General features: G+C 48.6%; 53 protein-coding genes, 1 tRNA gene and 1 other annotated feature (1 of these 55 running past the window's edge). Of the genes, 47 read left to right on the top strand and 7 right to left on the bottom strand.

Features of this window, described 5'->3' with window-relative positions; genetic code table 11:
- Positions 1 to 210 precede the first annotated feature (210 nt).
- Positions 211 to 1,206 (top strand): adenosine deaminase, encoded by a 996-nt coding sequence (gene add / locus ACI4WN_RS00215; protein WP_439776464.1) that lies wholly within the window; start codon positions 211 to 213, stop codon positions 1,204 to 1,206.
- 73 nt (positions 1,207 to 1,279) lie between these two features.
- Here the strand turns inward: add and cysK are convergent, their stop codons facing one another.
- From cysK to ACI4WN_RS00240, 5 genes are all read right to left on the bottom strand, one after another.
- Positions 1,280 to 2,203: a cysteine synthase A gene (gene cysK / locus ACI4WN_RS00220; protein ID WP_439776465.1), complete on the bottom strand. Its 924-nt coding sequence runs from the start codon at positions 2,201 to 2,203 to the stop codon at positions 1,280 to 1,282.
- Positions 2,193 to 2,999, bottom strand: coding sequence for a homoserine O-acetyltransferase/O-succinyltransferase family protein (locus tag ACI4WN_RS00225; protein WP_439776466.1), 807 nt, complete (start codon positions 2,997 to 2,999; stop codon positions 2,193 to 2,195). Before ACI4WN_RS00225 ends, cysK begins: the two co-directional genes overlap by 11 nt.
- A 351-nt stretch (positions 3,000 to 3,350) precedes the next feature.
- Positions 3,351 to 4,754, bottom strand: coding sequence for an MFS transporter (locus tag ACI4WN_RS00230; protein WP_439776467.1), 1,404 nt, complete (start codon positions 4,752 to 4,754; stop codon positions 3,351 to 3,353).
- Between the two features lie 172 nt (positions 4,755 to 4,926).
- Positions 4,927 to 5,694, bottom strand: coding sequence for an alpha/beta hydrolase (locus ACI4WN_RS00235; RefSeq protein WP_439776468.1), 768 nt, complete (start codon positions 5,692 to 5,694; stop codon positions 4,927 to 4,929).
- 47 nt (positions 5,695 to 5,741) lie between these two features.
- Positions 5,742 to 8,117: a Xaa-Pro dipeptidyl-peptidase gene (locus ACI4WN_RS00240; RefSeq protein ID WP_439776469.1), complete on the bottom strand. Its 2,376-nt coding sequence runs from the start codon at positions 8,115 to 8,117 to the stop codon at positions 5,742 to 5,744.
- 191 nt (positions 8,118 to 8,308) lie between these two features.
- Here ACI4WN_RS00240 and ACI4WN_RS00245 point away from each other — a divergent pair.
- The 23 genes from ACI4WN_RS00245 (at position 8,309) to ACI4WN_RS00355 (ending at position 35,117) form a co-directional block, all read left to right on the top strand.
- Positions 8,309 to 8,382, top strand: a tRNA-Arg gene (locus ACI4WN_RS00245).
- 212 nt (positions 8,383 to 8,594) lie between these two features.
- Positions 8,595 to 10,727, top strand: coding sequence for a DNA topoisomerase III (gene topB, locus ACI4WN_RS00250; protein WP_439776470.1), 2,133 nt, complete (start codon positions 8,595 to 8,597; stop codon positions 10,725 to 10,727).
- A 166-nt stretch (positions 10,728 to 10,893) separates the two neighbouring features.
- On the top strand, positions 10,894 to 12,735 hold the full coding sequence (locus tag ACI4WN_RS00255) for a hypothetical protein (protein ID WP_439776471.1): 1,842 nt from the start codon (positions 10,894 to 10,896) through the stop codon (positions 12,733 to 12,735).
- A gap of 54 nt (positions 12,736 to 12,789) precedes the next feature.
- Entirely contained in the window at positions 12,790 to 14,406 is a 1,617-nt protein-coding gene (locus tag ACI4WN_RS00260) for a hypothetical protein (protein ID WP_439776472.1), read from the top strand.
- 182 nt (positions 14,407 to 14,588) lie between these two features.
- Complete coding sequence (gene purE, locus ACI4WN_RS00265) at positions 14,589 to 15,056, top strand: 5-(carboxyamino)imidazole ribonucleotide mutase (RefSeq protein WP_054667897.1); 468 nt, start codon at positions 14,589 to 14,591, stop codon at positions 15,054 to 15,056.
- Positions 15,046 to 16,170: a 5-(carboxyamino)imidazole ribonucleotide synthase gene (purK, locus tag ACI4WN_RS00270; protein ID WP_439776473.1), complete on the top strand. Its 1,125-nt coding sequence runs from the start codon at positions 15,046 to 15,048 to the stop codon at positions 16,168 to 16,170. Before purE ends, purK begins: the two co-directional genes overlap by 11 nt.
- A 57-nt stretch (positions 16,171 to 16,227) precedes the next feature.
- A complete protein-coding gene (purB, locus tag ACI4WN_RS00275; RefSeq protein WP_439776474.1) occupies positions 16,228 to 17,523 on the top strand; it encodes an adenylosuccinate lyase in 1,296 nt (431 codons plus the stop codon).
- Positions 17,524 to 17,804: 281 nt separating this feature from the next.
- Positions 17,805 to 18,527 (top strand): phosphoribosylaminoimidazolesuccinocarboxamide synthase, encoded by a 723-nt coding sequence (gene purC / locus ACI4WN_RS00280; RefSeq protein WP_009558236.1) that lies wholly within the window; start codon positions 17,805 to 17,807, stop codon positions 18,525 to 18,527.
- 3 nt (positions 18,528 to 18,530) lie between these two features.
- The gene (gene purS / locus ACI4WN_RS00285) at positions 18,531 to 18,779 is read left to right on the top strand and encodes a phosphoribosylformylglycinamidine synthase subunit PurS (RefSeq protein WP_439776475.1); all 249 of its coding nucleotides are present in this window, start codon (positions 18,531 to 18,533) and stop codon (positions 18,777 to 18,779) included.
- Positions 18,779 to 19,453, top strand: a complete 675-nt coding sequence (gene purQ, locus ACI4WN_RS00290; protein WP_439776476.1) for a phosphoribosylformylglycinamidine synthase subunit PurQ — start codon at positions 18,779 to 18,781, stop codon at positions 19,451 to 19,453. Before purS ends, purQ begins: the two co-directional genes overlap by 1 nt.
- Positions 19,453 to 21,675: a phosphoribosylformylglycinamidine synthase subunit PurL gene (gene purL, locus ACI4WN_RS00295; protein WP_439776477.1), complete on the top strand. Its 2,223-nt coding sequence runs from the start codon at positions 19,453 to 19,455 to the stop codon at positions 21,673 to 21,675. The genes purQ and purL overlap by 1 nt, the downstream gene beginning before the upstream one ends.
- Positions 21,651 to 23,129 (top strand): amidophosphoribosyltransferase, encoded by a 1,479-nt coding sequence (gene purF / locus ACI4WN_RS00300; protein ID WP_439776478.1) that lies wholly within the window; start codon positions 21,651 to 21,653, stop codon positions 23,127 to 23,129. Before purL ends, purF begins: the two co-directional genes overlap by 25 nt.
- 2 nt (positions 23,130 to 23,131) lie before the next feature.
- Positions 23,132 to 24,169, top strand: a complete 1,038-nt coding sequence (gene purM / locus ACI4WN_RS00305; RefSeq protein WP_439776479.1) for a phosphoribosylformylglycinamidine cyclo-ligase — start codon at positions 23,132 to 23,134, stop codon at positions 24,167 to 24,169.
- 8 nt (positions 24,170 to 24,177) lie between these two features.
- On the top strand, positions 24,178 to 24,762 hold the full coding sequence (gene purN, locus ACI4WN_RS00310) for a phosphoribosylglycinamide formyltransferase (protein ID WP_439776480.1): 585 nt from the start codon (positions 24,178 to 24,180) through the stop codon (positions 24,760 to 24,762).
- On the top strand, positions 24,762 to 26,303 hold the full coding sequence (purH, locus tag ACI4WN_RS00315; protein ID WP_439776481.1) for a bifunctional phosphoribosylaminoimidazolecarboxamide formyltransferase/IMP cyclohydrolase: 1,542 nt from the start codon (positions 24,762 to 24,764) through the stop codon (positions 26,301 to 26,303). Before purN ends, purH begins: the two co-directional genes overlap by 1 nt.
- Before the next feature lie 17 nt (positions 26,304 to 26,320).
- A complete protein-coding gene (gene purD / locus ACI4WN_RS00320; RefSeq protein WP_439776482.1) occupies positions 26,321 to 27,592 on the top strand; it encodes a phosphoribosylamine--glycine ligase in 1,272 nt (423 codons plus the stop codon).
- 436 nt (positions 27,593 to 28,028) lie between these two features.
- Positions 28,029 to 29,222, top strand: a complete 1,194-nt coding sequence (locus ACI4WN_RS00325) for an ABC transporter substrate-binding protein (RefSeq protein ID WP_439776483.1) — start codon at positions 28,029 to 28,031, stop codon at positions 29,220 to 29,222.
- A gap of 36 nt (positions 29,223 to 29,258) precedes the next feature.
- Positions 29,259 to 30,137: a branched-chain amino acid ABC transporter permease gene (locus tag ACI4WN_RS00330; protein WP_439776484.1), complete on the top strand. Its 879-nt coding sequence runs from the start codon at positions 29,259 to 29,261 to the stop codon at positions 30,135 to 30,137.
- 15 nt (positions 30,138 to 30,152) lie between these two features.
- Entirely contained in the window at positions 30,153 to 31,130 is a 978-nt protein-coding gene (locus ACI4WN_RS00335) for a branched-chain amino acid ABC transporter permease (protein WP_008459706.1), read from the top strand.
- A gap of 15 nt (positions 31,131 to 31,145) precedes the next feature.
- Positions 31,146 to 31,922: an ABC transporter ATP-binding protein gene (locus ACI4WN_RS00340; RefSeq protein WP_439776485.1), complete on the top strand. Its 777-nt coding sequence runs from the start codon at positions 31,146 to 31,148 to the stop codon at positions 31,920 to 31,922.
- A gap of 4 nt (positions 31,923 to 31,926) precedes the next feature.
- The gene (locus ACI4WN_RS00345; protein ID WP_439776509.1) at positions 31,927 to 32,631 is read left to right on the top strand and encodes an ABC transporter ATP-binding protein; all 705 of its coding nucleotides are present in this window, start codon (positions 31,927 to 31,929) and stop codon (positions 32,629 to 32,631) included.
- 125 nt (positions 32,632 to 32,756) lie between these two features.
- Entirely contained in the window at positions 32,757 to 33,908 is a 1,152-nt protein-coding gene (locus ACI4WN_RS00350; protein WP_439776486.1) for a trans-sulfuration enzyme family protein, read from the top strand.
- Between the two features lie 60 nt (positions 33,909 to 33,968).
- Entirely contained in the window at positions 33,969 to 35,117 is a 1,149-nt protein-coding gene (locus tag ACI4WN_RS00355) for a trans-sulfuration enzyme family protein (RefSeq protein WP_439776487.1), read from the top strand.
- On the opposite strand, the gene ACI4WN_RS00360 is transcribed toward ACI4WN_RS00355, so the two are convergent.
- Complete coding sequence (locus ACI4WN_RS00360) at positions 35,114 to 35,470, bottom strand: arsenate reductase family protein (protein ID WP_439776488.1); 357 nt, start codon at positions 35,468 to 35,470, stop codon at positions 35,114 to 35,116. The genes ACI4WN_RS00355 and ACI4WN_RS00360 overlap by 4 nt on opposite strands.
- A gap of 120 nt (positions 35,471 to 35,590) precedes the next feature.
- On the opposite strand from ACI4WN_RS00360, the gene ACI4WN_RS00365 reads away from it, so the two are divergent.
- The 14 genes from ACI4WN_RS00365 (at position 35,591) to ACI4WN_RS00430 (ending at position 47,388) form a co-directional block, all read left to right on the top strand.
- Positions 35,591 to 36,097, top strand: a complete 507-nt coding sequence (locus ACI4WN_RS00365) for a hypothetical protein (protein ID WP_439776489.1) — start codon at positions 35,591 to 35,593, stop codon at positions 36,095 to 36,097.
- Between the two features lie 97 nt (positions 36,098 to 36,194).
- Positions 36,195 to 36,270, top strand: a sequence feature (ribosomal protein L21 leader region).
- A 15-nt stretch (positions 36,271 to 36,285) separates the two neighbouring features.
- Positions 36,286 to 36,597: a 50S ribosomal protein L21 gene (rplU, locus tag ACI4WN_RS00370; protein WP_008459696.1), complete on the top strand. Its 312-nt coding sequence runs from the start codon at positions 36,286 to 36,288 to the stop codon at positions 36,595 to 36,597.
- A gap of 15 nt (positions 36,598 to 36,612) precedes the next feature.
- Positions 36,613 to 36,912: a 50S ribosomal protein L27 gene (gene rpmA / locus ACI4WN_RS00375; RefSeq protein ID WP_195837493.1), complete on the top strand. Its 300-nt coding sequence runs from the start codon at positions 36,613 to 36,615 to the stop codon at positions 36,910 to 36,912.
- 161 nt (positions 36,913 to 37,073) lie between these two features.
- Positions 37,074 to 38,180 (top strand): M24 family metallopeptidase, encoded by a 1,107-nt coding sequence (locus ACI4WN_RS00380; protein ID WP_439776490.1) that lies wholly within the window; start codon positions 37,074 to 37,076, stop codon positions 38,178 to 38,180.
- A gap of 69 nt (positions 38,181 to 38,249) precedes the next feature.
- Positions 38,250 to 38,816, top strand: a complete 567-nt coding sequence (gene efp, locus ACI4WN_RS00385) for an elongation factor P (RefSeq protein WP_008459690.1) — start codon at positions 38,250 to 38,252, stop codon at positions 38,814 to 38,816.
- Between the two features lie 19 nt (positions 38,817 to 38,835).
- Positions 38,836 to 39,270, top strand: a complete 435-nt coding sequence (locus ACI4WN_RS00390) for an Asp23/Gls24 family envelope stress response protein (RefSeq protein WP_439776491.1) — start codon at positions 38,836 to 38,838, stop codon at positions 39,268 to 39,270.
- A complete protein-coding gene (gene nusB / locus ACI4WN_RS00395) occupies positions 39,270 to 39,668 on the top strand; it encodes a transcription antitermination factor NusB (RefSeq protein ID WP_439776492.1) in 399 nt (132 codons plus the stop codon). The genes ACI4WN_RS00390 and nusB overlap by 1 nt, the downstream gene beginning before the upstream one ends.
- A 46-nt stretch (positions 39,669 to 39,714) precedes the next feature.
- Positions 39,715 to 40,566, top strand: a complete 852-nt coding sequence (locus ACI4WN_RS00400; protein ID WP_439776493.1) for a bifunctional methylenetetrahydrofolate dehydrogenase/methenyltetrahydrofolate cyclohydrolase — start codon at positions 39,715 to 39,717, stop codon at positions 40,564 to 40,566.
- Entirely contained in the window at positions 40,553 to 41,935 is a 1,383-nt protein-coding gene (gene xseA, locus ACI4WN_RS00405; RefSeq protein ID WP_439776494.1) for an exodeoxyribonuclease VII large subunit, read from the top strand. Before ACI4WN_RS00400 ends, xseA begins: the two co-directional genes overlap by 14 nt.
- Positions 41,919 to 42,158: an exodeoxyribonuclease VII small subunit gene (locus tag ACI4WN_RS00410; RefSeq protein ID WP_439776495.1), complete on the top strand. Its 240-nt coding sequence runs from the start codon at positions 41,919 to 41,921 to the stop codon at positions 42,156 to 42,158. The genes xseA and ACI4WN_RS00410 overlap by 17 nt, the downstream gene beginning before the upstream one ends.
- 3 nt (positions 42,159 to 42,161) lie before the next feature.
- Positions 42,162 to 43,025 (top strand): polyprenyl synthetase family protein, encoded by an 864-nt coding sequence (locus tag ACI4WN_RS00415; RefSeq protein ID WP_439776496.1) that lies wholly within the window; start codon positions 42,162 to 42,164, stop codon positions 43,023 to 43,025.
- A complete protein-coding gene (locus ACI4WN_RS00420) occupies positions 43,025 to 43,840 on the top strand; it encodes a TlyA family RNA methyltransferase (protein WP_412131715.1) in 816 nt (271 codons plus the stop codon). The genes ACI4WN_RS00415 and ACI4WN_RS00420 overlap by 1 nt, the downstream gene beginning before the upstream one ends.
- A 21-nt stretch (positions 43,841 to 43,861) precedes the next feature.
- Entirely contained in the window at positions 43,862 to 45,547 is a 1,686-nt protein-coding gene (gene recN / locus ACI4WN_RS00425; RefSeq protein WP_439776497.1) for a DNA repair protein RecN, read from the top strand.
- Positions 45,548 to 45,777: 230 nt separating this feature from the next.
- On the top strand, positions 45,778 to 47,388 hold the full coding sequence (locus ACI4WN_RS00430; protein WP_439776498.1) for a peptide ABC transporter substrate-binding protein: 1,611 nt from the start codon (positions 45,778 to 45,780) through the stop codon (positions 47,386 to 47,388).
- A 75-nt stretch (positions 47,389 to 47,463) separates the two neighbouring features.
- On the opposite strand, the gene ACI4WN_RS00435 is transcribed toward ACI4WN_RS00430, so the two are convergent.
- Positions 47,464 to 47,769: a hypothetical protein gene (locus ACI4WN_RS00435; RefSeq protein ID WP_439776499.1), complete on the bottom strand. Its 306-nt coding sequence runs from the start codon at positions 47,767 to 47,769 to the stop codon at positions 47,464 to 47,466.
- A gap of 186 nt (positions 47,770 to 47,955) precedes the next feature.
- On the opposite strand from ACI4WN_RS00435, the gene gmk reads away from it, so the two are divergent.
- The 9 genes from gmk to ACI4WN_RS00480 all read left to right on the top strand — a co-directional run.
- Positions 47,956 to 48,570 (top strand): guanylate kinase, encoded by a 615-nt coding sequence (gene gmk, locus ACI4WN_RS00440; RefSeq protein WP_439776500.1) that lies wholly within the window; start codon positions 47,956 to 47,958, stop codon positions 48,568 to 48,570.
- A gap of 2 nt (positions 48,571 to 48,572) precedes the next feature.
- Positions 48,573 to 48,803, top strand: coding sequence for a DNA-directed RNA polymerase subunit omega (gene rpoZ / locus ACI4WN_RS00445; RefSeq protein ID WP_009558218.1), 231 nt, complete (start codon positions 48,573 to 48,575; stop codon positions 48,801 to 48,803).
- A gap of 70 nt (positions 48,804 to 48,873) precedes the next feature.
- Complete coding sequence (gene priA, locus ACI4WN_RS00450) at positions 48,874 to 51,258, top strand: primosomal protein N' (protein ID WP_439776501.1); 2,385 nt, start codon at positions 48,874 to 48,876, stop codon at positions 51,256 to 51,258.
- A 23-nt stretch (positions 51,259 to 51,281) separates the two neighbouring features.
- A complete protein-coding gene (gene fmt / locus ACI4WN_RS00455) occupies positions 51,282 to 52,229 on the top strand; it encodes a methionyl-tRNA formyltransferase (RefSeq protein ID WP_439776502.1) in 948 nt (315 codons plus the stop codon).
- Positions 52,219 to 53,535 carry a 16S rRNA (cytosine(967)-C(5))-methyltransferase RsmB gene (gene rsmB, locus ACI4WN_RS00460; protein WP_439776510.1) on the top strand — a complete coding sequence of 439 codons (1,317 nt, stop codon included), beginning with the start codon at positions 52,219 to 52,221 and terminating at the stop codon, positions 53,533 to 53,535. Before fmt ends, rsmB begins: the two co-directional genes overlap by 11 nt.
- A 5-nt stretch (positions 53,536 to 53,540) precedes the next feature.
- A complete protein-coding gene (locus tag ACI4WN_RS00465; protein WP_439776503.1) occupies positions 53,541 to 54,296 on the top strand; it encodes a Stp1/IreP family PP2C-type Ser/Thr phosphatase in 756 nt (251 codons plus the stop codon).
- Positions 54,286 to 56,322, top strand: a complete 2,037-nt coding sequence (pknB, locus tag ACI4WN_RS00470; RefSeq protein WP_439776504.1) for a Stk1 family PASTA domain-containing Ser/Thr kinase — start codon at positions 54,286 to 54,288, stop codon at positions 56,320 to 56,322. The genes ACI4WN_RS00465 and pknB overlap by 11 nt, the downstream gene beginning before the upstream one ends.
- Positions 56,323 to 57,216, top strand: a complete 894-nt coding sequence (gene rsgA / locus ACI4WN_RS00475) for a ribosome small subunit-dependent GTPase A (protein ID WP_439776505.1) — start codon at positions 56,323 to 56,325, stop codon at positions 57,214 to 57,216. It abuts the gene before it with no gap.
- A gap of 28 nt (positions 57,217 to 57,244) precedes the next feature.
- A protein-coding gene (locus ACI4WN_RS00480) for a thiamine diphosphokinase (protein WP_439776506.1) crosses the window boundary here: on the top strand, positions 57,245 to 57,671 show its 5' portion. The gene runs 263 nt beyond the window's last position; the window shows 427 of its 690 coding nt (coding positions 1-427); the start codon lies at positions 57,245 to 57,247; the stop codon falls past the right edge of the window.

The raw sequence follows: 57,671 nt of genomic DNA on the forward strand, positions 1-57,671 counted from the left end.
AACAAAATGTTGTTCTTAACAGGACTTTTTCTTTTTATCCAAATCCGAATAATGGGAAAAGACGAACAATTCTGAAAAACACCTTTAATTAGGCAATTATTGAATAATTTTTGCTGAGAAAAAGCTCTTTAAATCTCATTTGAAAGTGATAGAATAGAAACAATTTACAACTATTTTTTCATTGTTTCAGCGATTATTGAGGACTTAAAGATGCAGAATTTGATTGACCTCCACTTACATTTAGACGGCTCCTTGCCAGTTTCATCCGTAAAAAAGATCCTTGCCAAAGAGGGCAAGACCATGCCTGATCAAGAATTGAAGGAACGTTTGTCAGTGGGAGAGGACTGTCAAAATTTAGCTGAATATCTGAATAAGTTTAATTTCCCGCTAGAATTGATGCAGACTGCTGAAAACTTGCGCCTGTTAACTTGCGACCTCTTAAAGGATTTAAGAAGCCAGGGTCTGGTTTACGCCGAAATCCGCTTTGCGCCGCAGCAGCACACCAAGACCTTGACTCAGGCTGAAGCCGTTCAAGCTGTGATCACTGGTCTAGAAGACTTTTATGCTTGGCAAAAAGAGCAGGCAGATGATCGACCAGACCTCCATGCCCAAATCCTGCTTTGCTTAATGCGGCTAAAAGGGGTTAGCGACAAAAACTGGGAAACGGTTAAGGTAGCTAAAGAATTTTTAGGCCAAGGCGTTGCCGGGATTGACCTGGCGGGGCCGGAAAATGAAGAAGTAGCTAACCGCAAGTTTGCGCCATTTTTTGCTAAGGCAGAGGAGCTCGGCATCCCTTACACCATCCATGCCGGAGAAGCTATGGGTCCTGAATCGGTCAAAGAAGCCCTGGCCATGGGGGCCAAGCGGATCGGCCACGGCATTCGGTCTGTGGAAGACCCTGACTTGATGAGTAAATTGGCCGAAGAGCAAATTACCTTGGAATGCTGCGCCAGCTCCAACTTGAACACCAAGATTTTTGATGACCTATCTCAATACCCCTTGAGAAAGCTGCTGGCTAAAAAAGTTCATGCCACGGTCAACACCGACAACATGACGGTATCTCAGACTAATTTGCCAAGAGAATACAAACTATTAGAATCTATTGGCTTAACAGCAGCTGAAGAAAAGCAAGTTTACCTGAACGCGGTTAACGCTGCTTTTTGTGACCAGGCGGAAAAAGAACGGCTGTTAGACCTGGTTAAGTAAGAAATAAAACATTACAAAAAAGGACACCCACTTGGATGTCCTTTTTAGATAGTATCGATGTTTATATTCACTCTTACTTGTACAAAGCCGTTGACAAGTAGCGTTCGCCGTTGTCTGGGGCGACGGTGATAACCTTCTTGCCCTTGCCCAGCTTCTTAGCTAATTCAATGGCGCCGTGGATGTTGGCCCCAGCTGAGATCCCTGGCAAAAAGCCTTCAAGGCGCGCCACTTCTCTAGCCGTTTCAAAAGCATCGTTGCTTGACACTTCCACGATCCCGTCGTAGATTTCTTGGTCCAGGGTTTTTGGAATAAAGCCGGCAGAGATCCCTTGAATCTTGTGTGGGCCTTTCTTGCCTTCCTTTAAGAGTGGCGATTCAGCTGGTTCCAAGGCGTAAACCTTGACGTTGCCGGCCTTCTTCAGGGCCCGGCCAATCCCAGTCAAGGTGCCGCCAGTCCCCACGCCGGCAACAAAGGCATCTGGCAAGTCGCCTTCAAAGGCTTCAACGATTTCCTTACCAGTCGTCAATTCGTGGATTTCTGGGTTGGCTGGGTTTTCAAACTGCATTGGCATGAAGTAGCCTTCGTTTTCAACTAATTCCTTAGCCTTGGCAATAGAAGCCGCCATGCCCCCCTTGCCGTCAGTCAAGATCAGTTCAGCGCCGTAAGCCCGAATAATCTTCTTTCTTTCATCGCTCATGGTTTCAGGCATGATGATGGTGATGTGGTAACCCTTAGCAGCAGCCACAGCCGCCAGGCCAATCCCGGTGTTGCCGGAAGTGGGTTCAACGATCTTGCTGCCAGGCTTCAGCTTGCCTTCTTTTTCAGCCTTCTCAATCATGGCCAGGGCAATCCGGTCCTTGATGGAGCCGCCAGGGTTGAAGAATTCCAGCTTAACATAAACGTCAGCGGCGTCTTCTGGGACGACCCGGTTGAGCTTTACGATTGGGGTGTTGCCGATAGTTTCCAAAATGTTGTTGTAGATCCGATTAGTAGACATAATTTTGTTCTCCTTTTGCATTTTTTACAGTAGTCATCCAGTTGTTAAAAAAGTGTTTCTGCGTGCTCCGCCAAGTAAAGAGGGGCAGGGCCATCGCGTCTTCATCTGCAAAGTAATTTTCAGGCTTAGCCAGGCCTAGGTCATCACCTCCTCTAGCGGTTAGCTCTCTTTGGTATTCCTTTTGAAAGGCACTAGGGCCGTATTCTAGGTGGGTAAAGAGGAAGCTTTGCTCGCCCTTGCTAGCCAAGGTTAGATGGCCGCTTTCCGTGACCGCGTTGACCGTTAAGGGACTAGCCAAGACTTCATCGATATTCATCTCAGCATAGCGGGCGTGCGGGGCCTTGAAGCCTTCAGCCAAGCCTTTTAAGAGCGGCGTTTTGTTAACGATCTCTTGGGGGTAAATCCCAAAAAGCTTTTCCGGCAATGCATGCTTGCCGATCCCGTAGAAGTAGTGCATGGCCGCCATGGCGCCCCAGCAGACGTAAAGCTGGGGGATGCGCATTTCTTTTAGCAGATCAAACAGCTGGGTTAATTCTTGCCAGTAGTCAACGGCTTCAAAAGGAATGCGCTCAATTGGGGCCCCGGTAATGATGAAGCCATCGAGTTTTTCAACCGCGGCTAGGTCAAGTGGGGCAGCCTGCCAGCCAGCTGGTATCGGCTGCTTCATGTGGTGGCTTTTGGGGTAGAAGTAGCGAATTTCCACCTCAGAATTGGCTCTTTTTAAGACATGGCTAAATCTTTTTTGCGTATCAACCTTGTCATGCATAATGTTGAGAACGCCGATCTTGAGCTTCATTGGTCACATTTTCCTTTCAGTAAAATCAGGTCAGTTACAACTGACAAATAGTAAGTAGATTAGACAAAGAAAAAGACACGCATCTTTGCTAGATACGTGTCTTCAACAATTTGTGCTATTTATTCTGGCTAGTTTGCTAGTTACTCAGCCAACGCCAAATAGTGGATTGTTCAAGACACAATCCACAACAACAAGTTTCTTGATTAGCGTTGAAAAATAACTTGCTGCTCATTTGGCGAACCTCCTAAAGAATTTATACTGAAAGTATACAGCCATTTCTTAAAAATGACAAGTGTAGACACAAACTTTTTTGTTGAAAAAACGTAAAAAGCTGATTCTAATAATAAGTTACTATTTGTTAGCAGCCTTTTCCTGCAAGCGGAAGTTGCGCCAGATCAGGCAAACCGTCACTAGGCCCAGGATAGCAAACAAGATAAAGTCCATCTGTCCGCCGCGATAGCTGCGGATTGCCAGGCTGCCCTGGCCGTGCTTTTGGCTGAGGGAAATCAGAGCCGTGGCGATGCTGACGCCTAGAGAACCGGCAAACTGCTGGATCATGTTGAAGGCTGAGTTGACGTCAGAGACATTTTTCTTATCCACTAAGGTTGAGGCGTTGGAGATGGAGTTGGCAAAAGAGAGGTTAAAGCCAGCACGAAAGACAATATGGCAAAGAACGATCAAGGCTGGGGTCAAAACCGGCTGCAGGAGGGCAAAGCCGAGGTTGCCCAGGAAAAAGAGGATGCCGCCGATCGTGATTGGTCGCTTAAAGCCATATTTGTCAGCCAATTTGCCGGCATAAGGAGAAATTAAGGCACCCACAAAAGATCCTGGCAATAGGCAGAGCCCAGCAACCAGGCTGGAAGCAGACAGGACGTATTCAGCGTAAGTTGGAATGGTGACCGACAGGCCAATATTGGCAAATTGCAGGATGAAGTAGGTCAAGGCTGACAAAACAATGGTAGACTGCTTAAAAATGGCCAGGTTGAGGAGCTGGCTTTGACCATGATTGTTGACGTAAATAAAGATGGCAAAGAAGACCAGTCCGATCAAGAGCTTGATTAAAAAAGAAGCAGAAATTCCCTGGCTGCCGATGATGGACATGGCGTAAACGACGAAGAAGAGGGAGAGCCCGAGCAGGACCAAGGCTCCGTAACTAAATGACGTCTTGTTGCCCATTGGCTGATTTCTGACGTAGACTTGGCCGCCCAAGATGCTGATTAGGGCCAAAGGCAAGAGCAGCCAGAAGATCATCCGCCAGTTGGCAAAGGACAAGACGATCCCGCCGTAAGTTGGCCCAAGCGCCGGGGCAAAGGAGATGATCATCCCGGCAACGCCAGTCATCAGCCCCAGCTTTTCCTTCGGAACCTGGGTAAAGATCAATTGGAACATGATGGGCGTCGAAAAGCCAGTAGCGATCCCTTGGATGATCCGGCCGAGTAAAAGCAGGGCAAAATTATTGGTCAAAGCCGCCAGGCAGCTGCCCAGGATAAAGGCGACTCCGGCTCCTAAATGAAGCCATCTGGCTGGAATTTGCCGCAGGAGATAGGCGGTCGTCCCCATGACGATGGTAACGGTGAGCAGGTAGCCGGTCGTGATCCACTGGATGGTGGACAGGGGCTGACCAAACTGCTTGACCAGGATGGGATAGGTGACGTTCATCGAGGTTTCATGCAAGATCCCGATGAAGGTTAAGAGCCCGACGCTGAGGATGGCCAGCGTGGTGTTTTTACTATCTGTTTGTTCTCTTTGTTTCATAAAAGGTGAAAATTCCTCCTAAAAAGACAAAAAGACTGTTAGCGGAACTCCGCCACAGTCTTTTGTGCAGTTATGATATTAATACTTTGTAAATTTATTTTAGCACTGCTTTTTTTAGAAAAGCAAGCTGGAAAAGGATGCAAATTCAGCATCCGCAATTTCCAGAATGGAATTAAGCAACTTTGTTCAGCCACTTAATTAAGGTCTGGGCAATAATTTGCTGTTGCTTTTTAACAGAAATAGCTGCTTTCTTATCGCCCCTTTGCGCGCCATAATCGCCAAAACCGGCATGGTTGCCGCCCTTGATGGTCACAAAACTAGTATTTTTTGGCAAATATTGCTGGTTTGCCCGGTACTTGTTCCAGTTTAAGACGCCATCGTTGCTTCCTGTAATGGAGAGAGCTGGGAAGGACTTATCGTCAAGCCGTCCCTTTTGATCGGCATATGCTGCTAGGAAAAAGATTCCTTTGAGATTTTTCTTCTTGCTTTGGCTGGCATAGCGGGCAGCCATGGCCCCGCCAAGAGAGTGCCCCCCGATGACAAATTTTTCCTTTTGACTGGTTAAGGAATCAGCGGCTTTTGGCTTTGTGATAGCCAAATTTAGCGGAAAATGGGCGATTTTGACGGTATAGCCTACTTGGGCCAGGTCCTTTGCCCAGAGGCTGTAGGCATCTGGAGCAACCATAGCTCCAGGGTAAAAGACAACCGTCAGCTTGCTTTTGCCGCGGCTTTTAAAGGTGGTTGCCTGGCTAGAAACTTGGGCGACTTTTGCGGCTTCTTTAGCAGCTGGAGCGGCCTGGTATTGCCGGCTTTGCCAGTAGCCGCCGGCGGCAAGCAGGACTAACAGGATGGCAATTAGCGTAATTACTAATCTTTTTTTGCCTTTTCTAGTCTTATTTTTGGCATCCTTTTGATCTGTTTCTTGATGGAGATTCTTCACTTTCTTCCTCATTTGTTACATTATTTAAAGCATTATCTTTTATATTCCTATTTCCGGTAGAGCAGCAGCGCCGTCTTTTCCAGATCAATCGTGTAGTCTTCGCTAGACAGTGGTCGCTTGGTCATGCCTTGGTCGGTTGAGTAGATAATCAGGCCTAATTTGCTGCCAGCAGGCAGGGTGTAGTAGGTTGGCTGGAGTTCGAATTCCAGATCCACGAACTGTCCTGCTTCCAGCTTGCTTGGCTTTTTCATGTCTTCGTAGTTTTGCAGGTTCATGTGGGCCTTGGTGATCAGCTTGGCATCCGTTTCCTTGTCTGGCACGAATTCTTGCAGAGAATCTGCCCCAAAGCGGAATCCAAATGGCTGGTTGCCCCGGGCCAAGATCTTTGGCGTTGCCGTCAGCCGCTTGCGCTTGCCCAGTTCAACCAAGGCAACTGACAATTGGCCAACATTTTTGCTTGCGGCAACCCGCACGTGGACCTTTGGCCGGCCAACCAAGGTTACCGGGTGGATAAAGTCTTCCGTTTCAAAGCGGAGGCTGGCCTTGGCCCACTTTTCCTTGCCGGAGATAAATTGGTATTCCCAAGCTGTTTCGCTGATGCCGCTGTCCTTAAATTCTGTGCCGCCTTCGTCAGTAAAGGTTAATTGACCATGACCAAGTTGACTGGTTGACAAGTCGCCATTTTCTGTTGGCTGGTAGACCGCAGCTTGGCCTAGGTCATTGGACCAGTCGTCTTCACTATGCCACTTGTCGGCTTCTAAGTTGTCTTGGATCATGACCTCTGGCCATTGTTCATATGCACCATTTTCTACGCCTAAGAGCTCATGAACAAACCAAAGGTTCATCAGGTCAGTGAAGTCGATGGAAACCAGGTTGTTCATGTTGTAGTGCGGTCCTTGGTGGAGGAAGAGGTGAGATTCAACTGGCAAGTTTTTGACCTTTTGCCAGATCTTATAAACGTTCTTTGGCTTAACGTTCCAGTCGTTTAAGCCGTGAACGGAGATCCATGAGCACTTGATGCCGTCGGCGTGGTGGCGGTAGTTTCTGGCTTCCCAGAAGTCAGAATATTGGCCAGTTGCTCGATCTTGCTTGTCTTCCAGCTCTTTTTGCTCAGCTTCATAAGCCTTTTTGGCCGTAAAATTGCCCCCGTCCCAGAGGTTGGACTGGCAGACTTCAGCCAGCTTGTCCAGGTCTTCGCCTTGGCACTCACCTGGAGCAATTACTAGCCCGTGCTCGCGGTAGTAGTCATACCAGGAAGAAATGGCGGCTTCAGAAACCACGGTTTTTAAGCCCTTGACGCCGGTCGTAGCGATGGCAATTTGCAGGGTGCCCAGGTATGACCGACCGGTCATGCCAATGTTGCCGGTGCACCAGGATGCCTTAGTTTCAAAACGGCGGGTGCGGTCGGTATAAGCCACCCGGTCGCCGGTCAGCCATTCGATGACTTCCTTTTGAGAGATGGTTTCTTCCGGTGCCCCGGTGATCCGGATGCCGTCGCCGTGCCGGTTGCCGATCGCGCCAGAGAAGACAGAGGCAAAGCCGCGGGCCAAGAGGTATTCGTTTAAGCCGTAGGAGGACTTGCCAGTTGCCAGTTCAGTTGGCGGCACGTCTTCGCTGCTTGGCTTTGGCGCAGAAACTAATGGCTTAGCCACGTACTTGGGGTTGGTCCAGGTAGTGGCGTCAGTCAGGTCTTCGTCAACATTGTGGTTGGTCTTAACGTTGTCGATGATGCCGCCAAAGTACGGGGATGCAGTGTAAAGGGCTGGCACTTGGATTTCTTGGCTTTCAAAAGGCCGAAAGACGGTAACGGGAAGCAGGTCGCCTTGGCCATCGCCGTCGGTGTCGAGATCACTTTGCACGTAAACGACTTCCCGGATCACCTTGCTGGTATCAAAAACAGGCAGGGACTTGCCGTTAAAGAAGAGGAATTTGTTTTCGCCCCAGAACTGGGTAAAGTAGCCCTTGCCCGCCATGACGTCTAGGAGGATCTGCCCATTTTTAGACCGGGTGTTCAGCAAGCGGTAGAAGGCAAAGATCAGGTCATCCTTGCTGTCCAAGCTGCGGGCAGCTGGCAGGGCATGCTTTTTGATGCAGGTGAAAGGGTCAGCCAATTGGTAGTCATAATTTGGGTGGTAACCAAGAAGCTGCAAGGCCACGTTAGCAAATTCGCTGGCGGTCATGGCCTGGGGGCTGGCTAGCAAAAAGCTCTTCAGGTCCTCATTTTCGCTGACCGCAAATTCGCAAAGGCGGGCGTCCTTTGCCTGGCGCGTAGTGGCTTCAGCAAGCACGTTGCCAGTTAAGACGGCGAAAAGTTCGCTAAAAGAGAGGTTTTGGTAATTTTCCGGTAAAAAGTTGATCTCAAGCAGTTCTTTCTTGGCTTGCTCAGGACTGGTTTCAACATATGCATATTGGTTGTATTTCATAATCTACCTCATTAATAAAAAGTTCTGTCTTTTCTATTTATTGATGATTTGCCTACTGCTAATTTTAGCTTAATCGGGGCTTGGCGGGTAGGGGGAGAGGCTTGATAACAAAAAAGTAAATTTTTTTGCAAAATTGAATTGACAATAAGGGCCTGGTTTAATATACTTAATATGTTGCGTCAGGGCATAACGGTTCGGTAGCTCAGCTGGATAGAGCAACGGTCTTCTAAACCGTGGGTCGTGAGTTCGAATCTCACCCGAATCATGATTGCAACCGGAAAATCACTAAGGTTTATCCTTAGTGATTTTTTTGTTGGATAATTTTTGTTTGTTCGATTGAAATTATGCTATGATTCAGCTATACTTAAGGCAACAATAAGAGAACAAGTAGACGGTATAAGGCGCAAGCCTGACCGTCTTTCTTTTTGAGATCGTTTTTTTACAAATTCCCTGATTTGTTTACTTGCGAGGAGAAAAATGAGTACTGTAATCCTAGCGGAAAAGCCCAGTCAAGCCCGTTCCTACGCCGCCGCCTTTGCCAAAAGCCAAAAGGTCGATGGCTTTATTGCGGTCAGCGACCCCCTATTACCCGCTGACACCGTCATCACCTATGGCTTTGGTCACCTAGTTGAAATGGCCCTGCCTGACCAATATGATGCTAGTTTGAAGCGCTGGTCTTTGAAAAAGCTGCCGATTTTTCCTGACCAATATAAATATGTCGTTCCCCGCGACAAGAAAAAGCAGTTTGGTATCGTGACCCGCCTATTAAAGCAGGCTGACACTATCGTCATCGCCACCGACAGCGACCGGGAAGGCGAAAACATCGCTTGGTCTATCATGCGCGAAGGCCATATTGACGTCCAGCATAAGCGGCTATACCGGCTTTGGATCAACTCTTTGGAAAAATCTGCCATCCGTGAAGGCTTCCAGAACCTGCGACCAGGGGGCAACTACTACTTCCGCTATAAAGAAGCCCAAACCCGGCAGATCAGCGACTGGCTGGTGGGGATGAATGCCAGTCCCTTGTTTACCCTGCTTTTGCGGGGACAAGGCGCTAAAGGCGTTTATTCCATTGGCCGGGTGCAAACTCCAACTTTGTACCTGGTTTACCTCCGGGACATGGCCATTGCCAATTTTAAGCCAGAGGACTACTGGCTCCTTCAAGCTGAATGCTGGTCAGGGCGGAAGAAGTTTATCGCCAAATTATCGCCTGACCACAAGTTTAAGAGTCCAGCTGAACTGGAAGAATTTTTATTAAAAAATCAGCTGGACTTTGACAAGCGTAAAGGCATCGTCAGCGACCTAAAAAAGGAAAAGAAATCTGTATCTAGTCCGCGCTTGTTCTCCCTGTCAAGCCTGCAAACCGAGGCCAACCGCCTCTTTCATGCTTCTGCTAGCCAGGTCCTCAATGCCGTCCAAAACCTGTACGAAAGCAAATTCTTGAGCTACCCGCGGACGGACTGCAACTTCATTACGCCCAATGAATATGGCTACCTGGCACAAAATTTGGACCGCTATGCATCCTTATTAGCTGATCCTGCGGCTTTTCAGCCGCAAATGCCGCTTGCGCCGAACAAGCGCTACGTTGACTCTAGCAAGGTGCAAGAACACCATGCCATCATCATGACCAAGACGACGCCGTCTGCTGCCCAGCGGGCTAAGATGTCGCCACTTGAAGGCAAAATCTATGACCTGGTTTTGCGTAGAACCCTGGAGAGCTTCATGAAGCCATACCTCTATGAAAAGACAACGGCATCCATCAAGGTGAACGACCTTTTATTTAAGGCTAGTGGCAACGTGACCCTGGATCTGGGCTGGAAGGCCCTGGAAAGCCAGGTCAAAGATAGCGAGCTGCCGCCACTAGAACAGGGGCAGGAACTCACCGTTAAGCTAAAGGAAAAGCAAGAACAAACTAAGCCGCCAGCCAAGTATACGGAAGGGACCCTGATCGCTGCCATGAAGACGGCGGGCAAGGACCTTTCTGAAGAAGACCAGATCATCTTAAAAGACGTGGAAGGTATTGGGACCGAAGCTACCCGGGCCAGCATCATCGACGTTTTGAAAAAGAGAGGCTACCTGGAGAGCAAGCAAAACAAGCTAAGCGTGACGCCAACTGGAATCATCCTTTGTAAGGCGGCCGAAAGCGAGCCGCTCTTAGTCAGTGCCGAAATGACTGCCAAGTGGGAAAAGGCCCTAAAGCAGGTCGGGGACCAAGAACGCAGTCAAGACAACTTTTTAAGTCAGATCAAGCGCTTCATTCAAAAAATGCTGGCCGAAGTGCCTGGCAAGATGCAGGTTGACCAGAATTTGGCGGCCCAGGTAAGCGAGAAAAAGGCCCAAGAGGCTAGCCTGGGGACCTGTCCCGTGTGCAAAACTGGGCAAATCAGCGACAAGGGCAAGTTTTATGGCTGTAGCAACTACAAGGGCGGCTGCCGCTTTACCCTGCCGAAAAAGTTTGCCGGCAAGACCATGGGCAAGCGGATCGTCAAGACCTTGATTAATAAGGGCAAGACCGACAAGCTTGACGGCTTTATTTCCAAAAAGACCGGCCGAAAGTATTCAGCCAAATTAAAGCTGAATGGCGATAAGCTCGAGCTTTTGTTTGACTGATTTCCCAATTATTTTAATAATCGTTAACAATTTCGTTACAAAGCCGGTCAGAGTGCTGATTTGTGGTAGAGTATAAACTAGCGTTTCATGTAAATGAAGGCTTTTTTATATATCAAAATAAATAGTTAGTAACGATTAAAACAATTTTTTCTGAAGGGATGAGAAGATGCGACGCTTTGCAGTTGCGCTTGTAACTACTGTAGCTTTACTAGGAGGCTTGACCAGCCAGGCCCAAGCCAGCAGCGAAAAAGATTATAGTCAAACGACGAAGACTGATTTGACAACTAAGATCATTGGCAACAACACTTATTCAGTCTATTCGTCCATGAAGCTGGTCAAGGTTCAAGAAGAGGTCAAGACGAAGCAAAAGGTTAAGGAAAAGTACACCGTGAAAAGCAAGGTGCCTTATACCAAGAAGGCAGCTTACATGGTTAAAGGGAAGAAAAAGCACAAGACCGTAACCAAGTACAAGACTGTTAAGAAAACTAAGTACCGCTGGGTTAACAAGACCGTGACGAAGACGGTGACCAAGAAGAAGTGGAAGTTCGGGAAAAAATTGGCTGCTTCAACCGACTTTAAGTACTCTCACGTCCAAGCCAAGGCCTACAAGCTGAGAAACAAGACCAGATACTACTATATTTATGTCGATGGCCGGGGCGTGGGCTACGTTAATGAAAAAGCCTTTGCCCTGTCTAGTGCCAAGGTCGTCTCCAGCATTTCTTTAGTCAACAATTCTGCTGATTCAGTTGGCTTTAACGCCCAAGACGCCATTAACTATGTGACCGACAGTCACGGCAGCTTGGTTGACAACGACTCTGTAGACATTTCCTGCAAGTCCACTAAGCTGAAGATCTCTGATTCTGGCTATGTTTCCAGCAAAAAGGCTGGCACGGCCGTTTTGACCTACAAGTACGGCAAGGCTAAGGCCACTGCTAAATTGACTGTCCGCTCTGATGCTAAAGAAGGGATCAGCAGCGCTAATTTGGCAGGGCAAGATACCGACTTAGCCGACAATCTGACCACCTGGTCTGCTAGCGACGGTGCGTCAGCCTCTTCTAGCGACACGTCAACTAACCTAGACTTAGTCAACAGCTCAAACAACTACTGGGCAACGAACAGTGCCGGCACAGAAAAGGCCGCCAACATGGCAACCTTCTTCTACCACCCGGCCAATTTGTCGGTTGCTGGATCCCCAATTCAAGAAGGCCGGGTATCTAGCGCCGTTCAAGGGATCGACATCTATGGTCAAGACATGGTGTCAACCAATTTGGACAGCGGCTATGCCGATAACCGCGAAGCCCGCGGCCACATGGTCTACTATAACTTGAAGGGGCTGAAGAAGTATAACTGGCAGCTGATCCCAAGCAATAAATTGAGCTTTGCCACTTGGCTGAGCTACATCAAGAACGTGAAGGTTAGTCCGTACATGAAGCTGGGTCACGGCCAAGCCGTTGGCTCAACCAAGAAGTATGCTTACGTTGTGGCCAACTGGAACCGGTCTAACAACTGGGCTAACTCTCAAGAGCTGCTGAGAGTCAATAAGTCAACCATGCAGGTGGACAAGATCTGGACCTTCAAAGTTTGGAATGGGTCATCCAAGCACCCACGAATCTTTTTGAACGCTGACGTGATTGACGATCAGACCATCATCGGTCTTTTCCATAATGCATCCAAGAACCGGTATGAGTTCTGGAAGATTACCAGAAGCGGGGACAAGTTTACGGCTAAAGAAGTGGCTGCAACCAATAGTAACCTGATTTCGAATTCTTCAGAGGTGCAGGGCTTTGTCTGGGACAGCGTCTTTGACTACTACTACATTGGCTTTAATGACTACATCTTCAAGATCAAGGCTGGCTTAAACGACGATGCCAGCGATGCCGGCAAGCTGCTCAACTACTACCAGTTCAGTACTGGCCGGGAAACGGAAGGGCTGGCTAGCTATAAGGGTGAGCTTTACCTTAACTTGAACCACCCAACCGAAACCTTGAAGGTCAACCGGATTAAGTAATTTTAAATGTGTGCAAAATAGTGTGATTAAAAAAGTGTGGAAGTTAGAAATATAATGAAAAAGGGGATTAAGTATTTAAGCTTGGTCTTTTTCCTAGGCCTCTTTTTCCAAGGAAAAAGTGTGCAAGCTGAAGCCTTAACAACCAAGGTGATTGGCAATAAGAACTATGGCATCTATGCCAGCCTTGGCAAGGTGCCGGTCAAGTATCAGGTTAAGCGAAAAGTTTACAGTAAAAAGAAAAAGCGCTATGTGATTAAAAAGGTAACCAAGACCAAGCTAGTTTGGAAATTTGGCAAAAAGCTGGCAAATTCTCGGGAATTTAAATTGGCCCATGTCCAGTCTCAAAGCTACAAGGTCTACCAAGGCAAGCGCTACTACTTTGTCTATGTTGATGGCCGGGCGATCGGCTATGTCAACGAGAAGGCTTTTGCCAGAAATAAAGCGGAAGTCGTTAATGAAGTCAGTCTGGTTAACAATCCAAACGACACGACCGGCTTTGACGTCCGGGATGCCGTGAACTACATTACTGACAGCCACGGCAGCGTGGTCGACAAGTACCAGGTCAAGACCAATGTTGACCGGATTTCTGAAAAAACGCCAGGGATTTACTGGGTGACTTTTAAGTATGGGAAAGCTCATGCCAAGGTCAAGGTCACTGTGCGGCGCAATCCTAAAGAAGGGCTGAGCAAGGCGGATAAAAAGCCAGGTAAGGGCGGTAACTTTGCCAAAACCTGGTTCCCTCAGCAGCTGGCGAATCGCGGAAACTTTAACGCGCAAGTTTTCCCTCATACTTATTGGGGTAGCGATAAGACCGGCAAAAAGAAAGCCGCTAAACTGACGACCAAATTCTATGAGCCCAATAGTTTTAGTCTTTTAGCCGGAAGCGTTGAGACTAATGTCCGGACTAATGTTCAAGGCTTAGATGTCTATGGTCAAGACATGGTAACGACCAACTTTTATGGAGTCGGTCAAGCTGCTCAAGAGGGTGCTAATGGCCGGGTAATCCTTTATCACCTAAATAGCGTGCCAACTTATGCCTTGCAGTACATTCCAACAAATACCTTAAATTTGGCTACTTGGAAGTACTATGTTAAAAATATTCGGATTAGCCCTTGGATCAAGCTAGGCCATGGTCAGTCAGTGGGGTCAACTGGACGTTATATCTATGAACTAGCCAACTGGAACCGGGCTAAAAAGCCAATGTCTAATGAACTGCTGCAGATTGACAAAAAGACCATGCTGGTCAAGAAAATTTGGACCTTTAAGGTGGCTAATGGTGCACTAAAGTACAACCGCTACTTCTTAAATGCCGATGTAACAGATGACAACACCATCTTGGCCTTGTTCCACAACAAGTCCAAGGGCCGGTACGAATTCTGGCAGATTAAGCGAAGCGGCAACACTTTTACCGCTAAAGAGGCAGCTGCTGTGGACGGCGACCTGATTTCTAACTCTAGCCAGGTCCAAGGCTTTACCTACAATGTGGCCCACAAGTACTACTACATCGCCTTTAACGACTTCTTGTTTAAGATTTCGGCCAAGGGCAACCTGGTCAACTACTACCGCTTCCACGCTAATCGGGAAGTGGAAGGCCTGGCCAGCTACAAGTCCAAGATCTATGTGGCTATGAACCACCGGGCAGAAGTTCTGGACTCAACCGCCTTTAGATAGTTTTTTACCGTCAAAAGCCGTGCAATTATGCACGGCTTTTCTTTTTTGCTAAGCAAAAGCGAATGATGTTTTGAAAGGGTGGAAAAATAGTTCATCTTTCTCTTTAAAAAAGTCTCTTTTTCTGTTATTCTAGGGGGAGTAAGACAGGAGGAACTAACGTGACTAGTAGAATCAGTGTCGTAATGGGCTCGTCATCTGATTGGGGCTACATGCAGGAAGCCTGCAAGCTGCTTGATCAATTTGGTGTCGAGTATGATAAGAAGGTTATTTCCGCACACCGGATGCCGCAAGAAATGTTTGACTTTGCCCGCGAAGCTAAGGACAAGGGCGTAAAGGTGATTATCGCTGGGGCCGGCGGTGCTGCTCACTTGCCAGGGATGCTGGCCGCTAACACTCCGTTGCCGGTCATTGGCTGCCCAGCCAAGACCAGTGCCTTGGGCGGGATGGACTCCCTTTTGTCCATCGTCCAAATGCCAGCTGGCATCCCGGTGGCGACGACCGCCATTGGCCCAGCCGGTGCCAAGAACGCCGCTTTGCTGGCCATGCAGATCTTGGGCTTAAGCGACCCAGACTTGCAAGACAAGATCGTGGAATACCGTAAGCAGATGCACGACCAAGCTAAAGAAAGCAGTGCCGACCTTGTCTATTAAGATTATGCCAGGGCAAACGATCGGGATTATCGGCGGGGGCCAGCTGGGGCAAATGCTGACCTTTGACGCCAAGGCCAGCGGGATGAAGGTTATTATTTTAGACCCAACGCCGGCTTGTCCAGCTGCTCAAGCTGCTGATGACCAGATCGTGGCCGAATACCGCGACTTAGCTGCCATTCAAGAACTGGCTGACCGCTGCGACGTTTTGACCTATGAATTTGAAAATGTCGACTTAAAGGCTTTAGACAGCGTAAAAGACAAGGTCTTCATTCCGCAAGGGACTAAGCTGCTTTATACCACCAATAACCGGATCCGGGAAAAGACTTTTATCGAAAGTGCCGGCTGTGAAGTAGCCAAGTTTAGAGCGGTGAAAAATCGTGCTGATTTAGAAAGTGCCGTTAAAGAATTAGGCCTGCCAGCGGTCCTCAAGACCTGTGAAGGCGGCTATGATGGTAAGGGGCAAGTCGTTTTAAAGAGCGAAGCTGACCTGGACAAGACCGGTGACGTTTTGGCGTGTGGCGACTGCATCTTGGAAAAGTTCGTTGACTTCCGCATGGAAGCCTCCGTCATGGTGGCCCGGAACGTTGATGGGCAAATCACCGTCTTTCCAGTCAGTGAAAACATCAACCAAGGGGAAATCCTGCACGAAAGCATCGTTCCAGCCAGAATTTCTCCCGAATTAGCGGATAAGGCTAAAGAAGATGCCGTCAAGATTGCCAAGGCCATCGACCTCTGTGGCATCTTGGGCGTAGAAATGTTCGTAACGAAAGACGACCGGATCGTCATTAATGAACTGGCTCCGCGGCCGCACAATTCTGGCCACTATTCTATTGAAGCCTGCAACTTCTCCCAGTTTGCCGTTCACAACCGCGCCATTTGCAACTGGCCGCTGCCTGAAATCAAGCTGCTAAGCCCAGTTGTCATGGTGAATGTCTTGGGCCAGCATGTAGCAGGCGTCCGCAAGCTGATCGTGGAAAAGCCGCAGTGGTCCTTCCACGACTATGGCAAGGCCGAAGTGCGGGAAAATCGGAAGATGGGTCACGTCACGATTTTAACCGACGATATCGACCAAACCTTAGCAGAAATCGCTGCTACCAAGGTTTGGGATGAATAATTTTTCTAGAAGATCAAAAAAAGAAGATACATAATTAAGCAACAAGGGTGAAAAAACATGATTGAACGTTACACCAGACCTGAAATGGGTGCCATTTGGACCGATGAAAAGAAGTACGAATGCTGGCTGGCAGTTGAAATTGCCGCTGACGAAGCTTGGTCAAAGCTCGGCCACATTCCTGCTGAAGACGTTGAAAAGATCAAGAAGAACGCCAAGTTCAGCGTTGACCGAATTAATGAAATTGAAGCCGTGACTCACCACGACGTAATCGCCTTCACCAGAACGGTTTCTGAATCTTTGGGGCCAGAAAAGAAGTGGGTTCACTACGGCTTGACCAGTACCGACGTCGTTGACACGGCCCAGGGCTACCAATTAAAGCAGGCTAATGACATCTTGAGAAAAGACATCCAAGACTTCATCGACATCTTGGCTAAGCGCGCCGTCGAATTCAAGGACACGGTCTGCATGGGCCGCACCCACGGCATCCACGCAGAGCCAACCACTTTTGGCTTGAAGTTTGCCCGCTGGTACTCAGAAATGAAGCGCAACCAAGAACGCTTTGAACACGCTGCCCGCGGCGTTGAAGCTGGCAAGATCTCTGGTGCCGTAGGTACCTTTGCCGAAGTGGACCCAGAAGTTGAAGCATATGTCTGCAAAAAGCTGGGCTTGCACGCGCAAGAAATTTCTACGCAGGTTCTGCCACGCGACCTTCACGCTGAATACATTGCTGCGATTGCCTTGGTAGCTACTTCTATTGAAAACATCGCAACCGAAATCAGATCCTTGCAAAGAACCGAAATCCATGAAGTTGAAGAACACTTTGCCAAGGGGCAAAAGGGCTCTTCTGCCATGCCTCACAAGAGAAACCCAATTGGCTCGGAAAACATGTGCGGGATGGCCAGAGTTCTGCGCGGCAACATGGTAACTGCTTACGAAGACGTAACCTTGTGGCACGAAAGAGACATCTCACACTCAGCAGCTGAAAGAGTCATCTTGCCAGACTCAACCATTGGCCTAGACTACATGTTGAACCGGATGGGCAAGATCTTGAAGAACCTGGATGTCTTCCCAGAAACCATGAAGAAGAACATGGACAAGACCTTGGGCTTGATCTACTCTGGCCGTGTTCTTTTGAAGCTGGTTGAAAGCGGCTTGAGCAGAGAAGCAGCTTACGACTTGATTCAACCATACACCGCCAAGTGCTGGGCTGAACAAGTGCCATTTAGACCGCTTCTGGAAGCTGACCCAACCATTCAAAAGCAATTGACTAAGGAAGACTTAGACGATGCCTTTGACTACCACTGGCACCTGCGTCACGTAGACGACATCTTCAAGCGTCTAGGCTTGGAATAAGCAATTACTCAAAATAGTAATTATTTAACAGAATTTTTACTTAAAAAAGCAACTTTCACGAGTTGCTTTTTTGTTCGACTTTTTTGCTGAAAAACTGTGAAATAGAAGTAAGGCAATCTTTTTATTAGGATTTATCCGACTATATCCCGAACGTTAATAAAAAATGTTCGCAAATACCTTGACCTCTTTTCTTTAAGTTGTTAGACTTAATGCAAGAAGTGAATTACGAATAGTAATTTCCCTTAACATTGTTATAGTTCGTATTAATCGGAGGGTTAAAAATGGCAGAATTGCTTTATCGCGGTAAGACTAAGGAAATGTGGACCACTGACGATCCAGAAGTTTTGCGGGCAGTCTACAAGGACGACGCTACGGCTTTGGATGGCTTGAAGCACGACGTGTTCCAAAACAAGGGCGAGCTCGACGCCGAAATTTCCACTTTAGTTTTCGAATATTTGATGAAGCATGGCGTGAAGACGCACTTTATTAAGCGTTTATCAAAAACCGAACAATTGGTTAAGAAAGTCAAGATGATCGACCTGGAAGTCGTTACTCGCAACATTGCGGCTGGGTCTTTCTGCAAGCGTTACGGCATTAAAGAAGAAGGTGCCAAGCTGGACACCCCAGTTGAAGAATTGTTCATGAAGAGCGACGAGCTGCACGACCCACTGATGAACGAATCAGATGCCATTGCCTTCCACTTGCTCACTCATGAAGAACATGAACAAATCTGGGAAATCTCCCGCCAAGTCAACAAGCTTTTGACCAAGCTCTTCAGAGAAGCTGGCATGGAACTGGTTGACTTCAAGATCGAATTTGGTACCTTGCCAAACGGCGAAGTTGTCTTAGCTGACGAATTTTCACCTGACAACTGCCGCCTGTGGGACATCGCCACTAAGGACCACATGGACAAGGACGTTTACCGCCGGCAAATCGGCAACTTGATTGATGTTTATGAAAGAGTATTGGCCCGGCTGAAGGATGCCCTGGCTAAGGAGGATTAACAAATGACTACTGTTCGGATTTACGTAACTTACAAGCAATCAGTTTTTGACCCACAAGGTGAAGCCATCACCAACTCAATTCACTCTTTAGGCCACAGTGAAGTTAAGGGCGTTAAGGTCGGCAAGTTCTTCGACGTGACCATCGAAGAAGGCAGCAAGCCAGTTGAAGAAACTGTTAAGGAAATCTCAGAAGAACTTTTGGTTAACTTCAACATGGAAACTTACAGCTACAAGGTCTTGGAGGAAAAATAATGAAGTTTGCGGTAATTCAATTCCCAGGCTCAAACTGTGACATTGACCTTTACGAAGCTCTGCACACGGTTTGCGGTGCTGATGTCGCTTACGTGCCATCCAAGGAAAGCAGTCTTGATGGTTTTGACGCAGTCATGCTGCCAGGCGGCTTTTCCTACGGTGACTACCTGCGGGCCGGTGCGATTGCTCGCTTTACCAACATCATGCCAGCCATCGTTGACATGGCTAAAGCTGGCAAGCCTGTCTTTGGGACCTGCAATGGTTTCCAAATTTTGACTGAAGCAGGCCTTTTGCCAGGTGCCTTGAAGCGGAACGACTCTTTGAAGTTCGTCTGCAAGACGGTGGAACTAGAAGTTGAAAACAACAACACGATTTTCACTTCTGAATACCAAAAGGGTGAAAAGATCAACTTGCCAATCGCCCACGCTGACGGGTCCTTTTACGCTGACCCAGAAACCTTGAAGCAGATTGAAGACAACGGCCAAGTTGTTTTCCGCTACTCAAAGGAAAACCCTAATGGTTCTTTGAACAACATTGCCGGCATTACCAACGAACGCGGCAACGTTTTAGGCATGATGCCTCACCCAGAAAGAGCTGTTGAAGCCTTGCTGGGCAACACTGACGGCTTGCGTTTATTTAAGTCAATTTTGGATCACGCGGAGGTAAAAGCATAATGATGCAGGAAATGACTCCAGAAGAAATTAAAGAAAAGAAGCCTTATCTTGATTGGAGCTTGTCTGAAGAAGAATACAACTACATCAGTGAAAAATTGCTCCACCGCCTGCCAAACTACACTGAAACTGGTCTTTTCTCTGCCATGTGGAGTGAACACTGCTCATACAAGAAGTCAAAGCCAGTTTTGCGCCTCTTCCCAACCAAGGGCCCAAGAATCTTGCAAGGGCCAGGTGAAGGTGCCGGCGTTGTTGATATTGGCGATGGCCAAGCGGTCGTTTTCAAGGCTGAAAGCCACAACCACCCAACTGCCGTTGAACCTTACCAAGGGGCAGCGACTGGCGTTGGCGGCATCTTGCGTGACGTCTTCAGCATGGGGGCTCGTCCTGTAGCTACTTTGGACTCCCTCCACTTTGGCGAATTAGACGACGCTCACACCCGCTGGCTGTTAAACGAAACTGTCGCTGGGATCGGTGGCTACGGCAACTGCATGGGCATCCCAACTGTCGGCGGTGAACTGACTTTTGACGACATCTACAAGGGCAACCCAGTCATGAACGCCATGAGCGTTGGTCTGTTGGACGTTAAGGACATGCAAAAGGGTGTAGCTCAAGGTGAAGGCAACGCCGTAATGTACGTCGGCGCCAAGACCGGCCGTGACGGGATCCATGGTGCTACTTTTGCTTCTCACTCCTTTGACTCTGAACACGAAAGCCAACGTTCAGCCGTCCAAGTCGGCGACCCATTTATGGAAAAGCTCTTGCTTGAAGCCTGCCTGGAATTGACCCAAAAGCACGCTGACTGGTTGGTCGGCATCCAAGACATGGGGGCAGCCGGGATCGTTTCTTCAAGCTCTGAAATGGCTTCAGAAGGCAAGTCCGGCATGGAACTGAACCTGGACCTTGTTCCGCAGCGTGAACCTGGCATGTCCGCTTACGAAATCATGCTGAGCGAATCTCAAGAAAGAATGCTACTCTGCGTGAAGAAGGGCCACGAAGAAGACGTTAAGAAGATTTTTGACTTCTACGACTTAGACGCTGTCGTAATCGGCCACATTACCGCTGGTCACAACTACGTTTTGCGCCACCACGGCGAAGTTGTCTGCGACATTCCAGTTTCCAGCCTGACTGAAGACGTTTTGGAAGAACCAAGCGAAGAAAAGCAGCCACAGCACATGCTGGATGACGCAGCTAAGCCTGCCTGGGAACCAGAAATCAAGGACCTGGCTGAGACTTACAAGAAGATGCTGGCTCAGCCAACTGTTGCTTCTAAGGAAATGTTCACTCAGACTTACGACTCCATGGTTAGAACCTCAACTGTGGTTGGGCCTGGTGAAGACAGCGGCGTTCTCCGCATCCGCGGCACCCACAAGGGGATTGCCATGACCACTGACGGCAATGGCCGCTTCATTTACCTGGACCCAGAAATTGGGGGCAAGCGGGCCGTTGTTGAAGCAGCTGACAACATTATTGCCAGCGGCGCAGAACCACTGGCCATTACTGACTGCTTGAACTACGGCAACCCTAACGAACCAGAAGTCTTCTGGGAACTCCACCACTCAGTCATGGGGATTGCCAAGGCTTGTGAAGTTTTGGAAACGCCAGTTGTTTCTGGTAACGTTTCTCTTTACAACGAAACCGATGACAAGTCCATCTACCCAACCCCAATGATCGGGATGGTTGGTTTGGTGAAGAACCTGGATCACCTGGTAAGAGACAGCTTCCAAGAAGCTGGCGACGACCTGTACCTGGTTGGTCAAACCGGTGCCGACTACGCAGGTTCTGAACTGCAAAAGATGCTGGTTGGCGAGATCTCCGGCAGCTTGAACGACCTTGACTTAGACCACATTCATGACTACCAAAAGCGCCTTTTGGCCGAAATGGAAGCAGGCCACGTAGCCAGTGCCCACGACTTAAGCGAAGGCGGCTTGGCCGTATCTTTGGCTGAATCCAGTTTTGGCCACGAAATTGGTGCTGACATCAAGTCTGACTTGACCAGTGCAGAATTCTTCAGTGAAACCCCAGGCCGCTTCTTGGTCAGCGTTCCAAGCGAATTCTCAGCAGAATTTGCGGAAAAATTGGGCCAAGATGCAGTTAAACTGGGCCAAACTGGTGGCGACAGCTTGAAGGTCGCTTTGAAGGACCAAGCAGCTGACTTGCCAGTAGCAGAACTGAAGCAAATTTGGGAGGAAGCCCTGCCATGCCTTATGAAATTAAAGGATTAAATGAAGAATGCGGCGTTTTCGGCATCTTTAACGTGCCTGACGCAGCCAATGTGACCTACTTTGGCTTGCACGCCCTCCAGCACCGCGGCCAGCAAGGCGCCGGCATCGTTGCTAGCGATGGGCAAAAGCTGCGGCAATTTAGAGACAGAGGCCTTTTGTCAGAAGTCTTCTCAAACCCGGCTGACCTGGACTTTTTAAAGGGCAACATGGCTATTGGCCACGTCCGCTATGGTACGGCTGGCTCTGACTCTTTGGCTAACGTGCAGCCATTCCTTTTCCACTTCCAAGATGGGGAAATTGCGCTTTGCCATAACGGCAACCTGACTAATGCTCAAACCTTGAAAAAGCGCCTAGAAGATTCCGGCTCAGTTTTCCAATCAAGCTCAGACACTGAAGTCTTGATCCACCTGATTCGCCGCAAGGTGAGAATGCCTTTTATCGAAGCCTTGAAGGCCAGCTTGAACGAAGTTAAAGGTGGCTTTGCCTTCTTGCTGATGACCAAGGACACTTTGTATGCTGCCCTTGACCCTAATGGCTTTAGACCATTAGTTTTAGGCCAAACGGATGAAGGTAGCTACGTGGTAGCTAGTGAATCTTGCGCCCTTGACGCGGTTCACGCTAAGCTGATCCGGGACGTGCAGCCTGGTGAACTTCTCATCATCAACAAGGATGGAATCAAGATCGACCACTACACGACCGAAACCCAGCTGGCTGTCTGCTCCATGGAATACATCTACTTTGCCCGGCCTGACTCCATCATGCACGGCGTCAACATCCACACAGCTAGAAAGCGGATGGGGATGCTGCTGGCTAAAGAGCAGCCAGCTCCAGAAGATGCGGACATGGTTATTGGGGTACCAAACTCCTCCTTGTCAGCAGCAACTGGCTACGCTGAAGCTGCCGGCTTGCCATATGAAATGGGCTTGATCAAAAACCAATACATCGCCCGGACCTTCATCCAGCCAACCCAAGCCTTGCGTGAACAAGGCGTGAAGATGAAGCTGGCTCCAGTCCGCGGGGTGGTTGCCGGCAAAAATATTATCGTTGTCGACGACTCCATCGTTCGCGGGACCACTTCCCGCCAGATTGTGCAAATGCTGAAAGAAGCCGGCGCTAAGTCAGTCCACATGCGGATTGCTTCACCGCCTTTCAAGTACCCGCACTTTTACGGGATCGACATTTCTGAGCGGCAAGACCTGATGGCTGCCAAGTACTCGGTAGAGGACATGTGCAAGCTGATCGGGGCGGACAGTTTAGGCTTTTTGAGCATTCCAAGCCTGATCAAGGCCATTGACATTCCAGATGCTGGCGATGCACCAAACGGCGGTTTGACGGTAGCTTACTTTGACGGCAAGTACCCAACTCCTCTCTATGACTATGAACAGCAGATCAAGGAGCCGCTTCATATCGTGCCAGTTGATGAAGTTTTGAAAAAACAACACAGAGGTGAATAATCGTGAATCGCTATAAGGATGCTGGCGTTGACGTTAATGCAGGTTATGAATTAGTTCGGCGGATCAAGGGGGCTGTTGCCTCCACCAAGCGCCCAGGCTATGTGGGCAATATTGGCGGCTTTGGCGGTCTCTTTGACCTGGATTCTCTTGGCTACAAGCACCCAGTCCTGGTTTCCGGGACTGACGGCGTAGGGACCAAGCTGATGATTGCCCAAAAGATGGGCAAAAACGACACTGTCGGCATTGACGCTGTTGCCATGTGCGTCAACGACGTCTTGGCTCAAGGTGCTGAACCGCTCTTTTTCCTGGACTACATTGCCTGCGGCCACAATGACCCGGCGCTGCTTGCAGAAGTCGTTCAAGGCGTAGCTGAAGGCTGCAAGCAGTCCGGTTCCAGCCTGATCGGCGGGGAAACGGCTGAAATGCCAGACATGTATGCGGCTGACGAATACGACTTGGCCGGCTTTACGGTTGGCGTTGCCGAAAAAGACCGCCTCTTGTCTGTCGACACTCCTCAAGAAGGGGATGTCCTCTTGGGCCTAGCCTCAACCGGCGTTCACTCTAATGGTTTTTCTTTGGTAAGAAAAATCCTCTTTAAAGACCATGACGTTGACTTAAACGACAAGCCTGAAGAATTAAAGGGCAAGTCAGTTGGCGAAAGCCTTTTGGCACCAACCAAGATTTATGTGAAGGAAGTCTTGCCGCTGATCCGGCAAGACCTGGTTCACGGCGTGGCCCACATCACTGGGGGCGGCCTCATTGAAAACGTTCCGCGGATGTTTAATGACGGCTTGCAAGCCCAAATTACGGCCGGCAGCTGGGATGTCCCAGATATCTTTAACTACCTCCGCAAGCTTGGTGACTTGTCAGACGAAGACTGCTACCAAACCTTTAACATGGGCGTGGGCATGATTTTAGCCGTTCCAGCTGAAGCTAAGGCAGATGCCATCCGTGAGCTGCAAGCAGCCGGTGAAAAGGTCTTTGAAGTTGGTAAGCTGATTAAGCGTCCAGAAGGCGCCGAAAAGGTTGTTATTAAATAGGTAGAAAAATGAAAGTAGCAATTTTTGCATCCGGCAACGGGACTAACTACGAAGTCCTGGCCGAACATTTTCAAAGTGGCGATTTGCCAGGTGAACTCGCTTTGCTTTTTTGCGACCATCCCGATGCACCGGTGATCAAGCGGGCAGAAAAGTTCCACACGCCAGTGGTAACTTTTACCGTTAAGTCCTGCGGGGGCAAGCAAAAGTACGAAGAAAAGATCCTGCAAGTCTTAAAGGACTACCAAATCGACTTTATTGCCTTGGCTGGCTACATGCGGGTGATTGGGTCAACGATCTTGGACGAATATGAAGGTCGGATCGTCAACCTCCACCCAGCTTATCTGCCAGCCTACCCAGGTTTGCACTCAATCGAAAGAGCCTTTGCCGACCACGTTAATGAAACGGGCGTCACTGTCCACTACATTGACTCTGGTTTAGACTCCGGTCCAGCAATTGCGCAAAAGCACGTGCCACTTTATGATGATGACACGGTTGAGACCCTGGAAGCCCGGGTTCACGAATGTGAACACCACCTTTATCCAGAAGCCTTGAAGAAGGCCTTGTTAAAATTTGAAAAGGAGAACAGCAAGTAATGAAGCGTGCACTTGTAAGTGTTTCAGATAAGACCAACCTGGTTCCTTTTGTTAAGGGCTTAGTTGAAAACGACTACGAAATCGTCTCAACTGGCGGTACCAAGCGCGTTTTGGACGAAGCCGGCATCCCAACCATCTCAGTTGAAGACGTGACTGGCTTCCCAGAAATCCTGGATGGCCGGGTTAAGACTCTTAACCCATACATCCACGGCGGGCTTTTGGCAAGACGGGAATTGCCAGAACACATGGCAACCTTGAAGGAACACAAGATTACGCCAATCGACCTGGTTTGCGTTAACCTGTATCCTTTTAAAGAAACCATCGAAAAGCCAGACGTAAGCTTGGCCGAAGCCATTGAAAACATTGATATCGGCGGTCCAAGCATGGTGCGGTCAGCTTCTAAGAACTACCGCGACGTGACGATTGTCGTAGACCAAAAAGACTACGATTTGGTTTTGGGCGAAATCAAGGAAAGTGGCAACACCACCTTGGAAACCAGAGCCAAGCTGGCTGCTAAGGCCTTCCGCCTGACTGCTTCCTACGACGCCTTGATCTCCCAATACCTGACGGAAAAGGCTGGCGAAACCGCTCCAGAAAAGCTGACTTTGACTTACGACTTAAAGGAAGCCATGCGCTACGGCGAAAACAGCCACCAAAAGGCTTGGCTTTACGAAGACGCTTTGCCAAAGGCCTTCTCAATTTTGCAAGCTGAACAATTAAACGGCAAGCAATTGTCATATAACAACATCAAGGACGCTGACGAAGCTTTAAGATGCGTTCGCGAATTCGACAAGCCAACTGTGGTTGCCATGAAGCACATGAACCCATGCGGGATCGGTCAAGCAGACACCATCGAAGAAGCTTGGGACCGGGCATACGACGCTGACCCAGTCTCCATTTTTGGCGGGGTCATCGCTTTAAACCGCAAGGTGGATCTGGCAACGGCTGAAAAGATGCACAAGATCTTTTTGGAAATCATCATCGCTCCTGACTACGATGAAGATGCCTTGAAGGCCTTGACCACCAAGAAGAAGAACCTGCGGGTCTTGAAGCTGGACTTTAACAAGAAAGACGAAGCCAGCCGCCACGAAACGGTTTCTGTCATGGGCGGACTTTTGGTCCAAGACCAAGACATCTTGGATGAAGACCCAGCTGGCTGGGAATGCGTAACGAACGTAAAGCCGACCAAGGAACAGCTTGAAACCCTGCTCTTTGCCTGGAAGGCAGTAAAGCACACCAAGTCCAACGCTATCGTGGTTGCTAACGACGAACGGACTTTGGGCGTAGGTGCCGGCCAGCCAAACCGGATTGACTCTGAAAAGATTGCTATCAAGCACGCTGAAGAATACCTGGATGACCGGGCAGTCATTGCCAGTGACGCCTTCTTCCCATTCAACGACTGCGTGGAATATGCTGGCAAGCACGGCATCAAGGCTATCGTTCAGCCAGGCGGCTCAGTGCGTGACCAAGAATCTATTGACATGGCCAACAAGTACGGCATCGCCATGGTCTTTACCGGCGTTCGTCACTTTAGACACTAATAAGGAAAGTGGCAAAAATGAAAGACATGAAAGTTTTGGTTGTTGGCTCTGGTGGCCGGGAATACGCGGTCGCTCGGGCTTTGAAAAAGAGTCCTTTAGTGAGTGAAGTTTACTGTGCTCCCGGCAACAGCGGCTTGGACCAAATCGGGGTCAAGCAGCTGGACATTGCTGAAGACGACTTCAAGGGCTTGAAGGATTTTGCCATCAAGGAACAGATTGCTTGGACCTTTGTGGGCCCAGAAGATGCCTTGGTAGCCGGGATTGTGGACTACTTCCACGCTTTTGACCTGAAGATTTTTGGGCCAAATGCCCGCGCGGCCCAGCTAGAAGGGTCAAAGGATTACGCTCTCCGCTTTATGGAAAAATACGGCGTACCGCACCCATGTTATGACACCTTCCAAGATGCAGAAAGTGCGATCCAAGCACTGCCGGAATACGGCTTGCCAGTTGTCTTAAAAGAAGACGGCTTGGCTGGTGGCAAGGGCGTGGTCATTGCCGAAGACCAAGAAACGGCGGAAAGCACCCTGCGGGAAATATTTGACAAGGGGCAAAAGCAGGTTGTCTTAGAAGAATTCCTGACTGGTCCTGAATACTCTGTCTTTGCTGTGATGCAAGGCGGGGAATACCGCCTGTTGCCATTAGCTCAAGACCACAAGCGAGCTTATGACGACGACAAGGGGCCAAACACCGGCGGCATGGGTTCATACAGCCCGGTTCCGCAATTGTCAAAGGAAGAATATGACGAAATTGTCGACCAGCTGGTCAAGCCAACGGCTGCGGGTCTAGAAAAGGGTGGCTACGACTACCACGGTGTTTTATACCTAGGACTCATGATGACTGCAAAGGGTCCGAAGATGATCGAATATAACGTTCGTCTGGGTGACCCAGAAACCGAAGTTGTCTTGCCGCGTCTGGCTAGTGACCTGGCTGAACTGGTTGATGCCAATGTGAACGACCGGGAAATGCCAGAAGTCAAGGAAACAGACGATGCTGTCCTTGGCGTGATCTTGGCCGCTGAAGGCTACCCAAAGAGCCCAGTCAAGGGGCAAAAATTGGGCACCTTCCCAGCTGAAGACGGGATTGCGGTTGACTACGCCAATGTTAAGGCAGATGAAGCCGGGGAACTTTTAGGCAACGGTGGCCGGATCTTGATGGTCCGGGCAACTGCCAAGGATCTAGATGCTGCCCAAGAGCACGTTTACTCTTACTTAAAGAAGCTGGACATTCCACAAACCTTCTACCGCCACGACATTGGCTTTAGAGCCACCGGCAAGAAGTACGTGGATTAAGCAAACTCTCAAAATTTGAACTATAACCTAAGAAGCTAGTCAATCTAGCTTCTTTTCTTTTGCCAAAAATACCCTCACAAATGGCCAAATATTGGGATCTCTGAGAAAAATTAAACAAAAATGATAAATAAGGTTGACATGAGAGAAAAAATAAAATAGAATAAAAGCAACTTAAGATTAAAAGGAGCTGAGAACAATGAAATCATCTATGTGTCATCAAATGAATAATTCAATGCTGTTCTCAGCTGTCGTCATTACTCTCTTGCAAATTATGTAGAGCTCATTATGAGCTCTTCTTCGGTTGTTTTTGTGAGTGAGCTCAGATGATCCGGATATGAGTCTTCGCTCACAAGGGTGAGTGAAGGCTCTTTTAATTTTAGTTTAACTATACAAGCGTAAATAAAAGGTCTAATCAATTTTTGAAAGAGGAATCGTTATGAACTTCAAGAAATTTTTCGGTGTTGCAGCTGCAACCATGATGTCCGCTGCCGCTTTAACCGGCTGTGCCACTGCTAAGACTAGCTCAAACTCAGGCAACAAGGCTACTGACAACAAGATCAGAATCGGCGTAAACCTGGAATTATCTGGTTCCGTTGCCAGCTACGGTCAACAAGAAAAGAAGGGTGTTACTTTAGCAGCTGAACAAATCAACAAGAAGGGCGTTAAGATCGGCGGCAAGACTTATAAGGTTAAGCTTTATGTCAGCGACAACAAGTCATCCACGTCAACTGCTGCTTCTGTTGCTGCTCAACTTGCCAACTCAGACAAGATCGTGGCTGAAGTTGGTCCAGCCGCAACTGCTTACGCAACGGCTTCAATCTCCAACTTAACTAAGGCTGGCGTGCCACTGGTTTCACCATCAGCAACTGCTGCTGAATTTACCCAAACTAAGAGCGGCCAAACCCAAAAGTACGTCTTCCGTTCATGCTTCATCGACCCATTCCAAGGTAAGAAGGCTGCGGACTTCATGTACAACACCCTGAAGAAGAGAAAGGTCGCTGTTGTTGCCGACAACTCAACTGACTACGGTACTGGTCTTACCAAGTCCTTCACTACTGAATTCAAGAAGCTGGGCGGCAAAGTTGTAACTACCCAATACTTCCAATCAGGTGACAAGGACTTCAACTCAACTCTGACTACGGTGAAGGGTAAGAACCCAGACGCAGTTTACCTGCCAGGCTACTACACTGAACTTGGCTTAGTTCTGAAGCAAGCTCGTGAAATGGGCATCAAGGTTCCATTCGTCGGCGGCGACGGCATGGGTTCACCAAAGCTGGCACAAATCGCTGGTAACAAGAACGCAACTAACGTTTACTACACTACCCACTTCTCAACCAAGTCAACTGACCCTGCAGTTACTAAGTTCCTGAAGGTTTACAAGGCTAAGTACCACGAAGATCCAGCTGTCTTCTCATCATTAGCTTACGATGCTGTTTACATGGTTGTTAAGGCCGCTCAAAACGAAGGCGAAGTTTCATCAAGCGCTGTTCAAAAGGGCTTAGCTAACCTGAAGAACTTCAAGGGTGTTACTGGTTCAATCACCATGGACTCCAAGCACAACCCACAAAAGTCAGTTGTTGTTGAACAAATGACTAACGGCAAGATCGCTAAGGCTTACACTGTTAAGTAACAGTTTTTAGCGTAGCAAATCAAGGAGGTTTTAAATTTGCAAACATTTTTTCAGCAATTGATAAATGGACTGTCGCTCGGTAGCATTTATGCTTTGCTGGCTCTGGGGTACATGATCGTTTATGGTATCTCCAAGCTGCTGAACTTTGCTCACGGTGACGTCTACATGCTAGGTGCATACTGGGGCTACTACACCATCAACTACCTGCACTTTGGCTTTTTAGCCGCCTTGATCACTGCTATGCTGGCCTGCGGTTTAGCTGGGGTGATTATCGAAGCTGTTGCCTACCGGCCACTGCGTAACGCACCCCGGGTTGCCGCTTTGATTACGGCTATCGGTGTTTCTTACTTTTTGGAAAACGGGATGTCTTACCTGGTAACGTCAGATACCAGAAACTTCCCGCAGGTTATCAAGAGAAAGACTTTTGATCTTGGTGGCGTGTCAATTTCTAACATTCAGCTGATCATCTTTGCGACCACGATCGTTTTGATGGCGGCTCTGGTTTACATTATCAACCATACCAAGACTGGCCGGGCCATGCGGTCAGTGTCAACTGACTATGACGCAGCCAGCCTGATGGGGATCAACATCAACCACGCGGTTTCCATCACCTTCGCCTTGGGGAGTGCCTTAGCGGGTGCTGCCGGCGTTTTGATTGGGATGTACTACAACTCAATTGACCCTCTGATGGGAATGACTCCTGGTATCAAGGCCTTCGTTGCCGCCGTTTTAGGCGGGATCGGCTCCATTCCTGGTGCTGCTGTTGGTGGCTTCTTGATCGGTCTTTTGGAAACGGCCGTTCAAGCTCTGGGCTTCTCAGCCTTCAGAGATGCTGCCGTTTATGTCGTATTAATCGTAATCCTGCTCGTATTGCCAGGCGGTCTGTTTGGCAAGAAGCAAGTTGAAAAGGTTTAGGAGGACAAGTCAGACATGAAAAAGAATTTGAAATACAATCTTTGCTGGCTGGTCCTGATGGTGGCAGGTTTCTACCTGATCAACACCTTGATGCTGACAGGCGTCATCAATACCTTTATTGAAAACATGCTGGTGACGATCGGGATTAACATTATCTTGGCCGTTGGCTTGAACTTGATCATTGGTTTCTCTGGTCAGTTCTCGCTGGGCCACGCCGGTTTCATGGCCTTGGGTGCCTATGCAACTGGGATCATGACCCAAACCATGAATTCAGCAGGTGGCTTTTACCTGTCAATCTTGGTCGGCGTAGTCATTTCCATTATCGTGGCCTTGATCGTCGGCATTCCAACTCTCCGTCTGCACGGTGACTACTTCGCCATCGCCACGATGGGGGCAGCCGAAATCATCAGAATTGTCATCAACAACATGAAGATCACCAACGGGGCAGCTGGTTTGTTCAACATTCCGCAGTTTGCTACTTGGGACATTGTCTACATCTTTGTTTGCTTGACGACGATCGTCACTGTGAACTTCATTCACTCTAAGAACGGCCGGGCCGTAATTTCAATTCGGGAAAACGAAATTGCTGCTGAAGCCATGGGGGTTAACACTACCAAGTGGAAGCTGTCAGCCTTTGTTTTAGGGGCTGCCACTGCTGCCATCGCTGGTTCTCTTTACGCTTCATATCTGCAAACCATCGTTCCATCCAGCTTCGGCATCATGGAATCAATTACCATTTTGATTTACGCCGTGCTTGGGGGTCTGGGCAGCATCACTGGTACCTTTGTTGCTACCATCTTGCTGGGCGTTTTGGACACGGCCCTTCAAAGCCTGGGCGTTTTGCGGATGGTCTTTTACGCAATTGCCTTGATCGTAATCATGATCTTCAGACCAGGTGGTCTGTTTGGCAAGTGGGAATTCTCATTCAAGCACTTGCTGACCCGCAAGCAAAATGGGGACATGGCTGAAGTTGAAAAAGAAGAAAGCAAATAACGAAGGAGGAACAGAATGACAGAAGCTTTAAGCGCAGATCACATTACCAAAGTGTTCGGCGGTCTGACTGCCGTTGACGATGTTTCTCTGCACGTTAATGAAAAAGAATTGGTGGCATTAATTGGACCAAACGGTGCAGGCAAGACCACTTTCTTCAACTGCTTGACTGGTGTTGCTCCGGCAACGTCTGGCGTAGTTAAGATTGGCGGCCAGGAAGTCAAGAAGAATACCAAAGCTTACAAGGTGGCCCAAATGGGGATTTCCCGGACTTTCCAGAACATCCGGCTTTTTAGCCAGTTGTCCGTTTTGGAAAACATCTTGATTGCCATGACCAACCAATTTAAGGAAGGCTTTTTAACCTCAGTTTTCCGTCTGCCAAGTTTTTACAAGACTGAAGACGAGATGGAAGAAAAAGCAATTGCCTTGCTGAAGGACTTCGACTTGCAAGACGTCATGTACTACCCAGCTGGTGACCTGCCATACGGGACCCAGCGGAAGGTGGAAATCGTCCGGGCTTTGGCAACTCAGCCAAAGATTATCTGCTTAGACGAACCAGCCGCTGGGATGAACCCAGAAGAAACGGCGGACTTGACCCGCTTGATCAAGCGCCTGCAGACTGAATACGGGATTGCCGTTTTGCTGATTGAACACGACATGTCCTTGGTCATGAACCTGGCAGAAAGAATTTACGTTTTGGCTGAAGGCAAGCTTTTGGCCAAGGGGACGCCAGAGGAAATTCAAAACAACCAAGACGTTATCGATGCCTACTTGGGAGGTGGCGTAGATGCCTAATGAAATCTTGAAAGTTGACCATCTCTCAGTAAATTACGGGGCGATTAAAGCCGTTCGCGATGTCAGCTTCGACATCAAGGAGGGCGAAATCGTAACCCTGATTGGGGCTAACGGTGCCGGCAAGTCTACGATCTTGAAGACCATCTCAGGACTCCTCAAGCCAAGTGCCGGCGACATCCTCTTTATGGGTGAGTCTTTGGCTAAGCTGACCGCTCCAAAGATTGTGGCAGCTGGGGTCTCCCAAGTGCCAGAAGGGCGGCGAATCTTTGCCGACATGACGGTTAAGGAAAACCTGCAGCTGGGTGCTTACCTTCGCAAAGACAAGGACGGGATTAACGAGGACATGGAAAAGATGTTCAAGCGTTTCCCAATCTTGAAGGAAAGACAAAAGCAAGACGCCGCTACCTTGTCTGGTGGTGAGCAGCAGATGCTGGCCATGGCTAGAGCCTTGATGGCCCGGCCAAAGCTGCTGTTACTGGACGAGCCATCAATGGGTTTGGCGCCAATCTACATCCAGGAAATTTTTGACATCATTGAAAGCATCAATAAGGAAGGCATGACCGTCCTCTTGATTGAACAAAACGCCCGGCAAGCCTTGAGCATTGCTGATCGTGGCTATGTTCTGGCTTCTGGTGAAGTCAAGATGACGGGTACCGGGCAAGAGCTCTTGCACGACCCAGCCGTCCAAAAGGCCTACCTGGGTGGCTAAAAATTAAACAAAGAAACGTCGCGGATATTGCCGCGGCGTTTTTCTTTGGTTAAAATATAAATAAGAATCAGATTAAAAATCAACTAAGGATTAACTAAAAAATAAACTAGGAAAAGGGGAAGATCATGACAGGCTTTCAAACCCGCTTGGTTCACCAGCCCAAGCAAAACGACAATAACACTGGCGCCGTAACGGTGCCCATTTACAAGGCAACCACCTTTGCCTATCCCAAAATTGGGGCCGAGGTCAAGTATGACTATTCCCGGTCAGGCAACCCGACCAGAAATGCCGTAGAAGAGCAGCTGGCCGACCTGGAAGGCGGCGCTCGTGCCTTTTTATTTGGCTCCGGCATGGCGGCCATTCATGCGGCTTTAGCTATTTTTGAAAAAGGTGACCACATCATTATCGGCGACCAGATTTATGGGGGAACCTTTAGAATCCTCCACCAATTTTTTGAAAATTGGGGACTAGAGGTAACGCCAGTGGATACGAGGGACTTAGCTGCAGTAGAAGGGGCTATCCAATCTAACACCAAGGCTATTTACTTTGAGCCGGTGACGAATCCCTTGTTGCAAGTAACTCCGGTTGCAGGGATTGCGCAAGTGGCTAAAAAGCACGGGCTTTTGACCATCGTGGACAACACCTTCTTGAGCCCATACCTCTTAAATCCAATTGCATATGGGGCAGACCTGGTTGTCCACTCAGCCACCAAGTACTTGTCTGGTCACTCTGACGTTAGCGCCGGGGCCGTGATTGCTAAAGACGAAGAACTAGCTAAGAGAGTCTACTTTGTTCAAAACGCCATCGGCGGGGTCTTGTCACCAGAAGATTCAAACGAGCTCGCCCGCGGGATCAAGACCCTGGCCTTGCGGATGGACCGGCAAGAGGCAAACGTCTTGAAGCTGGTCGCCTTTTTGAAAAAGGAGAAGGGGATTGCTAAGATCTACTATCCAGGCGACCCCGACCTAGCTGGCTATGAAGAGCTAAAAACGGAAGCCAAGGGCGCCGGCGGCGTCTTCTCCTTTGAACTGGATGAAGCATTCTATGATCCGGAAGTCTTCGCCAACTCCTTGGAGATTTTTGCCCTGGCGGTCAGCTTGGGTGCCGTTGAAAGCCTGGTGGAACTGCCAAGCAAGATGAGCCACGCAGAACTGAGCCCAGACGAGCAGCTGGCAGCCGGCATTAAGCCGGGCCTCATCCGCCTAGCCGTCGGGATTGAAGATGCAGAAGACTTGATTGCGGACTTAAAGCAGGCTTTGGCCAAGGCAAAGAGATAATTAACATAAAGGCTAGTTAAATAACAGAAGAAATAGGATCTTAATAGGAAGAGGATTAACATGAGTCAAGAAGAAAAAAAGCAAGACGCAAAGGACCAGTTGGCCTTTGCCACCATCGCCGCTGAAGCTGGTTCCATTAAAGACGGGGCTAACCCGGTATCTCAGCCCATTTACCTGTCAGCCTGTTACCGCCACCCAACGCTAGACCAAGCCATCAATTTTGACCGCTTGAAGGGCTTTACCTATTCCCGAGTGGAAGCGCCCAACCGCAAGGTGGCAGAAGAGACCATTGCCAAGATGGAACAAGGCTATCAGGCTTTTGCCGTGGCCAGTGGGATGGCAGCGGTCCAGCTGGTTTTGAGCGTCTTGAAGTCAGGGGATGAAGTTGTGTCTTTAGATGACCTTTATGGCGGCGACTTCCGCTACTTCCGCCACCTGGAGAGTCACTTTGGCATTGCCTTTAAGCAATGGAATGGGCAAAAGGTGGAAGATCTGGTTTCTTTACTAAGTGATAAGACCAAGATCGTTTGGCTAGAAACCCCATCTAACCCAACCATGAAGGAACTAGACATCAAAAAAATTGCCGACGCCGTCCACGATTTTAATGAAAAAATCCTGGTTGCTGTCGACAATACTTTTTATACGCCATACTACCAAAAGCCGCTGACCTTGGGGGCCGACGTAGTGATCCACTCGGCCACCAAGTACCTAGGCGGCCATAATGACATTTTAGGCGGCTTGGTCGTGGTTAATGATCCAGACCTGGCCAACACCTATTTCCAATACACGATCACGGTAGGCGATACCATGTCGAACTTTGACTCCTGGCTTTTGACCAGAAGCTTGAAGACCCTGCCAATTAGAATGGACCGCCATACCGCCAGCGCCCAAAAGATTGCCAAGTTCTTAGAAACGGCAAATCACGTGGAGAAGGTCCTCTATCCAGGCAAGGCCGGGATGATTTCCTTTTACCTAGACAGTGAAACAGAAGTGGAACGGGTCTTAAACAGCGTTAAGGTGATCACTTTTGCCGAAAGTTTAGGCGGGGCTGAAAGCTTGATCACTATTCCTTACTACCAGACCCACGATGACGTAGAAGCTGAGCAAAGAGTGCGCCTGGGCATTACCACCAAATTGCTCCGTTTGTCAGTTGGTTTGGAAGACCCTGATGATTTGATCGCTGATTTAAAGCAGGCTTTAGGCGACTAAAGCCAAGTTTCTTCATAAACGTCCTCTTTAAAGCCGCAAGTGAGCTTGTCCTCACTGACGACTAGAGGGCGTTTTATTAGTTTGCCGTCTTTCGACATGAGATTTGCTGCCTCTTCGAGAGTCATGTCCTTGATCTGGTCTTTTAAGCCCAGTTCCCGGTAATGCTGGCCGCTTGTATTAAAAAAGTAGCGCAGACCCCGGTCTTGATACTTGGTCAGCCAAGTGAGTAAGTCACTTTTGGCTGGCGGGGTTTCAACCAGGTCCTGGAAGTGGTAGCTGACGCCATGGTCATCCAGCCATTTTTGGGCTTTTTTAGAAGTAGAGCAACGTTTGTAACCGTAAAAAGTAATCATTTGAATACCTGCCTTTCTTTTATTATTCAACTTTTATTTTATAATAACTGAGCCTATAATAAAAGTAAACGGATACTGATGTGCTTATTCAATTCGAGTTGTGTGAAAAAGGTGATAGAGATGACGACTTTAAAAATAAAAATTGTCTTTTGGATTCAGCTATTCGTTAATATTGCATTTGAACTAAAGCTAGTATCAGAGGGAAATCTCCTGTGGCTGATCTTAATCGTGGCCCTGCCAGTTTGGACCTATTATTTTGAATTTAAGCTGAATCTGGTATATCTAAGCAAGGTAGGAAAGATTTTTTACGGGATTGCCTGGCTGTTGCAGCTGGGGATCAATTTTACAGAAATTCTAGAATTATTCTCTTACCTAGCAAATTACTTACCTATATATGGGTGGGGAATCATCGTCGGCATCATGATGTATTTTGCTGCCTTCTTTTTAGACTTGATGCTGACCATGAAATTTGAAAATCGGGGAGGCCAATATGGAGAAGTGCAGGATGGAGAGATGATGATGAGCAAAAAGACCAAGAGAATCATTTTAGCGGTATTGTTAGTCTTGGCAGTTGTTATTTTGCTGCTCCTATTTGGCGCTATCTCTACTTATTATTCTTTAAAGTAGTTTTGCACGATAATAATTGGCAAATTTTGGGCAAAAGTCTTGAGATTCCCTGCCAACCCGTGTTATACTGTTAACGTTGCAATTTGAGTGATATACCTCGATTCTGCAACCGCACAGATGAGGTTGAAAAGTCTGCTTTGGCAGCACCTCTGATGGCGAGTCTAAGTATTTTTTACGGAGGTGTACTAATGTACGCAGTTATTAAGACCGGTGGCAAGCAATACAAGGTTGCCGAAGGCGAAAGTATCTTCGTTGAAAAGCTTGATGTACAAGCTGGCGAAGAAGTTGTTTTTGACCAAGTTATCTTGGTAGCTAATGGGGACGACGTTAAGGTTGGTACTCCAGTAGTTGAGGGTGCTAAGGTTGTCGCAACTGTTGACAAGCAAGGCAAGGAAAAGAAGGTTGTTACCTTTAAGTACAAGCCAAAGAAGCACTCACACTCTAAGTATGGTCACCGTCAACCTTATACCAAGGTTACTGTTAAGAGCATCGAAGCTTAGTAAGAGGTGAACACTATGATGATGAACATTCTTTCAAACGCAAAGTTACTTGCCCACCACAAGGGTGGTGGTTCAACTGCCAACGGTCGTAACTCAGCTGGTCGTCGTCTTGGCGCAAAGCGTGCCGACGGTCAAGAAGTTCACGCTGGTTCAATCATTTACCGTCAACGCGGTACTAAGATCCACCCAGGCAAGAACGTAGGTCGTGGCGGCGATGACACTTTGTTTGCATTGGTAAACGGTGTCGTTAAGTTCGAACGTCTTGGCAAGTACAAGAAGCAAGTTTCTGTTTTGCCAGTAGAAGACGCAGAATAATTTTGCCGTAAAGAGCAGGCAGTTTCACTGCCTGTTTTTTTCTGTCTAAATTTGCTTGATTTTCCATTTTTTCTTTTGCAAAAGCGCTATCTAACATCTCAAACTCTTGTATAATAGGAATAAGATGAACAATTACTTAAATTTCAGATAGGATGGTGGCTATGAGTAAAAAGGAAGAATTATTGACCCTCTTGTCGCGGCGGATCAGCGAAACCTGCAAGCTGATTCAAAAAGAAGATGCAGATGCCTTGTTAATTTTTAACCGGGCCAACTACCGCTACTTGACCAACTTTACTGGTGAAGAAGCTCAGTTGATTTTGACCAAAAACGGTGACCGGGTGCTCTTATCCGACTCCCGCTTTGCTCCGCAGATTGAAGACCAAGCCGTTGGTGAATTGACCGTAGTCATGAAGCACGGCCATGAAGCGCAAGAAATTGCTGAGCAAGTTAAGAAGCTGGGCGTTAAAAAACTACTGGTGGAAGCAGAATTTGTCTCAGCCTATGAATATGATGCTATCAAGTCCTTTTTGCCAGATGTGGAATTTGTCATGGCAGCCGAAATCGTCGAACGGGTAAGAAACGTCAAGGACGAACTGGAAATTGCCACCTTGAGAAAGGCGGTTGAAATTTCCCAAATCGCCTTTGAGGGCGTCTTGCCAATGCTGAAGCCGGGCGCTAAGGAAAGAGACGTTGGAGCAAAGCTCGACTACCTCTTTAAGCTAAACGGCGGGGATGGTCCTGGCTATGACTCCATCGTGGCTTCTGGCTACCGGTCTTCTTGGGCCCACGGGGTGGCCAGTGACAAGTTGATGCAAGAACATGAACTGGTCGTGATCGACGCTGCGGCTTCTTATAACGGCTACACCGCCGACATCACCCGGACTTACGCCATTGGCTCAGTTGAACCAGAGCTGGAAAAGATCTACAAGATCGTTTATGAAGCTCAAAAGCGGGGGATTGAAGCAGCTAAAGCCGGCAATACCGGTAAGGACGTGGATACCGCTGCCAGATCTTACATCACTGAAGCTGGCTATGGTCAATACTTTGGCCACGGGATCGGTCACGGAATTGGCCTGGAGATCCATGAAATGTGTCAGCCAGCCTTTTTGTTCAGTCAAACCACTCTGGAAAACGGGATCGTGCACACGGTTGAACCCGGCATCTACTTAAAGCAAGGCGGGGTCAGAATCGAGGACGATATTTTGGTTAACGGCGATACTCCAGAAGTATTGTCTACCTTACCAAAAGAAGAACTCATCCATCTATAAGATGATTTTTATGGTAAAATCAAGTTTTTATTGGTACAATTTAAGTTGTAGAAATGGGGGATTTTTCCGATGACAATGATTTCTGTTAATGAATTCAAGAACGGCCTCACGATCGAATTTAACAACGATTTGTGGCGCATTGTTGAATTCCAGCACGTAAAGCCAGGTAAGGGTAGTGCTTTCGTTCGTTCAAAGTTGAAGAGCTTGCGTACTGGTGCAGTTCAAGAATACACTTTCCGTTCAACTGCTAAGGTAGAAACTGCTGAAATCTCAACCCGATCAATGCAGTATCTGTACAACGACGGCTCAAGCTACGTCTTCATGGACACTGAAACTTATGAACAATTAGAAGTTCCAAACTCACAAATCGACGAAGAAGCCAAGTACTTGAAGGAAAACATGATTGTGAACGTAATTTCTCACAATGGTGAAACTTTGGGTCTGGACTTGCCAAACACGGTTGATTTGGAAGTTGTTGACACCGAACCAGGCATCCGCGGCGATACCTCTTCCGGTGGTGGTAAGCCAGCTACGATGGAAACTGGCTTGGTTGTTAACGTTCCATTCTTCATCAACGTTGGGGACGTTTTGACGATCAACACTAGTGACGGTTCATACGTATCACGTACTAAGTAGTATTTTTTGAGGTGGAAAGATGGCTGATAATTCAACAATCGTTTTAAGCGGCAGTGAAGATGGCGATCAAATCAAAATTGATTTGCGGGTTCTTGAAGTGATTTTAGGCATTTCAGCCCAAAAAGTTGACGGCGTTGCCGGCATGCGGGGAGGCCTGAAGTCAGGCTTTAACCGGGTATTTGGCCGTGAAGACCGCGGCAAGGGCGTTGATGTCTCCGTTGACGAAGACTCACAATTGACTGCTGATGTTTATGTTTATCTGAAATATGGGGTTAATGTGCCTGCAGTTGCCGGCAAGGTTCAAGCAGCCTTGCAGCAGCAACTGACGCAGATGACCGACATGAATTTGAAGTCAATCAACGTTCACGTCGTTGGTCTGGTTTTCCCTGAAGATGAAAAGAACTTTGAGGAAGCTAGTCAACCATTATTTCCCGATCAAGAAGAAGATAAGTAATGAATCAACACGATAGTCGTAAGATCGCACTGCAAGCCATTTATTTATATAACCAAGATCCAGGCTTAACGGCCGCTGAAGTTGAGAGCAACGTTAAATCTGCCCTGGATTTGAAGGAAGTGCCACAATACAGCCAAGAGCTGATCGCTGGCGTCATTGACAAGCAAGCAGAACTGCGGGACAAGATTTCTTCTAAGCTGAAGGCCGGCTGGCGCATCGAGCGTTTAAGCCTGACCACCTTAGCCATTTTAGAGATCGCCCTGTACGAAATGCTTTACAGCTCAGTGATCGAAGATCGCTCAGCCATTAACGAAGCTTTGAACTTGTGTGATGAATTTGATGAACCGAAGCACAAGCCATTCGTCAATGGTCTCTTGGCCAACTTTGTGCAAGAATAACCTTTAAGCCGGCAATATTGCCGGCTTTTTTGTTAAGGAGAAAATATTGGGACAAATTTTAGATGGAAAAAAGCTAGCCCAGCATCTTGGCCGCGATCTGGCTGACCAGGTTGAAGACCTGAAAAAGCATGGCATCTTGCCCAAGTTTTGCGTAATCAATATTGGCGATGACCAGGCTAGCAAGGTTTATGTGGAATCAAAGAAGCGTAAGGCCGAAAAGCTGGGCATCAAGCAAGTTGTTTACCAATTGCCAGCAGATGAAAGCGAAGAAGACGTCTTAAAGCTGATCGACAGCTTAAATGCAGATCCCGAAGTGATGGGCTTGATGGTCCAATTGCCGGTTCCAGCGCAAATTGACAGCGACAGGGTCATCGAGCGCATTGATCCAGAAAAAGACGTTGATGGCTTGACTCCGGCTAATATCGGCCGCCTGTGGCAGGGCAAGCACTTTGTCGAGCCAGCGACGGCTGCCGGGATCATCTCTTTACTTGACCACTACGGCATCGACTTAAACGGCAAAAACGCGGTGATCGTGGGCCGGTCCAACATCGTGGGCAAGCCATTGGCGGCCTTGATGCTGGAGCGAAATGCATCCGTATCAATTTTGCACTCCCACAGCCGGAACTTGGGCGATCTGACCAAGCGGGCCGATATTTTGGTTTCAGCAGTCGGCAAGGCCGGCATGATCACTAAGGACATGGTCAAGCCAGGTGCTGTTGTGGTTGATGTTGGCATCAACCGGGTTAACGGCAAGCTGGCCGGCGACGTCGACTTTGACCAGGTTAAGGATGTGGCCAGCTACATCACACCCGTACCAGGCGGGGTTGGTCCCTTAACGGTTGAATTTTTAATGGAAGAAGTTATCAAACTGACGAGGCGGCATCATGGACTCGATTAAAGATACAGCTGACCAAAAATATCTCACGGTCAGTGAATTAAATTGGTACGTTAAACAAAAGTTTGACCGGGATCCCTACCTGCGGCAAGTCTTCTTGCAGGGCGAAATCAGCAACTTCCGCTACCGGCGGAACGGGCACCAGTATTTTTCCATCAAAGATGACCATTCTAAGATCAGTGTGGTCATGTTTAGAGGCGACTTTGATAAAGTGCAGTTCATGCCGGAAGAGGGGATGAAGGTCTACATCAGCGGCCGGGTGTCTAGCTATGAAGCCCAAGGCACCTACCAGCTCTATGCCAAGACCATGGAGCCAGCGGGCCTAGGCGCCCTATATGAGCGCCTGCGCCAGCTCCAGGAAAAGCTGGCTAAAGAAGGCCTCTTTAACCAAGACCACAAGCGTCCCTTGCCAAGGTTTCCCAACAAGATTGCCGTGGTAACCTCGCCATCTGGGGCGGTCATCCACGACATCATGGTGACGGCCAACCGCCGCTTCCCCCAAGCGGAGATTGATCTTTACCCGGCGCAAGTGCAAGGCGAAGGAGCCGTGCCTAGTTTAGTTGCCGCCATGCAGCAGATTGCCGCTCGGGGCAGCGAATACGATGTGATGATCATTGGCCGGGGGGGCGGTTCTTTAGAAGACCTTTGGGCCTTTAACGAAGAAGCAGTCGTGCGGCAGGTTTACCAAATGCCGATGCCGGTCATTTCTTCAGTGGGCCACGAAACGGACACTACCCTGTGTGACCTCGCAGCTGACTGCCGGGCTGCCACGCCAACGGCGGCAGCGGAAATGGCTACGCCGGACCGAGGGGAGGTTTTTGCCTGGGTCAACCAAGAGCAGGCTCGCCTTTTGAACCTGATTAACGGGGCCATTAGAGACCGCAAGCAGGCCTTAAGCCGCCTGGAAAATTCCTACATTATGCGTGAGCCCCAACGGCTGTACGAGCAAAAGGCCATGCAGGCGGACCAGGCTAGCCAAGCCTTAGTCAGACAGATGGAACTGCTCTTGAATAATCGCCGGCAAAGGCTGGAATTAACCGGGCAAAAGTTGTATAACCAATCGCCTGCTTTAAAGATCAAGCAGCTGGAGCAGACCAATAACTTTTTGGCGAAAAATTTGCGCCAGCAAATGGACCGCTTGCTGGAACAGAAGAAGTCGCTTTTTGGCGGCTTAGTCCAGCAGCTCAACGACTTTAGCCCCTTAAAGACCCTGAGCCGGGGCTACAGCTATACGACTGATGAAGAAGGTACTGTCTTGACCTCGGTCAGCCAGCTGCAAACAGGAGAAAAAATCAAGCTGCACCTGGCAGATGGGATTGCCAGTGCTGAAATTACGGAAGTGAAGGAGAAGGACCATGGCAGAGAAGAATAATTTTGAAGAGCAGCTGAACCAGTTGCAAATGATCGTCAACAACCTGGAAAATGGGCAATTGTCTTTGGAAGAGTCCTTGAACCAGTTCCAAGCCGGCGTCAAGCTGAGCAAGGAACTCAAGCAAGAATTGTCCAAGGCTGAAGAAACGGTGGCTAAGCTGATCGAAAGCGATGGCAGCGAAAAGCGCCTGAATCCAACTGACGCCAGTGCTCCAAAGGAATAAACGATGACGACTTTTAAAGAATTTCAGGCGAAGTATACGCCGATTATCAACGACTATTTAGAGCAAAACTTGGCTAAGGAAAGCGATGATCCCCGTTTTGCCGAAATCATGGCTTATTCGGTCATGGCTGGTGGCAAGCGCCTGCGGCCGCTCCTCTTTTTGGCAACTTTAGATAGCTTAGGAAAAAAGATTGACCAACAGGCAGTTCAAACGGCTTGCGGGATCGAATTAATCCATACTTATTCCCTGATCCACGATGACTTGCCAGCCATGGACAATGACGATTACCGGCGCGGCAAATTAACCAGCCACAAGAAGTGGGGCGAAGCTGAAGCCATTTTGGCTGGGGATGGACTTTTGCCCTTAGGGATCCAGTGGATCGCTGAAGGTAGCCAGTCAGCCAAGCTAGTTGAAATCATCACCAAGGCCGTGGGCCCAGCCGGCATGGTGGGCGGCCAATACCTGGACATTGACACGACCAACAATGATGCAGTTGATGCCCAAACTATCGACCACATGGAATGGCTGAAGACGGGCTGCTTAATTTTGGCCAGTGTTGAAATGGCAACCGCTTTTGCCGGTGCTGGTCAAGAGCAAGCGGATAATTACTTGGCCTTTGCCAAGGACTTTGGCCGGGGCTACCAGCTCTATGACGACTTGGTGGACATCGTGGAAACCAGTGAAGAAGCTGGCAAGATGACCCACAAGGACCAAGAAGTTGGCAAAAACAACTCCTTGACCATGCAAGGGGCTGCGGAAACCAGACAAGAACTCAAAGACTTGATTGCCAAGGGGCAAGCTGCTTTGGCAGGCGAAAATGCTGAAGTCTTGCTCGGCTTTTTAGACTTGTACCAGAAGGTGCTTTAATGACGAAAAAAGAAAGAGTAGATGTCATTCTTGCAAATAAGGGAATTTTTAACTCCCGCAGCCAGGCCCAACGGGCGATCATGGCAGGTTTAGTTACCGACCACAACCACCAGCGGATCGACAAAGCCGGGGAAAAGTTCCCAGTTGACGAAGAATTTTTCATCAAAAAAGACAAGCTGAAGTACGTGTCACGAGGCGGCTTTAAGCTAGAAAAAGCCGTCAAGATCTGGCAGATCGACTTAAAAGACAAGATTTGCCTAGACATTGGAGCTTCGACTGGCGGCTTTACCGATGTGGCTCTGCAAAATGGGGCCAAGCTGGTTTATGCCTTGGACGTTGGCTACAACCAACTCGCCTGGCAGCTCCGGGACGACCCTCGAGTGGTGGTGATGGAGCGGCAGAACTTCCGTTATTCTGTGCCCGCTGATTTTACCGAAGGCCTACCAGACTTTGCTATGACAGACGTGTCCTTTATTTCCCTAGACTTGATCATGCCGCCAATGTATGACATCTTGAAAGACCAAGGCGAAGCCGTGTGCCTGATCAAGCCGCAATTTGAAGCTGGCCCAGAAAACGTCGGCAAGCATGGGATCGTTAGAGACCATGCCGTCCACGAGAGCGTCATCCGCCACACGGCCCAAAAGGCCCTAGAGATCGGCTTTGACGTCTTAGGGATCGACTATTCTCCAATCAAGGGGGGCAAGGGCAATATCGAGTTCTTGATCCACCTGAAAAAGGACCTGGCCAATCCTGGTCAAAACTTGTGGAATGGGCAAATCAGCGACGTCATTCAGGCAGCTGACCAGGGCTTATAGAAAGGGTAAGTGTGGTATCTGATGCTGATTGAACTAGATATCCAAAATTTTGCCATTATCAAAAGCTTGAAAATCATGTTCCAGCCGCAGATGACGGTCTTAATCGGGGAAACCGGTGCTGGGAAATCCATCCTGATTGATGCCTTGTCCCTGCTTCTTGGCCACCGGGCCCAAAAGGAAATGGTGCGCTCAGGTCAAAATAAGGCGGTTGTTACCGGCCTTTTCACCTTGAGAGATGAAGAAATGGCCGAAGTCAGCCAGATTGCGGCTGATTACGGCCTGCCCATGGACGGGGATGACCTGATCATCAGCCGGGAAATTTCTAGCAAGGGCCGGAATGTCATCCGGATCAACGGTCAGCTAACGACCATTACAGCTTTAGGAAAAATCGGCGAGTACCTGGTCGACATCCATGGGCAAAACGACCAGCAGATGCTGATGGACCAAAGCCGGCAGGTGGACCTGGTTGATGAGTATGCTGGCAAGGCTTTTAAGGAAAAGCTAGCTGAATACCAAGCTTCCTATGGCCAGTGGCTGAAGATTAAGCATCAATTAGAGCAGCTCCGCCGCAATGCTCAGGAACTGGCCCAGAGACAGGACATTCTCCAGTTCCAAGTGGAAGAATTGACCCAAGCTGATTTGACGACCCCAAATGAGGACCAAGAGTTAAGCGATGAGTTCAATAAGCTGAACAACTACCAGCGGATTGCGGAATCTGCCAATTTTTTGATTCAGCTCTTTGATGATGATGAGCATGGCTTGACCAACCTCTTGGGGGATGCGCAAGGGACAGCCGAAGACTTAGCAGATCTTGACAAGGACTTTAAGAACGTGGCCCAGTCAGTTACCGATGGGGTCTATTCCTTAAGCGATGCCCGCTCTGAACTTGGCGACCTCTTAGACAGCATGGAATTTGACGAAGAGCGCTACCAGTATGTGCAAAATCGCCTGGATCTTTTGAACAACTTGAAGAAAAAGTACGGTCCAAGTCTAGAAGACGTCTTTGCCTTTTATGAAAAAGCCTCAAAAGAACTCAGCCAGTTTGAAACCGGCGGCTTAGACGAAGACAAGCTGGTCAAGGAACTGGAAAAGATTGAAGCTGTGATGACCGAGCAGGCCAATCGCCTTCACCAAGACCGGGAGGTAACCAGCTTGAAGCTTGAAAGTGCGATTAAGAAGGAACTAGCTGACCTCTACATGGACAAGGCACGTTTTTCCATCCGCTTTGCCAAGACCGACAGCTTTACCGAAAAGGGGACAGACGACCTAGCCTTCTATATCGCTCCAAACCCAGGTGAAGAGCTGATGCCGTTAGTCAAGATCGTGTCTGGCGGGGAACAGTCTCGTTTGATTTTGGCTTTGAAGTCTATCTTCTCCAAGGTTGAACCAGTGGGCACCATGGTCTTTGACGAAGTTGATACCGGGGTTTCCGGTAGAGTTTCAGCGGCAATCGGGAAAAAGATGCACGCCATCGCCAAGGACAAGCAGGTCATTGCCATCACGCACGCGCCGCAAGTTGCGGCTAGCGCGGATCACCGCTTTGCCATCTCCAAGCAGGTGGCAGATGGCGAGACCTTTACCAAGGTTGAGCCGCTGGATCAAGAAGCCAGCGTGAAGATGATTGCCCAGATGATGGCCGGGGCCAATGTGACTGAAGCCGCAGAAAAAAATGCGGCTGACCTCATTGCCAGTCAAAAAATAGAATAATTTTTTAAAACGACTTTAATTTGCTAAAGTCGTTTTTTCTTTTGCTTGATTTTGTAAGATTTAACGAAAAAGCGATAATTAGCAGGATATGTTAATTTTATTAACTATTGGCCGAAAATATAACTAAAAAGCGATGAAGGTTCTTGACAAATTAAAGTATTTATTTTAATATGATTTTAACCAGAAAATAATGTAAGCAGATTTACCAAAACAAGAGTGAGGGAGAAAAAATGAAGTACTCGAAAATTGGCGTAAGTCTTCTTTCAGTTGCTGCAGCAGCCTTGTTAACGGCCTGCGGCAACCAGCAATCTAGTTCTGATAAAAAGCAGTTCTCTTGGTCAACCAGTGCAGAACTGTCAACCATCGATATGTCCAAGTCAAGTGACACGATCAGTTATGACCAGCTCCGCAATACCATGGAAGGCTTGTACCGGACCGGTAAAAGCGGCAAGATCATGCCGGGTTTAGCAACCAGCTCGACGGTTTCTAAGGACGGCAAGACCTATACCTTTACCTTGCGCAAGTCCCGATGGAGCGACGGCAGTGAAGTCACGGCTAAGGACTTCGTCTATTCTTGGCGCCGGACCGTTAATCCGAAGACGGCATCTGAATATGCCTACCTCTTTGAAGGCATTAAGAATGCAACTGCGATTACGGCTGGCAAGAAGCCTTTGACTAGTTTAGGCGTTAAGGCAGTAGGCAAGTATAAACTGGTCGTCACGCTAGATCGGCGAATACCGTACTTTAAGAACCTAATGGCCTTTGCCTTGTTCTTCCCGCAATCAGAAAAAGCCGTCAAGAAGTACGGGTCAAAGTACGGGACGGCTTCAAAGTATATGCTGTATAATGGTCCATTTGTTCAAAAAGGCTGGACTGGCTCTAACTTGTCCTGGAAGATGGTGAAGAACAAGTACTACTGGGATAAGAAGAATGTCAAGGTTGACCAGATCAACTGGAGCGTGCAAAAGACGCCGGCAACGGCCTACAACCTCTATCAAACGAATAAACTGGATGCCTTTAGCCTTGACTCTTCGCAAACCAAGCAATTGGCTAAGAAGTCCGGCTTCCAATTGATCAACAACGGTGGGACGGCTTACCTCCAATACAACTTGCAAAAGGACAAGAACCTGGCTAATGCCAAGATCCGGCAAGCGATCTCGATGGCTATCGACCGGACTGGCCTTTGCTCAACTTTAGGCGGCAACAATAAGGCAGCCAAGACCTTTACGGCTAGCGGCTTGATGCATGTTGATGGTCAAGAATATACTAGCGGAATCAGCTCAGCTTCTGAAACTTACAACCAGTACAACCCAAAGAAGGCTAAGAAGCTCTTTAAGGAAGGCTTAGCAGAACTGGGCAAGTCCTCAATTACGGTTTCCATCCTGGCTGATGATACGGACAACGGCAAAAAGACCGTTGAAGCCCTGCAAAGTGAACTTGAAGAAAATCTGGGCAGCATCAAGGTTGAAACCTCAACTGTGCCATTCAAGACCCGGATGGCGCGCCGGGAAGCAGGGAAGTTTGATATTATGCTGTCAACGTGGATTGCTGACTTTAACGATGCGATTTCCTTCCTGGACCTGATGACCAGCAACAACACCAGAAACTATGGTAAGTGGAAGAGCTCAGAATACGACAGCTTGATCGCTAAGTCTAAGGTAACGGCCTCAGCAACTGAACGGGTGAAGTACCTGCAAGAAGCTGAAGCGATCCTCCTCAAAGACGAAGGGATCACCCCAGTTTACTACATGACGACGGCTTACTTAATCAGACCTGACATCAAGAACGTCTACAACGACAACTTGGGCGGTTGGCAGTTTAAGTATGCGGAAGTCAAGTAGCTAGTAAATATGCTAAAAAGATCAGCTTAGCTGGTCTTTTTTATTTTTCAAATATAGAAGTACAAAAAAGAAATACTAGGGCAATTCCACAGTCAAAACATCATTAACCGTGAGTAGGTAAAAAATCTTGCTGTCGGCATCGCGAAAGACGAAGCGACTGGCAGACAGGCGCTTAGTAATCTTGCCTACTTTCCAAGAACCGTCCTTTAAGGTGATGAGGGCATAGGACCGGTTCAACATGGCTTCTTGCAAATGCTGCAGGTTTTCGCTTAATTCATCGGGCATGATCGCTAGGCGGTCGGGGTCATAAGCGAACAAGTAATGAAATGCTTTCTTAATTGGTTGAACAGCATGCTTGGCAAAAGACGCAATTTGGGACATAATATATTCAGACTCCTTAAATTAGAACTCAATTTGAACTTCGAACGTTTGTTTGTGATTCTATTATACGAACCTGTGTTCAAAAATGCAAGGCTTATTTTGAAAAAAGCTTTTTTTCTTGCCTAGTACTTGAAGAAAGGGCCCGAATGGTCCAAAATAGAATTACTAGTCAGAAAAGGAGCAATCATGGCAGATAAAGGATTATTGCTGGTCCTGTCCGGTCCTTCTGGGGTTGGCAAGGGAACAGTTAAAAGTGCAATCGTAGAACACAAGGTTTTCCCATTTGAATACTCAGTCTCAATGACTACCCGTAAGCCTCGTGAAGGCGAAGTTGATGGGAAAGACTACTTCTTTGTCACTAGAGAAGAATTCAAGCAGGCAATTGCCAACAATGAGCTGCTTGAATACAATGAATACGTCGGCAATTTGTACGGCACCCCTCTTGGCCCAGTCAAGAAGATGCTGGCCGAAGGCAAGGACGTGCTCTTGGAAATTGACGTTAATGGGGCACAGAAAGTCCGGGAACAAATGCCAGATGGCGTATTTATTTTCCTGACGCCGCCAGATTTGCATACCCTGCGTGACCGCTTGGAACACCGGGGGACTGAGTCTGAAGAAGTAATTCGGGGTCGGATTGCCCAAGCCCGTAAAGAAATCCTCGTGATGCAGGATTATGATTATGCCGTTGTTAACGATACGGTAGCCAATGCCGTTTCCCACATCAAGGCCATCGTGGATGCCGAACACGTTAGCGTTAAGCGGGTAATCGATGATTATCGTAAAATGGTAGAGGAGGACTAAGTATGAGAATTACCTACCCATCAATTGACAAGTTGTTAGACGAAATCGACTCAAGATATTCCCTTTCAGTTTTAGCAGCTAAGAGAGCCCATGAATTGGAAGCTGGCAAGCCGGGCGCCTTGGACAACTACCACAACTTAAAGCCAGTTGGCCAAGCTTTGGAAGAAATTGCCGCCGGCAAGGTCACGATTGACGAAGATCATGATGCTAAGGCTGACCAAGCTGCAGAATAAGTTTTAAAGGAGCGGATAAAGCAACCCGCTCCTTTTTGTATGGATTTGCTTGTAAAAGATAGGTGATTGCGTGATTGCACAAGTAATTGTCGATGTCGCCGCTAGGCAGACTGACCGCACCTTTGACTATCTAGTGCCAGAGGGCTTAGAAATTGCCATTGGCAGCCGGGTCATCGTGCCTTTTGGCAACAGAAAGGTGCAGGGCTTTGTGGTCGGCTTTAGTGAAAAGAGCCAGTTTCAGGGACAGCTCAAGGACCTGCTGTTAGTCGTTGACGAAATGCCGCCATTGACCAAAGAACTGGTAGACTTGTCGGCTGATCTTGCCCAGCAGATTTTTGCCTACCGGATCAGCATTTTGAAGACCATGCTGCCGAGCGTCATGCGGGCCAATTACCGGAAAATCCTGGTGCCGGTCAGTGAAAGGGCCAAGGCTATGCCCTTTTTTGCCGGGGATGTGCTGGATTTAAGCAAGATTAGTGATCCGCATTTGCTGAAGCTGGTCAGCCAGCTCTTGAAAAATGGGGATGCGGAAGTCGAGTACCTGGTTGAAGACAAGGCCAAAAAGAAAATGGCAGTTCTGTATACGCCCCTTTTGCCACTAGAAGGCTACCAGGAGCTTTTGACCAAGGTAAAAAAGAACGCCGTTCAGCAGCAAAAACTTTTGACGGATCTCTGTGAGAATTTTGCGGCTTATCCCAAAACGCGCGAGCAGCTAGAAGGGCAGAGCATTAGCTTAGGGGCCTTAAACGGTGCCGTCCAAAAAGGCTGGCTGGGCCAAAAGCAGGTTGAAAGCTACAGAAAGCCTGCTGTCTTAGCCAAGGAAAAAAGTCAGCCGAAAAAACTAAACGCTGAGCAAGAAGCGGCTTATGAAGCCGTCAGCCAGGATATCCGAGATAAAAAGAGCCAAACCTTCTTGCTGGAAGGGGTGACGGGCAGTGGCAAGACCGAGGTCTACTTGCAAACGATCAGTGAAGCCTTAAAAATTGGCCGGACCGCCTTGATGCTGGTGCCGGAAATTTCTTTGACGCCGCAAATGGTGGCCCAGGTCCAAGCTCGCTTTGGCAGGGAAGTAGCGGTTCTTCACTCTGCCTTGTCTGAAGGCGAGCGCTATGATGAATGGCGGCGAATCCGCCGGGGACAAGCCAAGGTCGTGGTCGGCGCTCGCAGCGCCGTTTTTGCCCCTTTAGACAACATTGGCTTAATCATCATCGATGAAGAACATGAAGGCACGTATAAGCAGGATAAAAATCCCCGCTATCATGCAAGAGACGTGGCTATCTGGCGAAGCCGCTACCACCACTGCCCCTTGATTTTGGGCAGTGCAACGCCGTCATTAGGCAGCCGGGCCCGGGCTCAAAAGGAGCTATTTAAGCTGCTCACTTTGAAAAAGCGGGCCAAGAGCCAGGCCCTGCCGCGTGTTGACCTGATTGACTTAAAGCACGTCCAGTTTGCTGGCGGGCAGTTTGACATTTCCGTCAATCTGGCTGAAGCCATTCAAAAGCGGCTAGACCGCCGCGAACAGGTCATTTTGCTCTTAAACAGGCGGGGCTTTGCCAACTTCATGCTCTGCCGCAATTGCGGTTTTGTCTTAAAGTGCCCAAATTGCGACTTATCACTTACCATGCACAAGGATACAGGCGTCATGCAGTGCCACTACTGCGGACACCAAGAGGCAATCCCAACTATTTGCCCTAACTGCCATGACCGGCAAATCCGCTTTTTAGGAACGGGGACTCAGAAGGTGCAAGAAGAATTAGGAGAGCTCTTTCCTAGCGCCAAAGTCCTGCGGATGGACGTAGATACGACTAGGCGTAAGGGCAGCTATGAAAAAATCCTGACAGCCTTTGGCCAAGGCGAAGCTGACATCCTCCTTGGCACCCAAATGATTGCCAAGGGCTTGGACTTCCCAAACGTGACCTTGGTTGGCGTTATCAATGCCGATACCGGCCTGTGGCTGCCTGACTACAATGCTTCTGAAAAAACTTTTGAGCTCTTGACCCAGGTCGCAGGCCGGGCAGGCCGGGCGGATAAAGAGGGCCAAGTCATGATCCAGACTTATAATCCGGACCACTATGCCATTGCCTTAGCCCAAAAGCAGGACTACGAGCTGTTTTACGCCAAAGAAATGCAAGTCCGGCGGGCCGGCAACTATCCGCCATACTTTTACACGGTCTTGGTGACGATTGCCTCTAAAAATGAGCAAAATGCTGCAAGAGAAGCTTTTAACATTAAAAGAGTCCTCATGGCCCAGCTCCACCAACCGACCATTATTTTGGGACCAGCCCCTGCCACAGTTTCTCGGCTAAAAAATCAGTATCTTTACCAAATCCTGGTAAAATATAAAAAAGAAGATAAGTTAAATGCCCTGCTTCACCAGTTGCAAGACCAGGCACAGGAAATCAAGAAGTATGGCTTAACGGTTGAAATCGACACTGAACCAGAAAGAATCATGTAAATCAAGCAAAGGAAAAGCATAATATGAATTCAGTAATTTTTTTAGGGACGCCAGCCTTTGGCGCGACTGTTTTAGAAGGCTTGATCAAGACCGGCTACGACATTAAAGCCGTAGTTACTCAGCCTGACAAAAAGGTGGGCCGCAAGCAAAAGATCGTTTATTCACCAGTCAAGGAACTGGCATTAAAATACGCTCTGCCGCTTTATCAGCCAGCCCATTTATCTAAGTCAGACGACTTGAACGCCCTGATGGCCATTCAGCCAGACTTTTTGATTACTGCGGCCTTTGGCCAATTTTTGCCAACGCGCTTTTTAAAGACGGCAAAGATCGCAGCAGTCAACGTCCACGGCTCCCTTTTGCCTAAGTACCGGGGCGGGGCACCGATTCAGTATGCAGTTAGAAATGGGGATAGCGAAACCGGCGTAACCATCATGGAAATGGTCAAGGAAATGGATGCCGGCGACATGTACGCCCAAGCCAAATTGCCAATCGGGCCAGACGAAACCAGCGGCGAAATTTTTGAAAAACTGGCACCTTTAGGCCGGGACCTGCTCTTAGAGACCCTGCCAAAGATTGCTAATGGCGAAATCGTTAAAAAGCCGCAAGACTCAAGTCAGGTAGTCTTTTCTCCAACCATTGAAAAGAGCGAAGAAAGAATTCCGCTGACCTTGACGGCGCAAGAAGCCAAAAACCTGATCCGGGCCCTGAACCCCGATCCCGGCGCTTACTTAGTGATCCAAGGCAAGCGGCTTAAGGTTTGGGCTGCTGAGGTTGCTGAAGACAATACCAGCCTGCCAGCTGGCTGCTTGGTTTCAAACCAAGGCCGCTTTGCCATCAGCTTTGCAGGGTCAACCGTCTTGAACTTGACCGAAGTTCAGCCAGTTGGCAAGAAGGCCATGAAGGTGAAGGATTTTTTGAATGGCCAAGGCAAGAAGTTTAACGCAGGAGACCAAATCGTTGATGAAGACTAATGCCCGCAGCGTCGCCCTTGAAACCCTGATCAAGGTCCTGGTTCAAGGCTCGTACTCCAATATCAGCTTAAATCACGCGCTAAAAGCGGCCAAGCTGCCTGCCGAAGAGTCGCGCCTGGCAACCAACCTGGTTTACGGGACCCTGCAAAACAAGCTCTATTTGGACTACCAGCTAAAGGATCTGGTCAAGGCCAAGCTGGAAGAAGCCTACATTGAGCCGCTCTTATTGATGTCGATCTACCAGCTGCTCCTTTTGGACAAGGTGCCAGCTAGAGCGGTCCTGGATGAGGCCAATAAATTAGCCAAGGCCTTTGGCAAGCCGCGTTCTAGCGGCTACCGCCTGGTTAACGGCATTCTGCGCTCTTTCCAAAGACGCGGGCCAGTCATGCCTAAAGAAAATGATCCTGATTATTTAAGCGTCAAGTACAGCGAGCCTAAGTGGCTGGCCGACTATTTTGTCGCTAACTGGGGAGCCAAGCGGGCCGAGAAGATCATGGCCAGTTTCAACACTCATGCCAAAAATGAGATCCGGATTTCTAGCCTGGTTAAAGAGGGTCAAGTCGTTTACGACCTGAAAAAAGCCCATTTTAACCCGGTTGAATCATCTTTAGCTGATAGAAGCTACTCCTTGAGCCGGGGCGGGATCATTTTGACTGACTTTTTCAAAGAGGGTCAAGTCACCGTGCAAGACGAAGCAGCCAGCTTGGTGGCTGAAGCCTTTGACTTTACTGGCAATGAGCGCGTTCTCGATGCCTGTGCCGCTCCTGGCGGCAAGACCATCCAACTGGCAGAGAAAGTGCCAGAAGGTCAAGTCACGGCCTTAGACATCCATGAGAAAAAACTCCGCCTGGTTAGAGAAAATGCCCAAAGAATGCAGGTAGCAGACCGCGTTGAAACCAAGGCCTTAGATGCCCGCAAGGCGGGAGGGTATTTTTCAAGAGGAGAATTTGATAAAATACTAATAGATGCACCTTGTTCTGGATTAGGACTTTTGCGCCGCAAGCCGGAAATCCGCTATAGCAAACAGCCAGCGGACATTACCAACTTAGCGCAAATTCAGCTCGACATCTTAAACGAAGTCGCGGGTCTATTAAAGGCGGGCGGGGAGTTAGTTTACTCCACTTGCTCAATTTCCGTAGAAGAAAATGAGGAAAACGTCAAAAAGTTTCTCAAGGCCCACCCAGACTTTACCTTGAAGCCATTTAAAACGGCCAAGGTCAAAGCCGAGCAAGGGATGCTGAAGATCCTGCCAGACAGTTATAACAGTGATGGATTTTTCATTGCCAAATTTACGACAAGAGGTTAGTACCTGTGATTAAGACAGCATTTGCTTCAAGCATTGGTAGAGTAAGAAAGAGCAACCAAGATTTTGTCCAGATTTTTAAGAATCAAGCTGGTGTAACCATGGCCATCGTCTGCGACGGCATGGGCGGCCACCAGGGCGGCGACGTCGCCTCCACTATGGCCGTTAGCCACTTAGGGCATAATTTTATGACGACGGATTTGACCGACAAGCGCCTGGCCAAGAAGTGGCTGGACGTGCAGCTGCGGGCTGAAAACGAGACGATCTTGAAGGCCGCCGACCGCTTCCCGGACTTAAACGGGATGGGGACCACCATCGTTTTGGCAATCTTTTTTGAAAAAGATGTGCTCCTGGCTCACCTGGGCGACTCCCGGGCTTATGTCTACTCTGAAGGCAACTTTATCCAGCTGACTGAAGACCACTCCTTGGTCAATGAGCTGGTCAAGATGGGGCAAATCACCAAAGAACAGGCTAAGAACCACCCACAGAAAAACATCATCACTCAAGCTTTAGGTGTATCAAGTACGATTGATCCAGAATATAATGAACTTGAAATGAAGAATCATGACGTATTCTTGCTTTGCACCGATGGTTTGACCAACTCCTTGTCTGACCCCTTGATTCAGCAGGTTTTAGCAACCAAGGGCTTGTCTTTGCAAGAATGCTGCAATAAATTGGTCAATGAGGCCAACCGCTTAGGCGGCGGGGACAACATCACCGTTTGCCTGGCGGTAAATGAGGAGGATGGCGCGAGTGATCAATAAAGGTTATTTGCTTGGAGACCGTTACCGGATCGTCGACACCTTGGGTGAAGGCGGCATGGCTAACGTGTACTTAGCTGATGACATCATTTTGAAGAGACAAGTCGCCGTTAAAATTATTCGTCTTGATTTGCAAAAGGATTCTAAGGTTTTAGCGCGCTTCCAGCGAGAAGCCCTAGCCACTAGTGAATTAAGCCACCCCAACATCGTTTCTGTTTTTGACGTGGGGACCGATCACGGTTTGCCATACATGGTAATGGAATACGTTAAAGGGCCGGACTTAAAGGACTATATTCGTGAAAATTCGCCGATTCCCTTGCCCAAAGTCATCACCATCATGGACCAGATCCTGTCTGCCATGGCTTTGGCCCACAAGCATGGCGTAATTCACCGGGACTTAAAGCCGCAGAATATTTTGATGGACGAAAAGGGCAATATCAAAATCGCTGACTTTGGGATTGCCGTTGCCTTGAATCAAAGTGCCATCACCCAAACCAACTCGGTTTTGGGCTCGGTTCACTACATGTCGCCGGAGCAAACGCGCGGCGGGATGGTTACCAAGCAATCAGATATTTATTCTTTGGGGATTATCCTCTATGAGCTGCTAACGGGCGAAGTGCCTTTTAGCGGCGAAACGCCAGTGGTGATTGCCTTAAAGCATGCCGAAGACCAAATTCCGTCTTTGCGCAAGCAAAACAAGGAAATTCCGCAAGCCTTGGAAAACGTGGTTTTAAAAGCGACCGCCAAGGATCCGCGGGACCGCTATGCTTCGGTAGAAGAAATGCAGGCTGACTTAGACAGCAGCTTAGACCCAAGCCGGGCTAGCGAGCCAGTCTTTCAGCCCAGCCACTCCCGCGATGATGAAACCAAGATCTTGCCGGCTTTAAACGGCAAGGTCATGAAGATGGAGAAAGAAACTGAAGAGGCCGAGGAAAAAGAAAAGCCAAAGCGGTCGATTTGGAAGAATATTAAAAAGTACAAGTGGTGGTGGATTGGGTCCATTTTTCCAATCTTAGCCATCTTGGTCTTCATGGCTTTGGCTGTCGGGCACAACAATGTCCGCGTGCCAAATGTGGTCAACATGTCGGAAAAGGCGGCTCGGGTGTCCTTAAAAGAATCTGGCTTAGCCATTGGCCAGGTTACGCGGGAATATTCTAGCAAGATCAAAAAGGGCAAGGTGGTCTCGACTACGCCGGCTGCCGACAGCCCGGTTTCCAAGGGCCACAAGGTCAATTTAGTGGTCTCTAAAGGCCCGAACCTGACCAAGGTGCCGGATGTCGAAGGAGATAATGTTTCGGCAGCTAAAAAGAAGCTGACCAAGCTAGGCTTTAAGGTTAAGGTCAAATATGCACCTTCTAACGAATACGTGCCTAATCTGGTTATTTCCCAGAATATTAAGGCTGGACGCAGGGTAGATGCGGCAAATACTGCGATTACCCTGACTGTGTCTGAGCCCTTAGAAGATGAGCCTAAAGCCACCAGCTCCAGCAGCAAGGATACTTTTGCCTTGGCTGACTTAAAGGGCAAGAACCTGACAGCGGCGCAATCTTATGCTAAGAGCAAGAAGCTAACCTTGAAGGTGACCAAAGAAGCTTCTGACAGCGTGGATGAGGGGAAGATTATTTCTACTAGCCCAGCTGCCGGCAGTCAGGTCTCAGCCGGGGATACTTTAGAAGTGGTTGTTTCAACCGGTGCTGAAACTAAAGAAGTGAAGAAGACTTATACTGTGGAATACCAGGCTAGCGATGACAGCTCATCATCGAGTTCAGCAAGTTCTAGTGATGACTCTTCATCATCGTCATCGTCCTCAGCTTCTTCTAGTTCTGAAGATAAGGGCAATCATGTCCAGATCTACATTCAAGATGATGATCACAGCATCGGCAATATTTACCGAGACCAATACATTACCAAGGATACTGATTTTACGATTACTTTTTCCATTAAGGACAACCCTGGCAAGATCAAGATTGTCAGAGATGGGGAAACGGTCGTAAATGAGACCGTGTCTAAAGACGAAAGCGGGGACTAAATGCCGGAATTAGTTGAAGGCGTCGTGGTATCGCTGATTGCAGGCTACTATGACGTAAAAACGCCAGCAGGACTGGTACGGACCAGGGCCAAAGGAGCTTTTCGCAAGACCAAGGAAAAGCCCCAGGTTGGCGACCGGGTAAAGGTGAAGCTAGACGAACAGGGTCTGGCTTATTTGGTGAGCATTTTGCCAAGAAAAAATCGCATCGGCCGGCCGGCAGTGGCCAACGTCAGCCACGTCCTGTTGGTAATTTCGGCTGTTGAACCGGACTTTTCGGTGCAGCTCTTAGACCGCTTTTTAACCTTCTTCTCCTGGCAAGGCGTCCAAGTGACGATTTACCTGTCAAAAAGCGACCTTTTGGGCGAAGACAAGCTCAAGGAAGTTGAAGACCAGTTAGCCTACTACCAAAAAATCGGCTATCCGGTTTATTTGGACCGGTCAAAACTGGCGGAAGACCTGCCGGGAAAGATTGGCCCAGAAGCCATTTGGACCCTAGCTGGTCAATCCGGTGCCGGCAAGTCGACTTTGCTCAACTTCATCAAGGAAGACGCTAAGCAAGAAACCGGTGCGATCTCAACTAGTCTTAACCGGGGCAAGCACACGACCAGAAAGGTCACGCTGTTTAAGTTAGGCGAGGGCTTTTTGGCCGATACGCCAGGCTTTTCTTCGATTGACCTGACGCCGATTAAATTGACGGATTTAGCCAGTTATTTCGTAGAATTTAAGGCACTTAGCTCCGGTTGCAAGTTCCGGGGCTGCCAGCACCTGCATGAGCCTAAGTGCGCGGTCAAGGATGCCTTGGAAAAAGGCGAAATCGCCCGGTTCCGCTATGATGACTATCTAGCCATGCGGACAGAAATTGAAGAAGGGCGAATTCCGGAATATTTGAAATAGTGTGGTAGGGGATGCAAGAAATATAAAAATGGATGCATATGTATTGCTAGGTGGACCAAAAGAAGACTGGCCAAGCGACATCAAAGAGCAATTTGTTTCTGCCCAAAAAGCTGGCGACTTAATTATCGGGGTGGACCGTGGCGCCCTCTTTTTGCTAGAGCTGGGGATCAGACCCGATGTTGCCATTGGCGATTTTGACTCGCTGATAGCTGAGGAATTGGGATGGGTGGAAAATACGGTCGGGGATGTCCGCTATTCCGTCCCTAAAAAAGACTGGACAGACTCTGAGCTGATGCTGGCCATTGCCTTTGAAGACTACCAGGTAGACAAATTATTTGTCTACGGAGCAACAGGCGGGCGGCTCGACCATGCCATGATCAACTTCTTTGGCATCCTCAATCCTGATTTGCGGCAGTATGCCAACCAGCTTTACTTGGTCGACAAGCAGAACCTGC

The sequence above is a fragment of the Lactobacillus sp. genome (genome assembly GCF_051893255.1).
GTDB lineage: Bacteria > Bacillota > Bacilli > Lactobacillales > Lactobacillaceae > Lactobacillus.

Bases quoted from the DNA above. Each gene is read 5' to 3' on its own strand.
- ACI4WN_RS00350 (WP_439776486.1), top strand. From the start codon at position 32,757: ATGACAGGCTTTCAAACCCGCTTGGTTCACCAGCCCAAGCAAAACGAC.
- purB (WP_439776474.1), top strand. From the start codon at position 16,228: ATGATTGAACGTTACACCAGACCTGAAATGGGTGCCATTTGGACCGAT.
- ACI4WN_RS00230 (WP_439776467.1), bottom strand. From the start codon at position 4,754: ATGAAACAAAGAGAACAAACAGATAGTAAAAACACCACGCTGGCCATC.
- ACI4WN_RS00355 (WP_439776487.1), top strand. From the start codon at position 33,969: ATGAGTCAAGAAGAAAAAAAGCAAGACGCAAAGGACCAGTTGGCCTTT.
- ACI4WN_RS00420 (WP_412131715.1), top strand. From the start codon at position 43,025: ATGACGAAAAAAGAAAGAGTAGATGTCATTCTTGCAAATAAGGGAATT.
- ACI4WN_RS00435 (WP_439776499.1), bottom strand. From the start codon at position 47,769: ATGTCCCAAATTGCGTCTTTTGCCAAGCATGCTGTTCAACCAATTAAG.
- ACI4WN_RS00255 (WP_439776471.1), top strand. From the start codon at position 10,894: ATGCGACGCTTTGCAGTTGCGCTTGTAACTACTGTAGCTTTACTAGGA.
- ACI4WN_RS00390 (WP_439776491.1), top strand. From the start codon at position 38,836: ATGGCTGATAATTCAACAATCGTTTTAAGCGGCAGTGAAGATGGCGAT.
- purH (WP_439776481.1), top strand. From the start codon at position 24,762: ATGAAGCGTGCACTTGTAAGTGTTTCAGATAAGACCAACCTGGTTCCT.
- ACI4WN_RS00365 (WP_439776489.1), top strand. From the start codon at position 35,591: ATGACGACTTTAAAAATAAAAATTGTCTTTTGGATTCAGCTATTCGTT.
- rsgA (WP_439776505.1), top strand. From the start codon at position 56,323: ATGCCGGAATTAGTTGAAGGCGTCGTGGTATCGCTGATTGCAGGCTAC.
- ACI4WN_RS00335 (WP_008459706.1), top strand. From the start codon at position 30,153: ATGAAAAAGAATTTGAAATACAATCTTTGCTGGCTGGTCCTGATGGTG.
- purQ (WP_439776476.1), top strand. From the start codon at position 18,779: ATGAAGTTTGCGGTAATTCAATTCCCAGGCTCAAACTGTGACATTGAC.
- topB (WP_439776470.1), top strand. From the start codon at position 8,595: ATGAGTACTGTAATCCTAGCGGAAAAGCCCAGTCAAGCCCGTTCCTAC.
- recN (WP_439776497.1), top strand. From the start codon at position 43,862: ATGCTGATTGAACTAGATATCCAAAATTTTGCCATTATCAAAAGCTTG.
- gmk (WP_439776500.1), top strand. From the start codon at position 47,956: ATGGCAGATAAAGGATTATTGCTGGTCCTGTCCGGTCCTTCTGGGGTT.
- ACI4WN_RS00415 (WP_439776496.1), top strand. From the start codon at position 42,162: ATGACGACTTTTAAAGAATTTCAGGCGAAGTATACGCCGATTATCAAC.
- purE (WP_054667897.1), top strand. From the start codon at position 14,589: ATGGGCTCGTCATCTGATTGGGGCTACATGCAGGAAGCCTGCAAGCTG.
- ACI4WN_RS00410 (WP_439776495.1), top strand. From the start codon at position 41,919: ATGGCAGAGAAGAATAATTTTGAAGAGCAGCTGAACCAGTTGCAAATG.
- purS (WP_439776475.1), top strand. From the start codon at position 18,531: ATGACTACTGTTCGGATTTACGTAACTTACAAGCAATCAGTTTTTGAC.
- add (WP_439776464.1), top strand. From the start codon at position 211: ATGCAGAATTTGATTGACCTCCACTTACATTTAGACGGCTCCTTGCCA.
- ACI4WN_RS00430 (WP_439776498.1), top strand. From the start codon at position 45,778: ATGAAGTACTCGAAAATTGGCGTAAGTCTTCTTTCAGTTGCTGCAGCA.
- nusB (WP_439776492.1), top strand. From the start codon at position 39,270: ATGAATCAACACGATAGTCGTAAGATCGCACTGCAAGCCATTTATTTA.
- purN (WP_439776480.1), top strand. From the start codon at position 24,178: ATGAAAGTAGCAATTTTTGCATCCGGCAACGGGACTAACTACGAAGTC.
- ACI4WN_RS00240 (WP_439776469.1), bottom strand. From the start codon at position 8,117: ATGAAATACAACCAATATGCATATGTTGAAACCAGTCCTGAGCAAGCC.
- rsmB (WP_439776510.1), top strand. From the start codon at position 52,219: ATGAAGACTAATGCCCGCAGCGTCGCCCTTGAAACCCTGATCAAGGTC.
- rplU (WP_008459696.1), top strand. From the start codon at position 36,286: ATGTACGCAGTTATTAAGACCGGTGGCAAGCAATACAAGGTTGCCGAA.
- purD (WP_439776482.1), top strand. From the start codon at position 26,321: ATGAAAGACATGAAAGTTTTGGTTGTTGGCTCTGGTGGCCGGGAATAC.
- ACI4WN_RS00325 (WP_439776483.1), top strand. From the start codon at position 28,029: ATGAACTTCAAGAAATTTTTCGGTGTTGCAGCTGCAACCATGATGTCC.
- ACI4WN_RS00260 (WP_439776472.1), top strand. From the start codon at position 12,790: ATGAAAAAGGGGATTAAGTATTTAAGCTTGGTCTTTTTCCTAGGCCTC.
- ACI4WN_RS00225 (WP_439776466.1), bottom strand. From the start codon at position 2,999: ATGAAGCTCAAGATCGGCGTTCTCAACATTATGCATGACAAGGTTGAT.
- rpoZ (WP_009558218.1), top strand. From the start codon at position 48,573: ATGAGAATTACCTACCCATCAATTGACAAGTTGTTAGACGAAATCGAC.
- purL (WP_439776477.1), top strand. From the start codon at position 19,453: ATGATGCAGGAAATGACTCCAGAAGAAATTAAAGAAAAGAAGCCTTAT.
- purC (WP_009558236.1), top strand. From the start codon at position 17,805: ATGGCAGAATTGCTTTATCGCGGTAAGACTAAGGAAATGTGGACCACT.
- efp (WP_008459690.1), top strand. From the start codon at position 38,250: ATGACAATGATTTCTGTTAATGAATTCAAGAACGGCCTCACGATCGAA.
- fmt (WP_439776502.1), top strand. From the start codon at position 51,282: ATGAATTCAGTAATTTTTTTAGGGACGCCAGCCTTTGGCGCGACTGTT.
- xseA (WP_439776494.1), top strand. From the start codon at position 40,553: ATGGACTCGATTAAAGATACAGCTGACCAAAAATATCTCACGGTCAGT.
- rpmA (WP_195837493.1), top strand. From the start codon at position 36,613: ATGATGATGAACATTCTTTCAAACGCAAAGTTACTTGCCCACCACAAG.
- cysK (WP_439776465.1), bottom strand. From the start codon at position 2,203: ATGTCTACTAATCGGATCTACAACAACATTTTGGAAACTATCGGCAAC.
- ACI4WN_RS00340 (WP_439776485.1), top strand. From the start codon at position 31,146: ATGACAGAAGCTTTAAGCGCAGATCACATTACCAAAGTGTTCGGCGGT.
- ACI4WN_RS00380 (WP_439776490.1), top strand. From the start codon at position 37,074: ATGAGTAAAAAGGAAGAATTATTGACCCTCTTGTCGCGGCGGATCAGC.
- purF (WP_439776478.1), top strand. From the start codon at position 21,651: ATGCCTTATGAAATTAAAGGATTAAATGAAGAATGCGGCGTTTTCGGC.
- ACI4WN_RS00360 (WP_439776488.1), bottom strand. From the start codon at position 35,470: ATGATTACTTTTTACGGTTACAAACGTTGCTCTACTTCTAAAAAAGCC.